Origin of the sequence: Nonomuraea pusilla (assembly GCF_900109355.1) — a bacterium.
Taxonomy (GTDB): domain Bacteria; phylum Actinomycetota; class Actinomycetes; order Streptosporangiales; family Streptosporangiaceae; genus Nonomuraea; species Nonomuraea pusilla.
The window spans coordinates 113955-168454 of sequence record NZ_FOBF01000014.1 but is presented as its reverse complement, the minus strand read 5'-3'; the positions used below and the strand labels follow the sequence as shown (position 1 = coordinate 168454).

55 protein-coding genes, 1 tRNA gene and 1 pseudogene (2 of these 57 cut by a window edge) are annotated in these 54500 nt (G+C 72.5%); 28 read left to right on the top strand and 29 right to left on the bottom strand.

The features are described from left to right. Positions 1 to 648 carry the 5' portion of a patatin-like phospholipase family protein gene (locus BMX74_RS46350; protein WP_091103529.1) on the bottom strand. 207 nt of this gene lie to the left of the window's left edge, so 648 of the gene's 855 nt are visible here — the first part of the coding sequence; its start codon is at positions 646 to 648; the stop codon falls past the left edge of the window. Positions 649 to 718: 70 nt separating this feature from the next. Between BMX74_RS46350 and BMX74_RS26995 the strand changes: the two genes are divergently transcribed. Together BMX74_RS26995 and BMX74_RS26990 are read left to right on the top strand one after the other, a co-directional pair. Continuing rightward, positions 719 to 1279 (top strand): TetR family transcriptional regulator, encoded by a 561-nt coding sequence (locus BMX74_RS26995; protein WP_091103528.1) that lies wholly within the window; start codon positions 719 to 721, stop codon positions 1277 to 1279. A gap of 83 nt (positions 1280 to 1362) precedes the next feature. Further along, a tRNA-Ala gene (locus BMX74_RS26990) sits at positions 1363 to 1435 on the top strand. 97 nt (positions 1436 to 1532) lie between these two features. On the opposite strand, the gene BMX74_RS26985 is transcribed toward BMX74_RS26990, so the two are convergent. Further along, the gene (locus BMX74_RS26985; RefSeq protein WP_256257280.1) at positions 1533 to 1769 is read right to left on the bottom strand and encodes a hypothetical protein; all 237 of its coding nucleotides are present in this window, start codon (positions 1767 to 1769) and stop codon (positions 1533 to 1535) included. A gap of 423 nt (positions 1770 to 2192) precedes the next feature. Between BMX74_RS26985 and BMX74_RS26980 the strand changes: the two genes are divergently transcribed. Next, positions 2193 to 3095, top strand: a complete 903-nt coding sequence (locus tag BMX74_RS26980) for a hypothetical protein (protein WP_143078775.1) — start codon at positions 2193 to 2195, stop codon at positions 3093 to 3095. A gap of 83 nt (positions 3096 to 3178) precedes the next feature. Here BMX74_RS26980 and BMX74_RS26975 read toward each other — a convergent pair whose 3' ends face one another. The 5 genes from BMX74_RS26975 to BMX74_RS26955 all read right to left on the bottom strand — a co-directional run bounded on the left by BMX74_RS26975 (position 3179) and on the right by BMX74_RS26955 (position 7073). Beyond that, the gene (locus BMX74_RS26975) at positions 3179 to 4048 is read right to left on the bottom strand and encodes a pyridoxamine 5'-phosphate oxidase family protein (protein ID WP_055506214.1); all 870 of its coding nucleotides are present in this window, start codon (positions 4046 to 4048) and stop codon (positions 3179 to 3181) included. After that, entirely contained in the window at positions 4048 to 4491 is a 444-nt protein-coding gene (locus BMX74_RS26970; RefSeq protein WP_055506213.1) for a VOC family protein, read from the bottom strand. Before BMX74_RS26970 ends, BMX74_RS26975 begins: the two co-directional genes overlap by 1 nt. A gap of 74 nt (positions 4492 to 4565) precedes the next feature. Next, positions 4566 to 5174 (bottom strand): CGNR zinc finger domain-containing protein, encoded by a 609-nt coding sequence (locus BMX74_RS26965; RefSeq protein ID WP_055506212.1) that lies wholly within the window; start codon positions 5172 to 5174, stop codon positions 4566 to 4568. 51 nt (positions 5175 to 5225) lie between these two features. Further along, positions 5226 to 6053, bottom strand: coding sequence for an SAM-dependent methyltransferase (locus BMX74_RS26960; RefSeq protein WP_055506211.1), 828 nt, complete (start codon positions 6051 to 6053; stop codon positions 5226 to 5228). Between the two features lie 69 nt (positions 6054 to 6122). After that, positions 6123 to 7073, bottom strand: a complete 951-nt coding sequence (locus BMX74_RS26955; RefSeq protein WP_236714975.1) for a GlxA family transcriptional regulator — start codon at positions 7071 to 7073, stop codon at positions 6123 to 6125. A gap of 71 nt (positions 7074 to 7144) precedes the next feature. Between BMX74_RS26955 and BMX74_RS26950 the strand changes: the two genes are divergently transcribed. Both BMX74_RS26950 and BMX74_RS26945 read left to right on the top strand, forming a co-directional pair. Next, positions 7145 to 8410: an MFS transporter gene (locus BMX74_RS26950; RefSeq protein ID WP_055506209.1), complete on the top strand. Its 1266-nt coding sequence runs from the start codon at positions 7145 to 7147 to the stop codon at positions 8408 to 8410. Continuing rightward, positions 8407 to 9066, top strand: a complete 660-nt coding sequence (locus tag BMX74_RS26945; RefSeq protein ID WP_091103526.1) for a peptidyl-tRNA hydrolase — start codon at positions 8407 to 8409, stop codon at positions 9064 to 9066. The genes BMX74_RS26950 and BMX74_RS26945 overlap by 4 nt, the downstream gene beginning before the upstream one ends. A gap of 17 nt (positions 9067 to 9083) precedes the next feature. Here BMX74_RS26945 and BMX74_RS26940 read toward each other — a convergent pair whose 3' ends face one another. Then, the gene (locus BMX74_RS26940) at positions 9084 to 10061 is read right to left on the bottom strand and encodes a DUF3616 domain-containing protein (RefSeq protein ID WP_091103524.1); all 978 of its coding nucleotides are present in this window, start codon (positions 10059 to 10061) and stop codon (positions 9084 to 9086) included. Positions 10062 to 10223: 162 nt separating this feature from the next. Here BMX74_RS26940 and BMX74_RS26935 point away from each other — a divergent pair, with 162 nt between their 5' ends. The 9 genes from BMX74_RS26935 (at position 10224) to BMX74_RS44360 (ending at position 19049) form a co-directional block, all read left to right on the top strand. Further along, positions 10224 to 11003, top strand: a complete 780-nt coding sequence (locus BMX74_RS26935; RefSeq protein WP_055506206.1) for a hypothetical protein — start codon at positions 10224 to 10226, stop codon at positions 11001 to 11003. Positions 11004 to 11038: 35 nt separating this feature from the next. After that, positions 11039 to 12958, top strand: coding sequence for an ATP-dependent zinc metalloprotease FtsH (gene ftsH, locus BMX74_RS26930; protein WP_091103523.1), 1920 nt, complete (start codon positions 11039 to 11041; stop codon positions 12956 to 12958). Positions 12959 to 13026: 68 nt separating this feature from the next. Then, positions 13027 to 13572, top strand: a complete 546-nt coding sequence (locus BMX74_RS26925) for a DUF937 domain-containing protein (protein ID WP_055506204.1) — start codon at positions 13027 to 13029, stop codon at positions 13570 to 13572. Positions 13573 to 13588: 16 nt separating this feature from the next. Then, positions 13589 to 14170: a Maf family protein gene (locus tag BMX74_RS26920; protein ID WP_055506203.1), complete on the top strand. Its 582-nt coding sequence runs from the start codon at positions 13589 to 13591 to the stop codon at positions 14168 to 14170. Positions 14171 to 14180: 10 nt separating this feature from the next. Beyond that, on the top strand, positions 14181 to 14936 hold the full coding sequence (locus tag BMX74_RS26915; RefSeq protein WP_055506202.1) for an EI24 domain-containing protein: 756 nt from the start codon (positions 14181 to 14183) through the stop codon (positions 14934 to 14936). A gap of 225 nt (positions 14937 to 15161) precedes the next feature. Next, positions 15162 to 15686: an RNA polymerase sigma factor gene (locus BMX74_RS26910; RefSeq protein WP_055506201.1), complete on the top strand. Its 525-nt coding sequence runs from the start codon at positions 15162 to 15164 to the stop codon at positions 15684 to 15686. Beyond that, positions 15683 to 16165: a hypothetical protein gene (locus tag BMX74_RS26905; protein ID WP_055506200.1), complete on the top strand. Its 483-nt coding sequence runs from the start codon at positions 15683 to 15685 to the stop codon at positions 16163 to 16165. Before BMX74_RS26910 ends, BMX74_RS26905 begins: the two co-directional genes overlap by 4 nt. A 960-nt stretch (positions 16166 to 17125) precedes the next feature. After that, positions 17126 to 18193 carry a DUF4192 domain-containing protein gene (locus BMX74_RS26900; RefSeq protein ID WP_055506198.1) on the top strand — a complete coding sequence of 356 codons (1068 nt, stop codon included), beginning with the start codon at positions 17126 to 17128 and terminating at the stop codon, positions 18191 to 18193. Between the two features lie 472 nt (positions 18194 to 18665). Next, positions 18666 to 19049: a VOC family protein gene (locus BMX74_RS44360; protein WP_177227529.1), complete on the top strand. Its 384-nt coding sequence runs from the start codon at positions 18666 to 18668 to the stop codon at positions 19047 to 19049. 274 nt (positions 19050 to 19323) lie between these two features. Here BMX74_RS44360 and BMX74_RS46730 read toward each other — a convergent pair whose 3' ends face one another. The 4 genes and pseudogenes from BMX74_RS46730 to BMX74_RS26875 all read right to left on the bottom strand — a co-directional run bounded on the left by BMX74_RS46730 (position 19324) and on the right by BMX74_RS26875 (position 21874). Then, on the bottom strand, positions 19324 to 19650 hold the full coding sequence (locus BMX74_RS46730; protein WP_091103520.1) for an AAA family ATPase: 327 nt from the start codon (positions 19648 to 19650) through the stop codon (positions 19324 to 19326). 82 nt (positions 19651 to 19732) lie between these two features. Further along, on the bottom strand, positions 19733 to 20437 hold the full coding sequence (locus BMX74_RS26885; protein WP_091103519.1) for a cytidylate kinase family protein: 705 nt from the start codon (positions 20435 to 20437) through the stop codon (positions 19733 to 19735). 38 nt (positions 20438 to 20475) lie between these two features. Continuing rightward, a pseudogene (locus BMX74_RS26880) lies at positions 20476 to 20687 on the bottom strand (IS256 family transposase); the annotation flags it as partial. Positions 20688 to 21010: 323 nt separating this feature from the next. Next, on the bottom strand, positions 21011 to 21874 hold the full coding sequence (locus BMX74_RS26875; RefSeq protein ID WP_177227527.1) for an MFS transporter: 864 nt from the start codon (positions 21872 to 21874) through the stop codon (positions 21011 to 21013). Positions 21875 to 22009: 135 nt separating this feature from the next. Here BMX74_RS26875 and BMX74_RS44355 point away from each other — a divergent pair, with 135 nt between their 5' ends. Then, positions 22010 to 22369, top strand: a complete 360-nt coding sequence (locus BMX74_RS44355) for a type 1 glutamine amidotransferase family protein (protein ID WP_177227526.1) — start codon at positions 22010 to 22012, stop codon at positions 22367 to 22369. A 60-nt stretch (positions 22370 to 22429) separates the two neighbouring features. Here the strand turns inward: BMX74_RS44355 and BMX74_RS26870 are convergent, their stop codons facing one another. The 4 genes from BMX74_RS26870 to BMX74_RS26855 form a co-directional block, all read right to left on the bottom strand. Beyond that, the gene (locus tag BMX74_RS26870; RefSeq protein WP_091103516.1) at positions 22430 to 22780 is read right to left on the bottom strand and encodes a DUF3703 domain-containing protein; all 351 of its coding nucleotides are present in this window, start codon (positions 22778 to 22780) and stop codon (positions 22430 to 22432) included. After that, entirely contained in the window at positions 22777 to 23487 is a 711-nt protein-coding gene (locus tag BMX74_RS26865) for a cation efflux transmembrane domain-containing protein (RefSeq protein WP_055506194.1), read from the bottom strand. The genes BMX74_RS26870 and BMX74_RS26865 overlap by 4 nt, the downstream gene beginning before the upstream one ends. Further along, positions 23484 to 23948, bottom strand: a complete 465-nt coding sequence (locus BMX74_RS26860) for an ArsR/SmtB family transcription factor (protein ID WP_256257278.1) — start codon at positions 23946 to 23948, stop codon at positions 23484 to 23486. The genes BMX74_RS26865 and BMX74_RS26860 overlap by 4 nt, the downstream gene beginning before the upstream one ends. A gap of 79 nt (positions 23949 to 24027) precedes the next feature. After that, positions 24028 to 24600 carry a TetR/AcrR family transcriptional regulator gene (locus BMX74_RS26855; protein ID WP_091103514.1) on the bottom strand — a complete coding sequence of 191 codons (573 nt, stop codon included), beginning with the start codon at positions 24598 to 24600 and terminating at the stop codon, positions 24028 to 24030. 91 nt (positions 24601 to 24691) lie between these two features. Between BMX74_RS26855 and BMX74_RS26850 the strand changes: the two genes are divergently transcribed. Genes BMX74_RS26850 through BMX74_RS26840 form a run of 3 tightly spaced genes read left to right on the top strand, consistent with a single transcriptional unit; the run spans position 24692 to position 27707 of the window. Continuing rightward, entirely contained in the window at positions 24692 to 26623 is a 1932-nt protein-coding gene (locus BMX74_RS26850; RefSeq protein ID WP_091103513.1) for a fumarylacetoacetate hydrolase family protein, read from the top strand. Continuing rightward, positions 26620 to 27237, top strand: a complete 618-nt coding sequence (locus tag BMX74_RS26845) for a DUF2867 domain-containing protein (RefSeq protein ID WP_055506190.1) — start codon at positions 26620 to 26622, stop codon at positions 27235 to 27237. Before BMX74_RS26850 ends, BMX74_RS26845 begins: the two co-directional genes overlap by 4 nt. Beyond that, positions 27234 to 27707, top strand: coding sequence for a DUF6463 family protein (locus BMX74_RS26840; protein ID WP_091103511.1), 474 nt, complete (start codon positions 27234 to 27236; stop codon positions 27705 to 27707). The genes BMX74_RS26845 and BMX74_RS26840 overlap by 4 nt, the downstream gene beginning before the upstream one ends. Positions 27708 to 27714: 7 nt before the next feature. Here the strand turns inward: BMX74_RS26840 and BMX74_RS26835 are convergent, their stop codons facing one another. Continuing rightward, positions 27715 to 28746 (bottom strand): hypothetical protein, encoded by a 1032-nt coding sequence (locus BMX74_RS26835; protein ID WP_091103510.1) that lies wholly within the window; start codon positions 28744 to 28746, stop codon positions 27715 to 27717. 252 nt (positions 28747 to 28998) lie between these two features. On the opposite strand from BMX74_RS26835, the gene BMX74_RS26830 reads away from it, so the two are divergent. Further along, positions 28999 to 31401, top strand: a complete 2403-nt coding sequence (locus tag BMX74_RS26830; protein WP_143078774.1) for a polyprenyl synthetase family protein — start codon at positions 28999 to 29001, stop codon at positions 31399 to 31401. A 14-nt stretch (positions 31402 to 31415) separates the two neighbouring features. On the opposite strand, the gene BMX74_RS26825 is transcribed toward BMX74_RS26830, so the two are convergent. After that, positions 31416 to 33695 carry an MMPL family transporter gene (locus BMX74_RS26825; protein ID WP_091103507.1) on the bottom strand — a complete coding sequence of 760 codons (2280 nt, stop codon included), beginning with the start codon at positions 33693 to 33695 and terminating at the stop codon, positions 31416 to 31418. Positions 33696 to 33779: 84 nt separating this feature from the next. On the opposite strand from BMX74_RS26825, the gene BMX74_RS26820 reads away from it, so the two are divergent. After that, positions 33780 to 34415: a hypothetical protein gene (locus tag BMX74_RS26820; protein WP_091103505.1), complete on the top strand. Its 636-nt coding sequence runs from the start codon at positions 33780 to 33782 to the stop codon at positions 34413 to 34415. Positions 34416 to 34986: 571 nt separating this feature from the next. Here BMX74_RS26820 and BMX74_RS26815 read toward each other — a convergent pair. Next, positions 34987 to 35331: a hypothetical protein gene (locus BMX74_RS26815; RefSeq protein ID WP_055506184.1), complete on the bottom strand. Its 345-nt coding sequence runs from the start codon at positions 35329 to 35331 to the stop codon at positions 34987 to 34989. 139 nt (positions 35332 to 35470) lie between these two features. Between BMX74_RS26815 and BMX74_RS26810 the strand changes: the two genes are divergently transcribed. After that, positions 35471 to 36061, top strand: a complete 591-nt coding sequence (locus tag BMX74_RS26810) for a DUF1707 and DUF4870 domain-containing protein (protein ID WP_055506183.1) — start codon at positions 35471 to 35473, stop codon at positions 36059 to 36061. Positions 36062 to 36251: 190 nt separating this feature from the next. Here BMX74_RS26810 and BMX74_RS46345 read toward each other — a convergent pair whose 3' ends face one another. Next, positions 36252 to 37007 (bottom strand): septal ring lytic transglycosylase RlpA family protein, encoded by a 756-nt coding sequence (locus BMX74_RS46345; RefSeq protein ID WP_305728674.1) that lies wholly within the window; start codon positions 37005 to 37007, stop codon positions 36252 to 36254. A 573-nt stretch (positions 37008 to 37580) separates the two neighbouring features. Further along, positions 37581 to 37736 (bottom strand): hypothetical protein, encoded by a 156-nt coding sequence (locus tag BMX74_RS44350; protein ID WP_177227525.1) that lies wholly within the window; start codon positions 37734 to 37736, stop codon positions 37581 to 37583. Positions 37737 to 37921: 185 nt separating this feature from the next. On the opposite strand from BMX74_RS44350, the gene BMX74_RS26800 reads away from it, so the two are divergent. Continuing rightward, on the top strand, positions 37922 to 38419 hold the full coding sequence (locus BMX74_RS26800; RefSeq protein WP_091103504.1) for an LGFP repeat-containing protein: 498 nt from the start codon (positions 37922 to 37924) through the stop codon (positions 38417 to 38419). 90 nt (positions 38420 to 38509) lie between these two features. On the opposite strand, the gene BMX74_RS26795 is transcribed toward BMX74_RS26800, so the two are convergent. The 3 genes from BMX74_RS26795 to BMX74_RS26785 form a co-directional block, all read right to left on the bottom strand. Then, positions 38510 to 40063 carry an ATP-dependent DNA ligase gene (locus BMX74_RS26795; protein ID WP_091103501.1) on the bottom strand — a complete coding sequence of 518 codons (1554 nt, stop codon included), beginning with the start codon at positions 40061 to 40063 and terminating at the stop codon, positions 38510 to 38512. Between the two features lie 87 nt (positions 40064 to 40150). Continuing rightward, the gene (locus BMX74_RS26790; RefSeq protein ID WP_055506180.1) at positions 40151 to 40525 is read right to left on the bottom strand and encodes an FKBP-type peptidyl-prolyl cis-trans isomerase; all 375 of its coding nucleotides are present in this window, start codon (positions 40523 to 40525) and stop codon (positions 40151 to 40153) included. Positions 40526 to 40614: 89 nt separating this feature from the next. Next, a complete protein-coding gene (locus BMX74_RS26785) occupies positions 40615 to 42054 on the bottom strand; it encodes a GuaB1 family IMP dehydrogenase-related protein (protein WP_055506370.1) in 1440 nt (479 codons plus the stop codon). Between the two features lie 95 nt (positions 42055 to 42149). Here BMX74_RS26785 and BMX74_RS26780 point away from each other — a divergent pair, with 95 nt between their 5' ends. Beyond that, the gene (locus BMX74_RS26780; RefSeq protein WP_055506179.1) at positions 42150 to 42602 is read left to right on the top strand and encodes a GyrI-like domain-containing protein; all 453 of its coding nucleotides are present in this window, start codon (positions 42150 to 42152) and stop codon (positions 42600 to 42602) included. A 33-nt stretch (positions 42603 to 42635) separates the two neighbouring features. Here BMX74_RS26780 and BMX74_RS26775 read toward each other — a convergent pair whose 3' ends face one another. Beyond that, complete coding sequence (locus tag BMX74_RS26775) at positions 42636 to 43187, bottom strand: TetR/AcrR family transcriptional regulator (protein WP_055506178.1); 552 nt, start codon at positions 43185 to 43187, stop codon at positions 42636 to 42638. Between the two features lie 83 nt (positions 43188 to 43270). Here BMX74_RS26775 and BMX74_RS26770 point away from each other — a divergent pair, with 83 nt between their 5' ends. Further along, positions 43271 to 44503 carry an FAD-dependent monooxygenase gene (locus BMX74_RS26770; protein WP_091103499.1) on the top strand — a complete coding sequence of 411 codons (1233 nt, stop codon included), beginning with the start codon at positions 43271 to 43273 and terminating at the stop codon, positions 44501 to 44503. A gap of 45 nt (positions 44504 to 44548) precedes the next feature. Here the strand turns inward: BMX74_RS26770 and BMX74_RS26765 are convergent, their stop codons facing one another. Next, positions 44549 to 45670: a CaiB/BaiF CoA transferase family protein gene (locus tag BMX74_RS26765; RefSeq protein ID WP_055506176.1), complete on the bottom strand. Its 1122-nt coding sequence runs from the start codon at positions 45668 to 45670 to the stop codon at positions 44549 to 44551. A 162-nt stretch (positions 45671 to 45832) separates the two neighbouring features. On the opposite strand from BMX74_RS26765, the gene BMX74_RS26760 reads away from it, so the two are divergent. The 3 genes from BMX74_RS26760 (at position 45833) to BMX74_RS26750 (ending at position 50274) form a co-directional block, all read left to right on the top strand. Then, on the top strand, positions 45833 to 47365 hold the full coding sequence (locus BMX74_RS26760; protein ID WP_082535331.1) for a serine/threonine-protein kinase: 1533 nt from the start codon (positions 45833 to 45835) through the stop codon (positions 47363 to 47365). A 295-nt stretch (positions 47366 to 47660) separates the two neighbouring features. Next, positions 47661 to 49010 carry an FAD-binding oxidoreductase gene (locus BMX74_RS26755; protein WP_055506369.1) on the top strand — a complete coding sequence of 450 codons (1350 nt, stop codon included), beginning with the start codon at positions 47661 to 47663 and terminating at the stop codon, positions 49008 to 49010. Positions 49011 to 49014: 4 nt separating this feature from the next. After that, positions 49015 to 50274: an SAM-dependent methyltransferase gene (locus tag BMX74_RS26750; protein ID WP_055506174.1), complete on the top strand. Its 1260-nt coding sequence runs from the start codon at positions 49015 to 49017 to the stop codon at positions 50272 to 50274. Between the two features lie 82 nt (positions 50275 to 50356). Here BMX74_RS26750 and BMX74_RS26745 read toward each other — a convergent pair whose 3' ends face one another. Together BMX74_RS26745 and BMX74_RS26740 are read right to left on the bottom strand one after the other, a co-directional pair. Further along, positions 50357 to 51292 carry a phosphotransferase gene (locus BMX74_RS26745; protein WP_176573479.1) on the bottom strand — a complete coding sequence of 312 codons (936 nt, stop codon included), beginning with the start codon at positions 51290 to 51292 and terminating at the stop codon, positions 50357 to 50359. A gap of 56 nt (positions 51293 to 51348) precedes the next feature. Further along, positions 51349 to 52884, bottom strand: coding sequence for a long-chain-fatty-acid--CoA ligase (locus BMX74_RS26740; RefSeq protein ID WP_091103498.1), 1536 nt, complete (start codon positions 52882 to 52884; stop codon positions 51349 to 51351). A gap of 177 nt (positions 52885 to 53061) precedes the next feature. Here BMX74_RS26740 and BMX74_RS26735 point away from each other — a divergent pair, with 177 nt between their 5' ends. Continuing rightward, a complete protein-coding gene (locus BMX74_RS26735) occupies positions 53062 to 53901 on the top strand; it encodes an alpha/beta fold hydrolase (protein WP_091103496.1) in 840 nt (279 codons plus the stop codon). A 14-nt stretch (positions 53902 to 53915) separates the two neighbouring features. Here BMX74_RS26735 and BMX74_RS26730 read toward each other — a convergent pair whose 3' ends face one another. Then, on the bottom strand, positions 53916 to 54500 hold the 3' portion of the coding sequence (locus BMX74_RS26730; RefSeq protein ID WP_256257276.1) for a methyltransferase domain-containing protein. Its footprint extends 528 nt past the window's final position; 585 of the gene's 1113 nt are visible here — the last part of the coding sequence; the start codon falls outside the window, past its right edge; the stop codon is at positions 53916 to 53918.

Here is a 54500-nt window from a genome sequence, read left to right as displayed (position 1 = left end):
GGGGAACAGGTGCGCCTGCGGGTCGATCACGACGAGCGTGCGGGCCCCGGCCGCGAGCCCGGCGTTGGTGGCCGACCGCAGGGCGCCGTCCATGTACCGGCGGCCGTTGACGGTGATCGGTGGGTAGATGCCGGGGAAGGCCGTGCTCGCCGCCACGGCGGAGGGCAGCGACGCGCCGCTCGCCCGGTCGAAGATCTCCTGCTCGCCGGTCTCGGCGTCCGTCGCGGTGATGAGCAACGGCCGGTCCGGCCATCGGTCGGCTCCGACCATGGCGCGCATCCGGGCGACATGCGCCTGCTCGGGGCCGGTCTCGGCGGCGAGGGCGATCCGGCCCACCCGGCGCCGTGCCCCGGCCGGGTCGGAGGCGGCATCGCCGAGCACGGCGAACGCCTCGCCCAGCCGGCGCCCGTCCACCTGGGGAGGAGCGCTGCCGGAGCCGGCGGGACGCGCGGGGGCGGCGAGCCGGTCGGGGTCCTGGCCGGTGGCCAGCAGCGCGGCGATGATCGCACCGGCCGAGGTGCCGACGACCAGATCGGCCTCGCCGAGATCCACCCCGCCGCGACGCAGTCCGCTCACGAGCCCAGCCGTCCAGGCCGTGCCGACGAGACCTCCGGCGCCCAGGACGAGCGCCCGGCCGAGTGCGTGCACGACTGTCTCCCTCCGTTAGTGAAACAGTCGTATCATATTGAGATCCGCGGCACCGAGAGGATGATCGACCGTGGGGCGACCCCCGGATCCCGCCCGGCGGGAGGCCACGCTGGCGCGGGCGACCGATTACGTCCTGGCGCACGGCCTGGCCGGGCTGAGCCTGCGGCCGCTGGCCGCGGCTCTCGACACCAGCCCGCGAATGCTGCTCTACGACTTCGGCAGCAAGCAGGAGCTGGTGTCAGCCGTCCTCGCCGAGGCCCGCCGCCGCGGTGCCACACGGTTGGCCGAGAACCTCCCGGCGGACGCGGCCTCCCCGGAGGAGCACCTGCGCGACATCTGGGCCTGGATCAGCGCGCCCGAGCGCGCCCCGTTCGTCCGGCTGTTCTTCGAGGTGCACGCCGACGGCCTCGCTCACCCCGAGAACTACCCGGACCGGGCCGAGGCGATCACGGGCTGGTTCCAGACCCTCGGCGCCACGTTCCGTGACATCGCCGCCGGCCCTGACGACACCATCACTCCGACCCTGGTCATGGCCGTCATCCGGGGCCTCCTGTTCGATCTCACGACCACCGGCGACCGCCACCGCGCCGATCGCGCCCTGGACCGCTTCTGCGAACTCCTCCGGCGTTGAACGAAGCCACCGCTGGAGTGCCGGGGCGGCCGGAAAAGTGTGCTGAGGCAGGCGCGAAGTCCGATATGCTGAGCAAGCAGCACGGGGCTATGGCGCAGTTGGTAGCGCGCCTCCATGGCATGGAGGAGGTCTGGGGTTCGAATCCCCATAGCTCCACAGAGGTCCGTTCTGGAAACGGCTCGAAGAGCGTTGACGAGATCCCGTCCGATCACTCCGATCGGGCGGGATCTCGCCGTTTCGGGCGAGCCGGTTCTCATGAAGGCGTCCGCGGGCCACGCGCGGGGCGACGGCGCCGGTGGTAGGCATGGGCCAGGGCGAGCACTGTCGGGCCCCACAGGGCGATCGGGGTGATGCACACCATCGCCGGCGCCTGCCACCAGCCGTTCTCATACGCCATGCGGTCAACGACACCGGCCCAGGCGAGCACCATCCAGACCGAGACCGCGGTCAGAAGGAGCCCGCCGATCACGGCCGGGACGATCGCCGCCATGGTCGGCACACGCCTGCGACCGATGCTGAGGAAGCGCGTAGGCGAGACGGAGTGCCCATCGGGGGACGGGCTGTTCGGTGTCGCTGGTGGCCGGGGCGGCGTGCAGCAGTTTGATCGCCATGGCTGCAGTCCCTCCGGGCGCCGAGGAACGACAGATCACCTGCCAGAGCGAAACGCCTCCCTCACACGAGCCAATGAGGTGAACGCGGCACGAGGAGGGCGGCGCAGTATCGAGCCGCGCCCACGCGCGTCCGAGCGTTGTTCACCTCGACACCCTCGCCCCGGCCCTCAGCTTCAGCATGGACATCCACCGCAGGCAGCACTTCGAGTACGCCCGTGACGGGACCCAGGCCTTGATCGCACGGCTGCCCAGGTCCGCTGCCGCCGGGTGAACCTGGCCGCCCGCCGGCACGTCTACCGGTCATGAGGTTACTTCCGGCCGTGGTGCTCCTCATGCTCGCGACGGCGTGTGGTTCCGCCCGCGCACCCGTCGCCGCCGACGAGTTCGCCGACGGGTTCGCCGATCGTGCCGGTGAGGTCGCCGGACACTGGCAGCGTTCGGCGGAGCGGGAGCCCTGGATCGCGGGATTCGTCCCGCTGCGGAACCTGACCCTGCAGCCCTCCTGGGAGCGCGTGCCCCGCTGGGTCGGGCGGAGCATGATCAACAGCGCCTGGAAGCTGGAGACGGAGTTCCCGGCCGAGGCGCCCGCCCCGGCCACGTTGCGCTGGGCCGACGGGGGCACGCTGAGCGTGCCCGTCCTGACGGCCGCGGCCGCCTACGCGGGCCTCAGCAAGCCCAGGTCCTTCGTCGACGAGGAGTGCCCGGCCGGGGGCTGCCGGCCGCTGCGCGTGATCGCGGTGACGCGGGGCGAGGCCACGATGCCCAGCAGCCGGGGAGAGGTGCGGGTGCCGACGTGGGAGTTCACCGTGAAGGGCGTGCCGGAGCCGTTCCGCCGGGTGGCCGTGGACCCGGCCGCGATGGGCGGGCCGCCCCGCCCGCTGGCCGGCGGGTTCCAGGAGGTGAGCACCTACGAGGTGCGCGCCCCGGCTGAGCTCCAGCTGACCTACCTGCACGGCGCGTGCGACACGACGCACGGCTCGCGCGTCCACGAGACGCCCGAAGCGGTGGTGGTGGACGTCGACGTCCGGGAGGATGGCGACGTGCGGGCCTGTCCCGCCGTGGGGAAGACCGACCGGATCGGGGTCACGCTGCGCGAGCCGCTGGGCCGGCGGGTGGTGCTGGACTCCAGCAGCGGCGTGCCCCTGCTGCCCCGGAGCGACATCCGCCTGTTCGAGTACCAGAACTACGACCCACGCCGCTCCTAGCCCCGTGACGTCACCTGCCGGAGTCGAGCTCGGCCGGCTGGTCCACGGCGCGCGTGCTCCTCCTCCTCTCGTCTCGGGCCGCGTCAGGGGTTGAAGCGGTGGTAGCCGGGCGGGGTCCAGGCGCGGGGGAGCGTGCCGGTCGTGTGGACGTACTCGTCCAGCTCGACGTGGACGAGGCGTTGGGCGCCCGGGACGCCCCCGGGGTCCCAGTCCACGCGGGCGCGGCCGGTCAGGTGGAGGGTCTCCCCGGTCTCCCAGTCGGGGAAGAGGAGCCCGGCGGCGGGGTCCAGCTCCAGGTTGCCGAGCGTCATGAACATCCCGTTGCCCTGGTAGTCGGGGAACGTCAGCGACCGTGCGCCGGTCACGCGGACGAAGCCGGGGTTGCCGCCCCGGTGGGAGACGTCGGCGCCGAGCCCGGCGGCGCGGGTGGCGATGAAGAAGGTGTCGGCCCGCTCGATCCACGCCAGGTGGCGGGGTGTGAGGGCCGCGCCGCGGCCGAGGACGCCCGGCGTGCCGGGGTCGGCGGTGGGTTCCCGGGTCTGGATGTACTTGGGGCAGTTGGCGTACACCTGCTCGGTGCGGACGACGAGGGCGGCGCCCGCGCGTACCGCGGTGCCGTTGGCCCGCATCCTGCGGCGGGTGCGCGGCTCGACGGCGAGCAGGCCGATGTCGCGCTCGCGCTCGAACAGGCCGTGCAGCGGGTCGGGCGCGGCGGGCAGCGCGCGCAGGACGAGGGTGCGGTCGCCCTCGGCGTCCGCGAAGCCGCGCGGGCCGGCCAGCAGCCCGGCCCAGACGCGGCCCCCGTCGTCGGCGGCGCCGGCGACGAGCAGGCGCTGCTCGCGCAGGAAGGCGGCCGCCACGTCGGGGATCTCGGCGCGGGCGCGGGCGCTGCCCCAGTCCTCGCGCGTGACCCCGGCCCGCCGCTGCACGGCGCTCTCGCCGGGGTGGCGCATTAGAAGAACCCGCAGGTCGGGGCGGAGCCGCTGGGGGCGGGCCGGTCGCCGGCCGCGTCGGGGGCGAAGATCTCCAGCCGGATGCCGTCGGGGTCCTCGAAGAACAGCCCGCCGGAGGCGGCGCCCTCGCGGTGCGGGACGACGCCGTCGTGGTGCACCCGCGCCCCCAGCTCCTTGACGACGGTCTCGGCGGCGCGCACCGCGGCCAGGTCGGCGACCTGGAACGACAGGTGGTGCAGGCCGGGCAGGCCGGTGGCGAAGGCGCCCCTGCTCTGCTCCCACAGGGTGAGCACGAGCGTGCCGTCCTGGCCGAGGAAGGCGTACCTGCGGCCGTCCTCGCGGGACTCGCCCAGCACGGTGAAGCCGAAGACACGGCCGTAGAACGCCTTCGACCTGTCGAGGTCGGTGACGTTGAGCCCGATGTGCCCGGTCTTGAATGCCATCCCACTCTCCTCTAACGGAAGCACGGCTGATCTGCCGTTAGAAGAACTATAACGGCAAAAGTCGCTATGTGGCGTTAGAAGGGGGAGGTTTCTTGTGCTCCCTGATGTCTCTTGTGCTCCCTGTAGTGCCTGGCGGCCCTCGCGCGGTTGCCGCAGGCGGTCGAGCACCACTCCTGCCGGGGGTGGTCCTTCACGAAGTACAGGACGCAGCGGGGGGCCTGGCAGGTGCGCAGCTGGGGGAGGTCGGGCCCGGTCAGGAACCGCACGGCCGCCGTCGCGAGCGCGGCGCGCAGCCGCGCCGCGTCGTCCGCCCCGGGGAAGGAGGCGGTGCGCAGCTCGGGGCCGTCCGGCCAGGCGAGCTGCGGCGACCTGGGCGCGGCCAGGACGGCGGCGTTCACGAGGTCGAGCGACTCGGCGAAGCCTGGCAGGCGGGCGGCGTCGGCCCGGCTCGGAGGCTCGGGGCTGACCGCGCGGGCGAACAGTGCCCGCACCGCCTGCCGCAGCCGCACGGTCTCCTGCCGTGCCTCTTCGGTGGCGATGAAGCCGGGATCGACGTCCAGCGCCTGGGCGCGCTCGCGCACCCACGCGGTCATGGCGTCGACGTCGGCGAGCTGGTCGATCAGCCCGGACCTGTCGGCCCGGACGGTGCCGACGAAGTCCAGGGCGAGCTGACGGGATGGCATGCCCTCAATCTAACGCCGTCCGCCGACTGCAGGCGTGAGAACGGGCCGCGCTCAGGCCGGCACGCGCCCCACGCCGGCGAGGATGCCCGCCTTGACGAGGTCGTAGCCGTCACCCGGCGAGGCGTCCTCGCTCCAGTCGGCCACGGGCACGACGCCGGGGCCGACGAGGTCGAGACCGTCGAAGAAGCCGGTGATCTGCTCCAGGCCGCGCCTGGCGAGGCCGCCGGAGCTGGTGTTCGAGTAGACGCGCTGGCCCGCCTCCGCCGCGTCGGCGGACGCGTCGCCGGTGTAGATGTGCGACAGGACGAGATGGCCGCCCGGGTTCAGCCGCTCCCGGATGCTCGCGGTGACCCGGTTCGCCTCGGCGTCGTCGGGGACGAAGTGCAGCACCGCCACCATGAGCACGGCGAACGGCTGCGTGAGGTCCAGGTGCTCGCGCACCCGCGGGTCGTCGAAGATCGCGTCGGGGTCCCTGAGGTCGCCCTCCACGGCCAGGACGTCGGGGTCGCGGGCGAGCAGGGCGCGGGCGTGGACGAGCACGATCGGGTCGTTGTCGACGTAGACCACCCGCGGATCGCTGGCGTGCCGCCTGGCCACCTGGTGGACGTTGTCCTGCGTGGGCAGGCCGGCGCCGATGTCGACGAACTGGCGCACCCCGGTCCGGGCGATCATCCGTACGGCGTTGCCGAGGAAACGGCGGTTCGCGCGGGCGATCTCGCGGGCGTCGTTGCCCATCTGCAGGCCGATCTCGATCATCTTCTCGGCCGCCTCGCGGTCGGCCGCGAAGTTGTCCCGGCCTCCGAGGTAGTAGTCGTACATGCGCGCGACGCTCGGAACGTTGGGATTGATCCCGGCCGGTACGCGGTCCGCCTCGCTCATGGTGACGTCCCTCTCGTTGTGGATCTTCCCGATTGTGGGTGATGCGCCCTTCTCGTCGCAAGGGCCCGTTCAGGCTCTGCGGAAGGTGTGCCGGTAGGCGAGCGGGGCCACGCCGACGGCGGCGTGCAGGTGCTGGCGCAGCGACACCGCCGTGCCGAACCCCGCGAGCCTGGCCACCTCCTCGACACCGAGGTCGGTCGTCTCCAGCAGGTGCCTGGCGCGCTGCACCCGCTGCGCGGTCAGCCACCTGGCCGGGCTGACGCCGGTCTCCTCGCGGAAGCGCCTCGTGAAGGTGCGCACGCTCATCCTGGCGTGCCCGGCCAGGGCGCTCAGGTCGAGCGGGACGTCGAGGTTGGCCAGCATCCACGCCCGGGTCGCGGCGGTGCCGCCGGTGTCGCCCTGGGGGAGCGGGCGCTCGACGTACTGCGCCTGGCCGCCGTCGCGCCACGGCGGCATGACGCAGCGGCGGGCCGCCCGGTTGGCCACCTCGCTGCCGTGGTCGCGCCTGATGACGTGCAGGCACAGGTCGAGGCCGGACGCGACGCCCGCCGAGGTGAGGACGTCGCCGTCGTCCACGAACAGCACGTCGGGGTCGAGCCGTACGCGCGGGAAGAGCGCCGCGAAGCGGGCCGCCTCGCGCCAGTGCGTGGTGGCCCTGCGCCCGTCCAGCAGCCCGGCGGCGGCCAGCACGAACGCGCCGGTGCAGATCGACATCACGCGCGGACGGCCCTGCAGCGCGGCGCGCAGCGGCTCGGGGATCGTGCCGTCGAGCAGCGCGCGGCCGGCGTGGATGCCGGGCACGAGCACGGTGTCGGCCGTGTCGAGGACGTCGAGGTCGTGGTCGGGCAGGACGCTGTAGCCGGCGGAGCAGCGGACGGGCCTGCGCCCGGGAGAGCAGGTGACGACCTCGTAGAGTTTCTCCCCGTCGGGCGACTCGGCGGTCCAGAACACCTGGCCGGGGATGCCGAGGTCGAGCGTGGCGAAGTGGTCGAGGGCGACGACCGCGACACGATGTGGCATGGCCGGATTCTTGCACATATTGGCTTTCGGGCCACTCGTCCCGCTGACCTGGGGTAAGCCAGGATTGCGCCATGACCCTCAGCACCACCGCCCCCCGTCAGCGGCGGCTGCACCGCGCCTGGTTCGTCGCCGCCGTCGCCTTCGTCGCCATCCTGGGCGCCGCGGGATTCCGCGCCACCCCCGGCGTCCTCATCACCCCGCTCCAGGAGGAGTTCGGCTGGTCGAGGGGCACGATCTCGCTCGCGGTGTCGATCAACCTGATCCTCTACGGGCTGACCGCGCCGTTCGCCGCCGCCCTCATGGACCGCTTCGGCATGCGCCGCGTCGTCTCCCTCGCGCTGCTCCTGGTGGCGGCCGGCAGCGGGTTCACCGTGGTGATGACGGCGAGCTGGCACCTCCTGCTGCTCTGGGGCGTGCTCGTGGGGCTCGGCACCGGCTCGATGGCGCTCGTGTTCGCCGCGACGGTCACCGACCGCTGGTTCGTCCGCCACCGCGGCCTCGTCACCGGCGTGCTCACGGCGGCGGGCGCCACCGGGCAGCTCATCTTCCTGCCCGTGCTGGCCCACCTCGCGGAAGGCCCCGGCTGGCGGGTCGCGTCGCTGGCCGTCGCCGGGTCCGCGCTGGCCGTGGCGCCGTTCGTGTGGTGGCTGCTGCGCGACAGGCCCGAGGACGTCGGCACCACCGCGCTCGGGGCCGAACCAGGCGAGGCGCCCACCGCGCCCGGCACTCAGAACGCGGCGGTCCGCGCCGTCACCGTGCTCGCCGCCGCCGCCCGCACCCGCCCGTTCTGGTTCCTCGCGGGCGGCTTCGCCATCTGCGGCGCCAGCACGAACGGCCTGGTCAGCACCCACTTCATCCCGGCCGCGCACGACCACGGCATGGCCGAGCCCGTCGCCGCGGGGCTCCTCGCCGTCATCGGGATCTTCGACATCGCCGGCACCGTGGCCTCCGGCTGGCTGAGCGACAGGATCGACCCCAAGGTGCTGCTCGGGGTCTACTACGCGCTGCGCGGGCTGTCGCTGATGGTGCTCCCCGGCCTCTTCGCCGCCACGACCGAGCCCAGCATGCTCATCTTCATCGTCTTCTACGGCCTCGACTGGGTGGCGACCGTCCCGCCCACCGTGGCGCTGTGCCGGCGCGTCTACGGCCCCGACGGGGCGGTCGTCTTCGGCTGGGTGTTCGGCTCCCACCAGGTGGGCGCCGCCCTGGCCGCCTTCGGCGCCGGGCTCGCCCGCGACCAGCTCGGCGCGTACGACGTCGCCTGGTTCGGGGCGGGCGCGCTCTGCCTCCTCGCCGCCGGCATGTCGCTCGCCATCGGGCATGCTGGGAAGCGATGAACGACTCAGAACTGATGGTCCTGCCCCTCGTGGTCAGGATCGAACGGGCCACCCCGCCCGAGCGCACCGACGCGATGGAGGCCGCCGCCACGGCCGTCCTCAGCCTGCTGGACGACCCCGGCGAGTGGGCGGCGGAGCTGCACGCCTGGCAGTCCACCGGCAAGATCCGCAAGGTGGTGCGCCGGGCCAGGGGAGCGGAGTGGCGCAGGGCGGTCGCGCTGCCCGGCCGCACCGTCGAGCACCGCACGGCCCAGGTACGCGTCCACCCGCCCGTGCCGCTCGACGCCTGGCCCCGCGACCTGGCCAGGCTCCAGGTCTCCGGCACCGAGCTGACCGACACCCGCGAGCCCGGCCCCGCCGACGCCCCGATCCTGTGGGAGAACCCCGCCCTGGAGATGTCGGCGGGCAAGGCCATGGCGCAGGCCGGGCACGCCGCCCAGCTCGCCTGGTGGGCGAGCGGCGAGGCCGAGCGGGCCGCCTGGCGGGAACGCGGGCTGGCCGTGTCCGTGCGCAGGGCGACGCCCGAGGCGTTCGAGGCGATGTCGGCCTCAGGGCTGCCGGTCGTGCGCGACGCCGGGTTCACCGAGATCGCGCCGGGCTCGTGCACGTTCGTCGCCGACGCCCCGTGGCTGCTCGGCCGCGTCGCCCGATCGTGACCTAGGCCGATCGTGACCTAGAGGGTGAAGACGTCGGCGAGCACGCCGCCCGCGGGGGTGATCCGCGCGGGCGACGGGCTGTCGTACACCACCATGAGCCGGCCGTCCTCGATCACGGCCATGCCCTCGGGGTGGTCGCAGCCCTCGCCGTAGGGGAGCTCGGCCACCCTCTCCAGCTCCGAGGCGGGCACGACGCCGCGCGCCCGGCGGGCCGGCCAGCGCAGCACCCGCGCCGGGCCGTCCAGGCTCATGGTGGGGCCGGCGAGCACGAGCAGGTCGCCGCCGTGCGGGCACAGGTCCCGCACGCCCAGCCCGCCGAGGTCCAGGAAGTGCTTGCGGTACGGCCCGTCCAGCCGCAGGCGCCCGCCGCCCGCGTCCACCGGCCTGATCTCCAGCACCACCGCCCAGCCGCGCAGCACGGGGCCGCGCAGCCCCAGGTACACCCGCTCGCCCACCACCGCGATGCCCTCGACGTCGAGGCCGTTGTCCTTGCCCGGCAGCGCCAGGAACGGCGCGAGGTGCTCGTCGCGGGCGAGCTGCGCCGCCAGGTTGTCGCGGCCCGACAGGATCGCGCCGCGCGCCGGTGCGTTGGCGGCCGGGTCGAGCGGGAGGCGTACGAGGATGAAGCGGTTCTCCTCGCGGACGACGGTGGCGAGCCTGCGCGCGGACCGGTCCTGGTCCTGGCCGGGCTTGACGCGCCGGCGCTTGAGGCTGTGCGAGCCGACCGCCCACAGGTGCCCGTCGGCCCGCGCCAGGCCCTCGATGTCGGCCTCGTCGTGCCGTCCCGCGGGCAGGTCCACGTAGTCGGCCAGCTCGAACGTGCGCTGGTCCGCGTAGTGCGAGCCGGTCCAGGCGAGGTGCTCGATCGTGGCGGTCTCGTCGCCGGCCAGCCACAGGCCGGTGTCGTCCCTGCGGAGCGCGGAGAGGTTCGTGTGCGTTCGCGAGGCCCGCGCGTGCTCCTCGAACCGGAGCTCCACCTGTTCCACGGAGCCCATGATGACACTTCGGTAGCTTCATAAGCGCAATGACGGGATATGTCGTACGCTCCCCCCGTGCTCGATGGGGAAGATGAGACCAAGGGTTCCGATGTGAGAACCGCGCCGCGCCCTGGAACCCCTGCCTCACCGCCCAGGCGGTCCGTCATCGGCGACCTCCGGATGCGCGACATCTACCGGGGGGTGGCCGTGCTGGCGGCGGTCGCGGCAGGCGCCGCGGCTCTCGTCCTGGTGCTCCCGTCAGGGCCGGACGAGGTCGCGGCGGGGCCGGTCGCCGCGCCATCGGCCGTGCCGTCCTCGTCCGGCCCGGCCGCACCCTCCCCGGTCCCCTCCTCCTCCGCGCCGGCCGCCTCACCTTCCGCGTCACCCACGGCGACGCCGTCGCCCGGCTCCTCGCTCGCCCCCGGCTACACCGCCATGCAGGCCCTGTACGCCGACCCCCGCGTCCCCCGGCTGACCGCCGAGGTCAAGCGCATGCGCCTGACCCGCCCCGCCAAGAGGTACGTCAAGGACAAGCGCACCGGGCTGGCCGTGCCCAGGCTCGCCGCCCCCTGGAAGGCGCACGGCGCCGCCCCCTTCACCTCCAAGCAGGTGCTCCCGAGGACGCGCGGCGCCGCCCTGCGCGGCCTGTTCGTCACCTGCCCGCTGCCGATCCAGGAGCAGGACAAGCCGCGCGACACCGCGCTGCTGGCCGCCCGCTGGACGCTCAACCACCACCCCAAGGGGTCCAGGATCACCTGGCTCGCCTCGCAGCCCGTCAAGCGCGGCTGGCTGCTCGTCTACCGCGTCACCTACCGCAAGCACCAGTCGCGGGCGGCGGTCGTGGTGGTCGACGGGGGAATGAGCAAGCCGGGACTGGCGTTCGTCACAGTGCCTGACACGCAGCGCAAACAGTGGCGCGACATCGGTCGCGTGGTCTCAGGGGTGCGTGCTCTAGGCTAGAAGATCATGGTTGCGGCGATATGGGGAGTGACGCCGTGGAACGCTCTGGATCGCCGCAGGCTCCAGGCAAGGACAAGCCGAAGCCGCCGTGGCGCTCGGAGGGCCTGCCCGGCTCGCCAGGTGGCCGCCCTAAGATCAACTGGTGGCGCTTCGTCGTCACGCTGCTCGTCGTGTACGCCGCCTTCTTCGTGGTGTCGTCGTTCGTCGACAGCGGCTCGGTCGAGACCATCTCGTACACCGAGTTCACCAAGCAGGTGAACGCGAAGAACGTCAAGGACATCTACGCCCAGGGCCTGTCCGTCGAGGGCAACCTGCGCGCCGCTGCCAAGAACCCCGACCAGGGCAACGAGACCTACACGAAGTTCCAGACCGAGATCCCGCAGTTCGCCAACACCGACCAGCTCGACCAGCAGCTGTCCAGCGGCCAGGTGGAGATCACCTCCAAGCCGCTCACCCGCGGCTTCTTCTCGAACCTGCTGCTGTCGCTGCTGCCGGTGCTGCTGCTCGCGGGCCTGTGGATCTGGATCATGCGGCGCGGCGCCAGCATGATGGGCGGCGGACTGGGCGGCCTCGGCAAGTCCAAGGCGGCCAAGCCGGTCGAGGCGGGCCGCGTGCGCGTCACCTTCGACGACGTCGCCGGCATCGACGAGGTCGAGAACGAGCTCGTCGAGATCGTCGACTACCTCAAGGACCCCGGCAAGTACCGCAGGCTCGGCGCCAAGCTGCCCAAGGGCGTGCTGCTCGCCGGCCCTCCCGGCACCGGCAAGACGCTGCTCGCGCGGGCCGTCGCCGGCGAGGCCAAGGTGCCGTTCTTCTCGGCCAGCGCCTCCGAGTTCATCGAGATGATCGTCGGTGTCGGCGCCTCGCGCGTGCGCGACCTGTTCGAGGAGGCGCGCAAGGTCGCCCCCTCGATCGTGTTCATCGACGAGATCGACGCCATCGGCAGGGCCCGCGGCGGCGCCGGCGGCATCGGCGGCCACGACGAGCGCGAGCAGACGCTGAACCAGATCCTCACCGAGATGGACGGCTTCTCCGGCGCCGAAGGCGTCATCGTCATCGGCGCCACGAACCGGCCCGAGGTCCTCGACCCCGCGCTGCTGCGGCCCGGCCGCTTCGACAGGACCGTCCAGGTGGGCCTGCCCGACGCGGCGGGCCGCACCGCGATCCTGGCCGTGCACACACGCGGCGTCCCCCTCGACGGCGAGGTCGGCCTCGACCAGATCGCCAGGACGACCCCCGGCATGACCGGCGCCGACCTCGCGAACCTCGTCAACGAGGCCGCTCTCCTCGCCGCCAAGCGCGGCAAGGAGAAGGTGGGCTCGTCCGACTTCGCCGACGCGCTGGAGAAGCTGCAGCTCGGCGCGGCCCGCAGCATCGTCATGCCCGAGGAGGAGCGCACCAGGACGGCCTTCCACGAGGCCGGCCACGCCCTGCTCGGCATGCTCCAGCCCGGCGCCGACCCGGTCAGGAAGATCTCGATCATCCCGCGCGGGCGGGCGCTCGGCGTCACCCTGTCCACCCCCGACACCGACCGCTACGCCTACGACGAGCAGTACCTGCGTGGCCGCATCACCGGCGCGCTCGGCGGCATGGCGGCCGAGCAGGTCGTGTACGGCGTCATCACCACCGGCGCCGAGAACGACCTGGAGCAGGTCACCATGATCGCCCGCGGGATGGTGGGCCGGTGGGGCATGTCCGAACGGGTCGGCCCGCTGACCATCCTGCCCGGCGACGGCGCCCAGCCGCAGGCCTCGCCCGCCACGCTCGCCACCGTGGACGAGGAGGCCAGGCGCATCGTGGACGAATGCTACGAGCGCGCCGTCCAGGTGCTCAGCGACAACCGCGACAAGCTCGACGCCATCGTCAAGGCCCTGCTCGAACACGAGACCCTCGACGAGGCCGGCGCCTACGCGGCGGCGGGCCTGCCCGCTCCGGGCAAGTTTTCCGAGAATTAGTGCAAATCGGGCGTTGCTCGGGCTCCGGCGAGGGAAGGTTCCCCGCACGGATGATTCGGGGGACGTTCGTGGCACTCATCGATGAGGTTCTCGACGGGCTGGGCGACCCCGGCCTCGAACAGATCGCCGCGATGCTCGGCACCGGCCGTGACAAGGCCCGCGAGGTGATCGAGGCGGCGTCCGGCGTGGTCGTGGGCGGCCTCGCCGACAACGCCGAGCACCCCGAGGGCGCCGAGGCGCTGCGCGGCGCGCTCGACGAGCACGCCGACGCTGACCCGTTCAACTCCGACGTCGCCTCGCTCACCCGCGACGGCCTCGGCATCCTCACCCACGTCCTCGGCGGCCAGGGCGTCGAGGAGGCCGCGTGGGGCGTCGCCCGGCTCGCCGGCGTCGACGCCGGACCCGTCATGAAGCTGCTGCCGCTCATCGCCCCCATGGTCATGTCGCTGCTCGCCGAGCACGCCGCGCGCGACCGGCTCGACGCCGCCGAAGTCGCCGCCCGGCTCGAACGGGAACGGGCCGCCCTGCCCCGCGACCTGGACGAGGTGCTGATCGCGGTGTTCGACGGGCCCGTCTGGCAGCAGGCCCACGGCGCGCAGAACCCCGACTGGTGACCGGTAAGCTGAAACGGTGATCGTCCTGGCCTCAGCCTCACCCGCCCGGCTCGCTCTGCTGCGCAACGCCGGCCTCGACCCCAAAGTGATCGTCAGCGGAGTCGACGAGGACGCCTTCACCGCGCACAGCCCCGCCGCGCTGAGCCTCGTGCTCGCCAAGGCGAAGGCCGAGAAGGTGGCGAGCGAACTGGACGAGGGGCTGGTCATCGGCTGCGACTCCATCCTGGAGCTCGACGGCCGCCCGTACGGCAAGCCCGCCGACGCCGACGAGGCGCGCGAGCGGTGGCGGCTGCTGCGCGGCCGCACCGCCCGCCTGGTCACCGGCCACTGCGTCATCGACGTCGCCGCCGGGCGCCAGGCCGCCGAAGTCGCCACCACCGTCGTGCGCTTCGGCCAGCCCACCCAGGAGGAGATCGACGCGTACGTCGCCACCGGCGAGCCGCTCGGCCTCGCCGGCGCCTTCAGCATCGAGGGGCGCGGCGGCTGGTTCGTCGAAGGCATCGAAGGCGACCACGGCAACGTCCTCGGCATCTCCCTGCCGCTGCTGCGCGACCTGTTCGACGAGCTGGGCTACACGGTCACGTCGTTCTGGCGCTAGCCTGCCGGGCATGCGATCAGTACGCGACTTCGCGGCCGGCATCGGCTTCTTCTTCCAGGGCCTGGGATGGGTGGCCAGGCACGGCAAATGGTGGCTGTTCGGGCTGATCCCCGCCCTCATCGCGTTCGTCGTGTACGTGGTGGCCCTGATCTTCCTCGGGTCGAACGCCACGTCCCTGGCCGAGTTCCTCACCCCGTTCGCCGACACCTGGGGCTGGCGCGAACTGTTCCGCTGGCTCGTGGCCGCCGCCCTCTTCCTCGGCGGGCTGGCGCTGGCCGTCCTGACGTTCACCGCCGTCACCCTCGTGATCGGCGAGCCGTTCTACGAGCGGCTGTCGGCCGAGGTCGACCCGCTGCCCGGCGCCGAGGAGCAGCCGTGGTGGCGCACCCTGCCCCGCTCCATCAGGGACAGCCTCGTCACCCTGCTGTACGTGCTGCTCTTCACGGTGCCGCTGTTCTTCCTCGGGTTCGTGCCGGTGGTCGGGCAGACGGTCGTGCCGGTGGTGGGCGCGTTCGTGTCCGGCTTCTTCCTGACGGTCGAACTGACCACGCTGGCGCTCGAACGGCGCGGCCACGCCCGCAAGGAGCGGTTCCGGCTGCTGCGCGGCAACCTGGCCTGCACGCTGGGCTTCGGGGTGGGGGTGTTCCTGCTGTTCCTGGTGCCGTTCGTCGCGGTGATCGCCATGCCGGCGGCGGTGGCCGGCGCCGCCCTCCTCGTCCGCACCCGCCTCACCACCCCCACCAACCCGACCCCGGCGGACGCCTGACCCGAGCAGGCCGCCTGACGCGACCGGCCCGTCCATGAACGGTCAGCCGGGCGTGACGTGACACGAAGACCCCCGTGAGCGGTGAGGACCCGCATCCGGGGGTCTTCTCAGTGCTGGAGCGTACGAGCAGGCCGATGCCGCACTCCACACGGGAGCGCCGTACCTGCCGAGAACGTGAACCCGTCCGGCTTCCCTCCCGACTGTCCTGGATGACGGGAGGACGAGATGACCGATGAGTTGCTGGTGGTGCGTGCCCAGTTGGGCGAGCGCGCGGCGCTGGCCGAACTGCTGGCCCGGTGGCGCGTGCCGGTGTGGACGTACGTGCGACGCATGCTGGACGCCGACCGGGCCGACGACGTCACCCAGGAGGTCTGGCTGGCCGTGGTCCGCGGTCTGCCCAGGCTCAGGGAGCCGGGCCGGTTCGCGCCGTGGCTGTTCACGATCGCCAGGCGGTCGGTCACCGACCGGCTGCGCGGCGAGTACGCCCGGCCCGAGGAGGCATGGGAGGTGGACGAAGAGGTCACCGAGGACCCGGTCGAGGCCATGGTCGACCGTGCCGCGCTGGTGAGCGTGCTGGCGGCGCTGCCGGCGCCGGAGCGGGAGATCCTCGTCCTGTTCTACCTGGAGGACCTGCCGGTGGAGGAATGCGCGCACATCTGCCGGATCCCGGCCGGGACGGTCAAGTCCCGGCTCAACCGCGCCCGTCGTCTGCTGCGCGAGCAACTGGAGGAGAAGGGACACAGGCCATGACCGAAGAGCCGCGCCTGTCGGCGCAGGACCTGATCGAGCGGCTGGCGCCCGCGCTGTCGCGGAGGACGCGGATCGGGGCGGTGGCGACGCTGCTGGCCGGCGTGGCCGGAGCGGTGTTCATGGTCACGCTGTGGTGGTCGGAGCCGGGCCCGCTGCCCGACCGTACCCAGGTGGCGTTCGCGGTGCTCACCGTGTTCTGCGTGGCCTGGGCCGGGTACGGCGGGTGGCTGCTGACGCGCCGTGTCGTGCTGTTCGCCACCGATCAGGTGATCGCCGCCTGGATCGGACTGGCCGCCTCGCTGGCCACCACGGCAGTGGTGACGATGACGGCCGTGCAGCGCGGCACCGGCGTGGGGCTCCCCCTGGCGGTCGGGGGCCTGTTCGTCGCGGTGGCCCTGGCGCTGGCGGTACGCGCCCATGCCCGCCAGGCGGCGCTGCTACGCCGCCTGCGCGAGCTGACCGACCGGGAGGAGCAGTGAACACGCCGGAGACCGGTGGGCCGGGCAAGCGCCACAGCCGGCGGCGGACGCTCTCGCGCTGACCGGACGGCATTGCCTCAGAAGATCGCGACATGGCCGGGCATGCTGCCAGAAGGGTCCCCGGAGGTTCGTTCTGCCTGGTCGTCGAACGAACCTCCGAAGACCTCGCAGCCGACACAGCACTGACGAGACGACACGCCCTCACGGACCCGCAGTTGGCGGCCCTGGAGCCGAACCCGCCTGCCCGCCAGGCAAGGACGTCCGCCGAATGTGAGCAGCCGGCAGCTGATCGACGGCATGCTATGGCGCCCCCGGCCCCGGCCCCGGCCCCGGCCCCGGACCGGGGCGCCGTGGTGGTCTCCGCCCCCTGCTACGACCCTGTCCCGCCACCGGCAGCGCGCCGGCATCTGGCAGCAGATCCTCACCGATCTGCAGGAGCCCAGCAAAGGGCCCCAGCGTTCAAGAAGGTCACATAGGGGCCACATTCACAGCTCACCTGCTGGCCCTACCCTTCACCGTCCCGCCCGCCGGCGGACCGCCCCGTCTGCCGGCGGCCCCACCCTTCCCCGGCGGATCGTCTGCCGGTGGGCCTACCCTTCCCCAGGAGACCGTCGCCGGCTGCCCCTATCTTTCACCGGGCGGACCCCACCGCGTCTGCGGTGGGCCCCACCGTCCACCGGCGGGCCCCTTACCGGTCGTTCGCTGGCGACGGCAGGAGGCCCACAGAGCACGGGTGGTGTGGTGATCATCCACACGGTGGGCAGGGATGGGGCGCGCATGCAAGGCCGGAACGGGGTGGTGTCGCTCGCCTGCAGGGCCGGAACGGGGTGGCGTCGCTCGCCCGCAGGGCCGGATCGGGTAGGGCTGCTCGTCCACAGGGTGGGCGGGCGGTTGGCCGTTCATCCCCAGAACCAGGTTCGGCCGCAGCCGCCGGCGCCCCCTCAGGCCACTCTGAGGCCCATGACGACCAACGCAGCCCCCCAGCCCTGCCTCACCCTGACCAGCCCGGTCGACATCCTGGCCGCCGTCCCCTACCTCGTCGGCTTCCACCCCCACGACAGCCTCATCGTGATCGGCATCGCCGAGCGCCAGGCCAAGGTCGTGGCCAGGTGGAACCTGCCGTTCCCGCCCGGCACCCTGGCCCCGCTGGCCGCCCTGTTCCGGAGAGAGGACGTCACCGAGGCCGTCGTCGTCGGCTACGGCCCCGGCGAGAAGGTCACCCCGGCCGCCGACGAGGCCCGCCGCGCCGCCGCCTCCTCCGGCGTCACCGTGGGGGAGGTGCTGCGCGTCCACGAGGGCCGCTACTGGTCGTACATCTGCGACCAGCCCACGTGCTGCCCGCCCGAGGGCACCCCGTACGACCCGAGCACCACGCGGGTGGCCGCCGAGGCCACGGTGCAGGGCATGGTCGCGCTCCCCGACCGGGGCGCCCTGGAACGTACCATCGCGCCCGCCGAAGGGCCGGTCCGGGTCGCCATGCGCCGCGCCACCGCCGAGGCCGTCGCGGAGGTCCGGGCGGCGATGGCGGCCGGCGCCGCCGATCCCGACGCCTACGCCCGCCGCTTCGTGGCCGAAGGCCTGGTCAGGCTCCGCGCGGCGCTGGGCGCCCACGCGAGGGGCGAGCCTCTCGACGACGCCGAAGCGGCCAGGCTAGGCCTCGACCTCACCGTCATCAGGATCCGCGACGAGGCGTGGACACTCCTGCACGAGTCCCACGCGCCCCTCTGGAAAGACCTCACGCGGCGGCTGGAGCCGCGCTTCTGCCCTCCGGCGGCGTCGCTGCTGGCGATGGCGTCCTGGCGGGCGGGCGACAACGTCCTGGCCACCATCGCCCTCGAACGCGCCCTCACCGTCGACCCCCGCTACTCGATGGCCGACCTCCTCATGCACGCCGTCCAGAACCTCGTCGCGCCCGCGATCGTCCGCGCCCGCCTGCCGACGCCGTCCGAACTCGACGCCGCCATGGGGCCGGCCCGGGCTCCCTGGCTCACGCCACTGACCGCGCTCCTCGACGAAGGGCACGGTTGACGCGACTGCCACCAGCAGAACCTTCACGGGCTGACCCCCACTGCCGGCCCGGGATCCGAGGCGGCGTCGCGCGGGGTCCGGAGTCCGCGACGGCACCGCGAGAGATCCGGGGCCCGGGCGGTGTTGCGCGGGGGCCGGGGTCTCGGGTGGCGTTGCGTGGGGGCCGGGGTCCCGGGTGGCGTCGCGAGAGGGCCGGGGTCTCGGGTGGCGTCGCGAGGGGCACCGGGTAGGACGTCGACGTCCTGATGCGTTGGAAGTCTCGGAGGACGGCATCGAACGCGGTCCCGGTAAGGCCCGCGGGTCTTCGTGGTCGCGCCGCACCCCTCCTCCCCAGTTCCCCGAACGGTCCGCCCGCGGCTCGCGGCCGTCGGCATCCGAGCCACCCGCAAGCCTCATGCCCGGATCAGGACGGGCCAGGGAGAAGGATTGATGAGTTTGCTTCTTGTTTCCGATCATGCTGCAGAATGTCTGCATGGTCTCCGTAGTGCAGAACGTGGCGATCGACTGCGCGAATGCTTACGAGCTGGCCCGGTTCTGGAGCGAAGTAACCGGCTGCCCCATGCACCCCGACGTCAAGCCGGGGGATGAGGAAACGCAGGTTCCGCTGCCGCAGGGGCCGATGCTGTACTTCAACCAGGTGCCGGAGCCCAAAACGGTCAAGAACCGATTCCACCTCTGCCTGCGTCCGGAGACCTCGCGCGAAGCGGAGGTGGAGCGGCTACTCGGGCTGGGCGCGATCTTCGTCGCCGACCGCCGCAACCCCGACGGCACCGGCTGGGCCGTTCTCGCCGACCCGGAGGGCAACGAGTTCTGCGTCCTCCGCAGCGACTCGGAGCAGGCCGCGACGACCCCCTGAGGCTGCGCTCCTGATCCTTCTTCACCGGGTCGCCAGAGCCATCCGGGTGAGCCCGTCAACGCCAAGGGACCAAGGCATCCCACCGTCGAGTTGGCTCGCGGTCAGGATGATGAGACGTGGCTGTGGCCCGAGACGCGGTCGTGGGAGCGAGACGCCGCAGTCGTTCCTGGCCTTCCAACCGACGCCCTCGGTGTAGAGCCATTTGGCCCAGGCCGCGGAGGATTGAGCTGGTGTGCGCGTTCATGCCCGTCTCCTTGGACATCGTCTCATCTGGTCAGCCGGCGGCAGCGCATGAGGGCGGTGACGATGGCGACGAATGGCCTGACGCGGTCGTCCGGGCTAAAAGTGCTGGCGATGGCGAGGGAGGGCTCAAAGCGGTCGGCCCGGCGCTCGTAGCGGCGGTGCCATCGGCGACGGCCGGCCGGCCAGGAGACCTTTCGCTTGACCACTCACGAGCCGCTGACTGGACCTGGATCAGAACGCGATCGTCTTGCTCCGCGAGCACACCTCCAAGGTCGATCGTGGTGGCGACCTTGCCCACGCCGCCCTTTTGGTTCGCTATCGCATAGGTCTTCCCGAAATCGGCCGTAGAGGTGTCCATGCGTCACGCCAAGACTGGCCTTCGGCCAGGGCGACAGCCCGATGGCAGGCTGACGCGGCCTGCCCCGAGAACCGAGCAATCGTCAGATCTTGTGTATCGATGAGTGTGGTCGGACTTCCCAGGTCGGCCGTTGGAGCTGATCGTTGTACACGATGATGTCGGCGTGGTCTGTTGGGCGGGCTGTGGCGAAGTAGAGCTGTTGGGAGGGGATATATCGGTTGTGCCAGGACCGTTCGATTTCGGCGGTGTCGGCGGTGGATCCGGCCAGTGCTGTGCTTCGGTCCCGAGCGCGATCTACTGTCTGCTCGAAGGGGACGGACACGAAGATGCGCAGGTCCCACCGGTCGATGAGTTCTGGGCGCAGGAGGAAGACGCCGTCGAAGAGCAGGACGGCATCTGCTGGGGCGGTCGTGGCCGGCGGGGAGCATGGGGTGTCCGTGTCTCTGTCGTAGACCGCGTGCTGGAACCTTCGGTCTCCCCCTGCGCCCAGCGGATCGAGCAGGACCCGGCACAGCGCGGCGTGGTCGTGGGCGTCGAAGTAGCAGCCTTCGGCCGAGTATCGGCCGCGTCGGTACCGTTGTGCGCGGGGGAAGAGGAAGTCATCGATGGTCGCGCGGATGATGTCGCGACCCTGCGCGTGCAGGACGACGGCGAGTTCGTCGGCCAGCGTGGTCTTTCCGGCGGCGGGCGGCCCGTCGATGGCGACCCGTAGCGGGTGCGCGGTCGTGACGGACCTGATCGCCTCGGCCAGCCGACTGATGAGCTCGCCGCGGGTGCCTTGGACCATTGCTGCCTCCCTCACGTGTCCCTGTTTAGCACCGCGCGTCAGGCTGCGGTCGCCGGCTCGCGTTCGACGAGGGCGCCTCGTTCGAAGCGGGCTCCGGCGCGGACGAGCGCGACAAGGTGGGGTGCGTTGACCGCGCGCCAGCGGGGCTGGGAGGACTCGATGAGGTTGAAGGTCATGGCCAGGCCGGCGGCTCGGGACCCGGCCCTTTGGTGACCTTGGTGCGGTGCCGGAGCGTGGCGAAGGTGCACTCCACCGCTCGGTCAGTCAGCTTGGTGATGACCGAGCTCGACAGCCTGGCCGAGCTGCCGAGGAACTGGCCGACAGCACGACGTCGGTCCAGCCACGCCCTGGCAGTGGGCGGCGGCCGCCCGTCGACTCGGATCTGTACCGGGGGGCGGGTGTGTGACGGTCGTCGGTGACGAGCTCGCGCGCGGGCTCGGCGCTGGTGGTCGCGGTGGCGATGTCGCGCGTCTGCCCGTGGACCTTCCGCCGGGGATGGCCGAGGGGCAGTCCCCAGCAGGCGCGCCGACACATGCTCAGCACTTCCTCAACGGATCTTCGGCATGCGGCCGCCTATGTTCCCGCTATCAACTCCTCCCACCGAGAGGAGCTCTCATGCCATCCGCCAAGAGGTTGTCCGCGGTCGTGCTGATGGCCGCCGTCCTGGGCATCGGCGCGCCGGCGGCTGCTCAGGGCGGCGGCCGTGCCCATGACGAAGACGGCCAGCCCGCCGGGAAGGTTCCCCGCCGAGCCCATGAGGGCGGGCGCCAGCGCGGGCACCAGGGCCAGGTACAGCCCGACGATCGACCAGGACGACGTCACCCCGAGCCCGGACAGCGCGAACGATCCCAGGATCTCCCTCGGCACCCCCGGCGCCGCCATCCTGAACCCGGCCCGGGCGCCCACGGTCTCGGGCCGCCGCCAGACCCCGGCGAGCAGGAGGAGGTTCACCGCCGCGAGCACCACGAAGGGAGTCAGGAGCGGGGCGGGCGCGTACTCGACCAGAACCGCGCCGAGCAGCCCGCCGACCCCCATCCCGAGCCCGCTGGCCGGCGTGTTGAGCAGCCCGGCGGCGGCGGGACGCAGGTCGAGCAGGGCCGCGCCCGCGGCGCTGATCGCGACGCCGGTGGCGACGCCCTGCAGGCCGCGCGCGACGAACAGCCGGCCCACCCCGGACGCCGCCAGGAACATCCCCAGCGAGACGAGCAGCCCGGCCAGCCCCGCCAGGATGGCCGGACGCCGTCCCCGCGAGTCGGAGATCCGCCCGAACAGCAGCAGCGCCGCGAGCACTCCGAGGCAGTACGCGGCGTAGACCAGCGTCAGCGTGGACGTGGGGATCGCCCAGGCGGAGGCGTAGAGCTTGTAGAGCGGGGACGGCGTGGCCGACGCGGCCAGGCAGAGGCCGATGACCCCGGCCTTGATGCTGATGTCGTTCACGCACCTCACCTTGGCGAAGACGCTTTCGCGGCACGGGTGGCAGGACTGCCCGCCTTCGTCAAGATCCTGCCGCTGGGCTGGAGGGCGTGAAGAGCCCTGGAGTGGTCGCGCCGGCCGTGCTCGACGGCGTGCCCGATGTTCGAGGTGTCCATCGTCTGCGAGACGTTCGGCCTGGAGCGGCCCGACCTCGCCGACCCCTGGTACGAGCTGCGCCCGGCCGCCTCCGGCCCGGTCCGCACCCGCCACGGGTTCGCTCTGACGCCGCCGTACGGGCTCGACGCGCTGGTGAGCGCCGACACGGTCGTCGTCCCCGCGCTCCCGGGCGACTACGTGGAGGGTGACGCCCGCCTGGACCCGGACCTGCCGGACGCGCTCAGGGCCGCGCACGGGCGCGGCGCCCGCATGGTCTCGCTCCGCACGGGCGCGTTCGCGCTGGCCGCGGGCTGGGCTCGGCGGGCGACCTCCGGGACCACTTCACCCGCGCGGTCGGCGTGACGCCGACCGAGTGCCGCGGGGCCTTCCAGGACACGCGCGCGTGAGCCCGGCCTTCCCGTTTCAGGTGGCCCGCAGCAGCGCGGCCAGATCGTCCGGCACGGGCATCGGCTGGGTGAGGCCGACGGTGGCGCGGCCGGTGTTGCCTTCGGGGTAGCGGCCCAAGGCGCTGCCGGGCGCGGCCACGATGATCCGGATGACCTGGCCGAACGCCTCACGCCGGTCGCGCTGGGCCACTGCCAGGGCGAACATCGCGAGGTGGTTGCGGGTGTGTGGCCAGGGCCAGGGCTGGGAGATGATGTGCGCGCGCTCCAGATGCCGCCAGCGAGCCTCAGGGGTGACGGCGGTGTGCGCGGCGCGCATCTCGGCGCGGTAGGAGGCCCGCACTCGCGCGGGCATGGGACGGCCGATCATCGCTTGTCCTTCTGCGTGTCGTGGACGCAGCAGCCGTCCGCGCGGCCCTCAGGCTCGGACGTGATGCTGCCGGAGGTGGAGGTGGGGACGGCGCGGCAGGCGTCCCCGCGCCAGGCTTCGCGGCCTTCCTTGACCGCGACGGCGGCGATCACCAGGGCGGCGATCGGGTCGGCCCAGGACCAGCCGAACAGGCTGTTGAGCGCCAGCCCGACCAGCAGCACGCCGGACAGGTAGGTGCACAGCAGGGTCTGCTTGGAGTCGGCGACCGCGGAGGCGGAGCCGAGTTCGCGGCCGGCACGGCGTTGGGCGTACGACAGGAACGGCATGATCACCAGCGAGAGGGTGGCCAGGACCAGGCCGGGGGTTGAAGGCCCGGCCTCGCCGACGCCCAGCAGGGCGCGGACGGCGTCGAAGGTGACGTAGGCGGCCAGCGCGAAGAACGAGACCGCGATGACCCGCAGCGCGGTCTTCTCCCGCCTCTCGTGATCGGTCGCGGAGAACTGCCAGGCCACGGCCGCCGCGGAGGCGACCTCCACGACGGAGTCCAGGCCGAAGCCGATCAGGGCGGCGGAGGAGGCGGCGGCGCCGGCGGTGAGGGCCACGACCGCCTCGATGACGTTGTAGGTGATGGTGGCCGCGACCAGCAGCCGGATGCGGCGCCGCAGTACGGTGCGCCGGTCCGGGGCGGGCAGGTCGAGCGCGGTCATGACACCGCCTTCCCTTCGATCTCGTCCGCCTGCTGGTGGAGGTGTTCGAGGTCGTGGTCGAGTTCGGCCTGGAGCGCGTCGTGCGCGCCGGCTCCGCCGTGCCGGGTGCCGTGGACGGGGCAGAGCGCCACGGTGTGCCCGGTGGCGGCCAGGAGATGCTCGGCCGAGGCGAGCAGATCCATCAATTCGGGGCGGGTCAGGGAGTAGAAGGATTGGCGGCCTTCGGCGCGGTAGTCGACCAGGTCGCAGTCGCGCAGGCAGGCCAGGTGCTTGGAGACCGTGGACTGCGCCAGCCCGAGCTCGCCGACCAGGTCGACCACCCGGGCCTCGCCGCGCGCGAGCCTGGCCACGATGCGCAGCCGGTTCTCGTCGGCCAGGGAGTGGAACAAGGCCGCCGCGGGGGAGATGCCGGCGGCGATGTCGGCGCTGACGCAGCGGCCGGCCTCATTATCAATCGCCATGTGGCGATGATAGCCCGATATTGACATGTCATGGCAAGACTGAGGTGATATCCGGCCTTCGGGTAGGTGCCACCGGCTGTCACATCTCGATGAGGCCCGCCGGCAGCAGGGCGCGCAGCGCGGCCTGCACGGCTCGCAGGTCCACCGCGTCGGGAGCGACGCGCCACTGGGCGTGGACGCCGATCAGGGTCCCGACCAGCACCACCGCGAACGCCTCCTGCGTGGTTCCTGGGGGCAGCGCCTCCGCTGAGATCCGGGCTCGGGCCGCGTCCCGCAGCGCCGTGTGGAGCCGCGCGTAGTGCTCGCGGATGGGGGAGCCGACCTCCACGGCCTCGGCGAGCAGCGTGATGAACAGGCGGGTGACGGGCAGCCGGATGAAGGCCATGACCTGGTCGAACGGGTCGCCGGAGCGGTCGTTCGCGGATGGGGCGGCGGCGGCGAGCACGGCGTCGAGCTGGTCGTCGATCACCGCTTTCAGCAGGCCCAGTTTGTTGCCGAAGTGCCAGGGGATGGAGCCGCGGCTGATGCCGGCCCTGTCGGCGATCTCGATGAAGCTCGTCTGCCGGTATCCCCTGTCGGCGAAGAGCTCGGCGGCCGCCGTCACCAGCAGCCGCCGGCTCTCCTCGCTGCTCTGGATACGTCGCGTGGCCATGCCCACCATCAAACCAGGTATGCCGGATGGCAGAGCAAATGCTGAGCGATATAGCCTGTGTTGGTCAGCACAGAAGCCAAGGGAGGCTCTCATGCGTTGGGTGACCTACGCGACGGACACCGGCGACCGCGTCGGCGTGATCGGTGAGGACCGCATCCATCCCGTCGCCCCGGACGTCAGCCTGATCGAGCTCATCGGCCGCGGCGCGGAAGAGCTGCGTGCCGTCGGGGAGGCGGCGCTGGCGTCGGCGGCGCCGACGGTTCCGCTGGCCGAGGCCACGCTGCGCGCGCCGATCCCGCGTCCGCCCTCCATCCGCGACTCCCTGTGCTTCCTGGACCACATGCGCGCCTGCCAGCAGGCCGCCGGGCAGCCGCGCACCCTCAAGGACGCCTGGTACGAGATCCCGGCCTTCTACTTCGCCTGTCCCTCGACGGTCGTCGGCCCGTACGACGACGTGACGATCTCGCCCGGGAGCGCCTGGTTCGACTTCGAACTGGAGATCGCCGCGGTCATCGGCCGGGGCGGCCGGGACCTCACCCCCGAACAGGCCGAGGAACGCATCGTCGGCTACACCGTCTACAACGACTGGTCCGCCCGCGACCTGCAGCTACGCGAGGCGCCGCTGGCGATCGGCCAGGCCAAGGGCAAGGACGCCGCCACCACGCTCGGCCCGTACCTCGTCACCCCGGACGAGCTGGAGCCCTACCGCCGCGGCGACAGGCTCGCCCTGCGCGTCGAGGCCGCCGTCAACGGCCGGGTCATCGGCTCGGGGTGTACCGACGCCATGGACTGGAGCTTCGGCGAGGTCATCTCCTACGCCTCCCGCGGCGTGGACCTGGTGCCGGGTGACGTGTTCGGCTCGGGCACGGTGCCCGGCTGCTGCCTCGTCGAGCACCTGTCCCTCGCCGATCCGGCCGCGTTCCCCGGCTGGTTGCGGGACGGCGACGTCGTCGAGCTGACCGTCGAAGGGCTGGGGCGTACCCGCCAGACCGTCCGCGCGTCGGCCGCGCCGCACCCGCTGACGCCCCGGGAGAACCCGGACCGCCGTCCGCCGCGCCCCCGCGTGAACCGCGCCCCGTCGAGCCTGCCCTACACGCGCGGCCTGCACGAGGTCGGCGCGGGCGTGTGGGCCTGGCTCCTGCCCGACGGCGGGTACGGCTTGAGCAACGCGGGACTCGTCGCGGGCGAGGACGCCTCCCTGCTCGTGGACACCCTGTTCGACCTGCCGCTGACGGCCGAGATGCTCGACGCCATGCGCGAGATCACCGATCGGCGCCCGCTCACGCACGCCGCTGTCACCCACTCCAACGGCGACCACACCCACGGCAACCAGCTGCTGGGCGAGCACGTCACGATCGTCGCCGCCGAGGCCACCCGCACCGAGATGCGGCACGAGATGCCGCCCGAGATGCTGACCGCCACCCAGGTGTTGGACCTCGGCCCTGCCACCTCCTACTTCCGCGAACGCTTCGGCGCCTTCGACTTCAGCGGCATCCGCCTGCGGCTGCCCGACCTGACCTACGACAAGGAACTCACCCTCGACATCGGCGGCCGCGAGGTGCGCCTGATGAACCTCGGCCCCGCCCACACCGCGGCCGACACGGTCGTCCACGTGCCGGACGCGGGCGTGCTCTTCGCGGGCGACCTGCTGTTCGTCGGCTGCACGCCGATCGTGTGGAGCGGCCCGATCGCCAACTGGATCGCCGCCTGCGACCGGATGATCGCCACCGGCGCCCACACGATCGTCCCCGGCCACGGCCCCGTCACCGACCCCGACGGGATCCGCGCGGTGCGCGGCTACCTCGCCCACGTGGTCGAGCAGGCGGACGCCGCCTACGCCCGCGGCCTGTCGTACGCCGAGGCGGCCCAGGCGGTGGACCTGGCCGAGTACGCCACCTGGCTGGACTCCGAGCGGATCCTGGTCAACCTGCACCGCCGCTACCGGGAGCTCGACCCCGAGAGCACGCCCCACCTGGACCAGCTGACGCTGATGGCGATGATGGCCGAGAAGGGGCTCTCGTGAGGCTGCCGAAGACGGCGTTCACCTCCCGCCCGTGGCGCGTTCACGAGTTCACGAGGGACTTCTCGGTCGAGGACGTGTGGGCGTTCCGCACACCCGGAGCCGGGCCCGGCGACTTCCCCACGATGCTGGCGGCGATGCGAGCCTTCGGCGGATTGGCGAAGCAACCCTGGCCGGCGAGGTTCCTGTTCGCCGTCCGCTGGCGACTCGGCGCGTTGCTCGGCTGGGACGAACCCTCGGCGGGCGTCGGCTCGCGGGTCGCCTCGCTCCGCGACCGCCTGCCCGGTGACATCCGGGACGCTCCCCGCGGCCCTGACGACGAGGGCATGCCCCTCAAAGCGGTCTACGAACTCGACATGGAGGCCGCTCGCGAGCTGGCGAACAGGACCGTGCACACCGTCATGCATCTCGGCTGGGTCCAAGGAACGAACGGCGACCACGAGCTGCGGATGGCCGTCCTCGTCAAGCACAACGGACTGTTCGGCCGGCTCTACATGACCGCCATCGCGCCTTTCCGGTACCTCGTCGTCTACCCGGCGCTGACCGGGCGGTGGGAACGGGCCTGGCTCGAACGCGGCCGCCTGGAGGCCGAGCACCGCGGAGGGACGCCACGATGAAGTCCGGCAAGCTGATGCTCCGCTGGGCGAGCGGCATCATGATCGTGCTGGGGGCGGGGCACCTGTCCCTGCTGGCGGTCATGGCCCGGGAGGACGTCGCCCGCTGGGTGGACCGGGGGATGTGGGCGGCCGTCCCGCTCGAACTCTCGGACCGGGGGGCCGTTCAGACGCCGGCTTCCCTTCAGAACGAGGTCACCTTCTGGGCGGGCCCGGGAAGCTTCGCCGTAGCCCTGATCCTGTTGGGCTGCCTGACCTGGCACCTCGCCGGACGCGGCGTGGCCGTGCCCGCCGCGATCGGCTGGGGCCTCGCGGCATGGTGCGCCCTGGGCGGCGTCCTTCTCGTGCCGTCCCCGTTCTTCGCCGGGACGATCGCCGGGGCGCTCATCGTCCTGGCGGCGCGGAAGGGACGCCGCTCCGAGGCAGACCGGAGGGCGGGCCGTCCCGCCGCGGGCGCCCGGGAGACCACGTAGGAGCCGGTCAGCGGAAGTCGGAGATGCGGAGCACCGCCAGCATGTCCGTCGCCCGGGAGCCGGTCGAGAAGGACGCCTCCGCGCCGACCCAGCCCCGGAACGCCCCCGTGTCGTCGATGATCTGCATCAGCGGTTTGACGTGGGACTTGCCGGTGTAGCAGAACTCGCCGCGTTCCATCGCCAGGCAGGTGCACCAGTGCCACAGCGTGTCACGGCGGTCGGACTTGGAGATCATCGTGAGGTAGTACTGGATGGAGGTGACGTTGGGACGCGTTCCGCCGCCGTACTTGGGGCAGCCGCCCTCCTTCTGGCACGCGGTGTTCGAGGACGGCTGCAGGTAGGTCAGGCACGAGGTGGTGGCGGAGCAGGCGCGGAAGGCGGACAGGCCGAACGGCTGGTCGCCGGCGGTGACGAGCTTGCCGCCCGCCCAGCTCGTCAGGTCCTGCCTGAGCGCGCGGGGGAACGCCTTCACCGAGCTCATCGCGCGGCGGGTGCTGATCGCGGCGTTGCTGCCGTAGCCGTAGCCGTGCGTGGCGAGGGTGCTCTGCTTGAGGTCGAGGCGGGCGAGCTTGCCGTCAGGCGAGGTCCGCACGTACCACTGCTCCGTCCACGCCTGGGCGATCTTCCACCTGATGGTGAGCACGTTTCCTGACATGGTGTACGTGCCGGTGCGGCTCTCGTCGGGGGCGCCGGTGAAGCCCCCGGCGGTCAGCACCTCACAGGTGCGAGGCCGCGACTGCTTGCCGCCCGCCTTGGTGGTGCAGCTCTGGTCGGGGACGGTGCCGGTGCGCTGCCTGGCCTGGGGCCGGCGCTGCCACCACAGGTACATGGCCGCGCTCACCGTGCCGTTCGCCGCGAAGCGGTAGTCGCCCAGGCGTACCCAGTTCTGCTGCGAGGCCGCCTTCAGGTGGCCCTGTGAGACGACGAAGGTGGTCTTGCCGCCCGGCAGCGACGCGGCGGACACCACTGCCGCGGCCGGCCCGGCGGGCAGGAAGGTGACGGCGAGGACGAAGGACAGAATTGCCGCTGCGGTACGCATGTGGAAGCTCCGGGGAAGGCTGACGGGCTTGGCCGATCGTCAAGGGACCACCGTATTCGGCCGGGCCGGATATGTCTGCGAAACCGAACAAAGAGTGACGGTACGTGGTCGCCTGCCCTGACGGCACGCCGGCATCGGGTACGGGATCGCATGAACCCTCCGATTCGGTGGCCGTCGTGGCACCCCATCCACCATCATGACAGTTCGCGATCAACCGATCGCAGAACGTCGCCGAGGAAGGGGAGTGGGCGAGTGGCGCTTGAGGCGACCCCCGAGACCAGGGAGATCATGCTGCCGGGCGCACGGCCCGCGTCCGGCGATCCCGCCCCGGCGCCGTCCACCGGCGGCCCCGCCTCCTCCGGCCTGCCGGCGTCCGGGCGGCGAGGCACGCAGGACGTGCCGCGTCCCGGCCTCGGTCACGAGTCGTGGCGGTCCACTGTCAACGGTCACGAGTCGTGGCGGTTCACGGTGAACCTGCGTGACGCGCGCGGGGAGGAGCACGCGCTCATGGTGGCCTTCCTCGCCCGCCGCACCCCCAGGTCCGACGGCGACGTGCTGCTCTCCCACGGCTGCGGCTGGACCCACAGCATGCCGAGGAGCAGGACGTACCAGGCGTGCGCCTGGCGGGACGCCGGCGGGGTGGAGCTGACCTCCCTCGACGTCTCCCGGGGATGGGACCGCTCCATCGCCGAGTCGGTGCGGGAGGCGTGCGCGGGCGGCCGGCCGATCGCCCCGGACCGGCTGCTGCCCGGCCCCGTCACCCTGGCGTCCGACCGGCTGCGCCTCGACTTCGGCGGCGTCGCCGACCTGTCGGTGGCGGACGACGGCGGCTACCACCTGGTCCTGCGCGACGACCACGAGACGTGGGACCTGCGCCTGCGCCCGCTCAAGCCCGCCATCACCGAGTCCGGCGGAGAACCGGCCCGGGAGCTCGCGGTGCCGCCCGTCGGGGACGCGGTGGACGGTGACGACGAGGCGCGCGAAGCCTTCCTCGTGTCCCGACTGGCGGCCGACGCCGTATGGACCAGGCCGGGGCAGCCGCCGGTCCGCATGACGGGCGTGGGCTCGTACCGGCGGGTCCACGGCCCCGGCGAACTCACGCAGGACGCCGCGTCCCCGCCGGCCGACCGGGCGCACACCCGGATCGTCCTGCATCTGGAGGACGGCTGGGACGTCGTGGCCTGCCAGTCCGCCGTCCACGACCCCGCCGGCGGAGCAGCAGCGGGCCGCCCGCCGTCCGTGACGCTGGTGGCCCCCGACGGCGCACACCACGACGTGCCGGCCCGTCTCGACGCCGGCGCGCCATGGACGTCGATCAGGACGCTGAACTCCTACCCCACGACCTGGCGTGTCGACGCCCCGCGGGCGGGCCTGGCGCTGCGGGTGTCCGCCTGCTTCCAGGAGCAGGAACGGCCGGTCCTCCTCGGCCTGGGCGCCTCGCTGGAGGCCGCCGTCACCGCCGAGGGAGAGCTGCACGGCCGGCCGGTGCGCGGCGAAGGCTGGCTGGAGGTCGAGCCGGCCCCCCGCATCCGCGACCTCGAACACCGCATCGAGCGCCTGCGCGAGGTCACTCACGCCGAGGTCGTACGCCTGTACCCCGACAGCCCCGAACCTGGTGCCGTCGCGGTCCTGGCCGGACTCGCCCCTCGCCCGGCCTGGCCGGTGGACGTCGTCGCGGAGCCGCTGCACCGCGCGCTCGTCGCGCCGGTGCGGCACCTGGCCGACGCGATGGGCAGAGGCTGGCGCAGCTACGCCGCGATCGCCGGCATGGAGATGCAGGGCGTCGACAGCCAGCAGTACCGCGCGCTGGCCGCGCTCGCCGAGCTGATGCACACCGCCAGCCTCATCGTCGACGACGTCGAGGACAACGCCCCGATGCGCCGCGGCCGGCCCGCCGTCCACCGGGTGTTCGGGCAGGCCACCGCCATCAACACCGGCACGCACGCCTACCTCGTCTTCGACCTGGTCGCACGGCACCTGCTGCCCGACGACCCCGAGCGGCGGCTGCGGCTGTACCAGGTGTACCTCGACGGCATGCGCCGCAGTCACGCCGGTCAGGCGCTCGACATCCTCGGCCACCACGACGCCATGGAGGAGGCGGTGGCCTCGGGAGACGCCGCCACCGTGCTGGAACGGGTGCGCACCACGCACCGGCTCAAGACCGGCGGCGTGGTACGCGGCGTCGGCGAGTTCGGCGCCGTCCTCGCGGGGGCCGACGGCGAGGTGCTGACCGCGATCAGCACGTACTTCGAGACCATCGGGCTGGCCTACCAGATCAGTGACGACGTCGCGGACCTTCTCGCCGTGCTGGCCCGAGCAGGCGACCCGGGCGCCCGGGTCGCGAGGGTCCCGGGCGAGGACATCCGCGAAGGCAAGGTCACCTACCCCCTGGCCTGCGCCGTCACGCTGCTGCCCCAGGCGCGGCTGCGCGAGATCTGGGAGATCGTCCGCTGCGGAGGAGCCGGCCAGGCGGCCGCGGCGGAGGTGGCCGAGACGCTGGTGGGCTGCGGCGCCACGGCCGCCGCCCTGGCCGACGCCCGCCACGCCGTCGACGAGGCATGGCTACCCCTGCAGCGCCTCCTCCCCGTCAATCACCACACGGTCATGATCCGCGCCCTCGGCCTCTACGCCGCCGAACGCCACCAGGACGAATGACCCTCCTCCCCGGCTCAGTGCGGGGGCGGCGGCGGGGTGGTCCGGGGAGTGGGGAGGAGGCGGGCCAGAGGGGCCGGGAGCCACCAGTTGCGGGCGCCCAGGATGCGCATCAGGGCCGGGACCAGGGCCAGCCTGATGACCGTCGCGTCCAGGGTGATCGCCGTGGCGACGGCGAGGCCCAGCTGGACGAGGTGGTGGCGGTGGGCGGTGAGCAGGGCGGCGAAGGTGGCGACCATCACGGCGGCGGCCACCGTGATGGGACGGGCGGTGTGGCGCAGGCCATGAACGACGGCGGCGGTGTTGTCGCCTCCGGCGTGGTAGTGCTCGGCGATGCGGTGGATGAGGAAGATCTCGTAGTCGATCGACAGGCCGAACACCAGCGTGAAGGCCAGCAGCGGCACCAGCGTGTTGACGTGGGTGCCGACCAGGTGCGGCAGGTGGCGGGTGGCCAGGGTCAGCAGCCCGAACGCGGCGGTGACGGCCAGCAGGTTCATCAGGACGGCCTTGAGCGGCAGGAGGACGCTGCGGAAGGTCACCAGGAGGAAGACCAGCGAGCAGCCCAGCACCAGCGGGATCACCGTCCCGAGCTGGGAGGTGGTCTCGTCCATGAGGTCGGAGAAGATCACGTTGGGTCCGGTCACGAAGGCGCGCTGATCCGGTGGCATCGACGCCGGGACCAGCCGGCCGGTGATCTCCCGCGCCATGGCGGTGCTGGCGGGGTCGTCGATGTGCGTGCGGATGATGACGATGACGACGGTCAGGTCCCGGCCGTTGTCGAGCGAGGTGCAGAAGGACACCCGGGGATCCTGCTTGAGGGCGGTGACCAGTGCCGCTGTGTCGACGGGCGGCGCGCCCGCGGGATGCGGCAGCGCCACGGCCACCGACGAGGAGATCCCGTCGCCTTCCATCGCCGTCAGGCCGCGCCCGAAGTCGGTGCCGGCGATGGAGGCGCGGTCCAGGTCGAACGCCAGGCGCACCCCCGCGAGCGGCGCGGCCGCCGCGAGGAGGAGGCCCGCGCAGGCCAGGGTGTACGCGACGGGGTGACGCATGAGGTGCCGCGCCCACCGGCCCCACCCGTGCTCGTCCTCACGACGTCGCCCGTCAGGAGGACGGCCGGTCGAGGCCGAGGGGCGTGCGGGGCGGTCGAGGAGAGCGCGTACGCGACGGCTGAGGAAGGCCGGGAGGCGGAGCCGGCGCCGGCGGAGGAGCCGGCGGTCGGCGGTCACGAGGACGGCGGGAAGCAGCGTCACGGCGGCCAGCGCGGCGACCAGGGCCGACACGCTCACCGCCGCGCCCATGGTCCGGATCATGGAGGTGCGCACGACCAGCAGCGCGGCCGCCGTCAGCGCGACCCCCACGGCGCACCAGGCGGCGGTGCGTCCGGCGGTGCTGACGGCGACGGCCGCGGCCTGGTGCCGGTCGTGCCCGGCGGCCCGGGACTGCCGGTACCGGACGAGGATGAGCAGCGCGTAGTCCAGCCCGAGCGCGAGCCCTACCGTGGCCGCCACGGCCAGCATGAACGTGTTGACCGGCACGCCGAGCAGGCTCGCGGCCGCCAGCAGGCCGAGCGCGGTCACCGTGACCGTCCCGGCGACGGCGAGGACCGCCAGCGCGGCTCCGCCGGACGCGAGCCCCGCCAGCAGCACCAGCAGGGACAGGGGGACGGCCAGCAGCTCGGCGCGGCGCAGGTCGGCGAGGTCGGTGTGCTTGGCCTCGGCCAGCAGGGCGCTCTCGCCCACGAGGTGGACGTCCACGCGCCCGCCCGACGCCCGGCTCGCGGCCTCCTTGGCGGCGCCGAGCAGCGGCGGCAGCGCGGCCTGCCGGGCGCGCTGGTCGCCGTTGACCCCGACGATCGCGTACGCGTGCCGGTGGTCCTGCCCCGGCACGACGGGCAGCAGCTGCGTGCCGCCCACCTGCGGCTGGGCCGACACCGCGCGGAGGGCGTCGTGGAGAGCACGCTGGTACGGCTCGTCGGCGTCGGACAGGGTGGCGGACGCGAAGATCATCATCATCTGTTCGCCGCCCAGCCGCGGAAAGCCCTGCTCCAGCAGCCGGGCGCCGGTGAGCGAGGCGCTCCCCTCGACCCGCACGGCGGGGGCGATGGCGCGTTCCAGCAGGCCCGGGATCAGGACGGCCGACCCTGCCAGCAGCATCGCCCACACCGTGAGGACGGCGCGGTGGCGGCGCGCCGCCAGGTGGCCGAGCCGCCACCAGAGGGGACGGCGGCCCGGGCCGGCCGGCGGGCCCGGCGCGACCGGGCGCCCCTCGGCGGACGGGCGCGATGACACGGACATGGCCGCCTCCCGTTGAAGATCAGCGAAAGTGTGTTACAAAGAGTCGCCAAGAGATGACCCATCGTAGTCATGATCGGAGGACGGATGATCCGTCAGTCACGTCTCAGCCGCACCCGGGCTCTCGCCCTCGCCGCCGCGACCGCCGGTCTCGCGGCGCCGCTGCTGGCGTTCGCGGGCTCCGCCCAGGCGGCGCAGGCCGCGGGGGCGTCGAGCCAGGCGGCTTCGGGCAAGGCGGCGTCGGCCGCTGCCGTCCGCGAGGAGGCCGCGCTGACCTGCACCATGCGCACCGCCCCCAAGAACCCCATCGCCTTCACCCCGGCGCTGCGCGACGCGGCGGCGCAGCAGGTCAAGGGGCAGGGGGTCGTCCTCCTCGAAGGCTGCACCTCGCCCAACGGCAAGGTCACCGACATCGCCTCCGGGAGGCTGGAGGTCAGCGGCACGGCCACCGCCAACTGCCGCGGCGTCGCCGACCTGAGCGCCACCGGCACCGTCACCTGGCGTGACGCGCAGGGCCAGGTCGTGGGCACCTCGCAGCTCACCGCCGAGCACAAGGGCGCCGCCTCCCTGCACGACAGCCTGCTGCAGGGCGACGTCGTCTCGGGACGGCTGAAGGGCCGACACTTCAGCGGGAGCGCCACCATGACGTCCGACCTGCGTGACTGCACGGCTCCGTCGGGCTTCACCCAGCTGACGGGGTCGGGGAAGATGTCCTTCGCCTGACAGGACATCCGTCGCGGCTCGGCCGGTGGTGACGCCGGCTCCGGCAAGGCGCGCACGGTCACTCCCCGAGGGTGACCGGACGAGGGGCGGGGCCGGGTGTGGCTCCGCCCCTCGTACGCGTGTGACGGACTCCGGCGGCGATTCGCCATGAAGGAAGCGGACGCGAAGAAGCGGGCGCGAAGAAGCGGGCGCGAAGTAGCGGATGCGAAGAAGCGGGCGCGAAGAAGCGGGCGCGCGCGGTGCGGTGCGGCGGAGAGGCGCGGAGGCCGGCTGGGCGGAACGGGCTCGATCAACGAGCCGGCGGTGGTCAACAGGGCGATCGGCCGCCCGGTTCCGCGGGGGCGGGCGTCGCCCCTGCTCGGCGACCCGGCGTCAGAGTCCGGCCGGATGGCCGGGGCGCCGGCTCAGGCTTCGGGCCATTCCGGCCGCCGGACGGGCGGACAGCCTGAACGCCTGCGGAGGGGACGCGCCGTCTAGCGGGGGAGGGCAGGACCCGGAGAAACAGGAAGCCGCAGAGGTGCCGCGCACGCGGCACGGGCTGGATCCCCGGCTTTCCAGGCGGGGGAGCGCGTCAGGGGAGGTCCTGTTCGCGGCGGCGGCGTTCGTTGTAGGCGCGCATGCGGGGCGGGTAGCCGGTGAGCTGGACGTCGTACACGGGTAAAGCGAGGTCGCGGGCGACCTTGTGGATCACGCCCGGCGAGCCGACCCTGCGTCTGGTCCACTCGCCGTCGTCGGCGACGGCCACGGCGGTGGTGTCCGTGGCGAAGGTCTCCGGCTCGACGTAGAACTCCACTCCCCGGCGGGAACGGGCGAAGGCGATGAGCGCTTCGATATCCGCATCCGTCGCCTCACGGTCGAACTTCGCGACCTTCGCACCGCGTAGCCGGCGAATGCCGTAGCGGTCTCGCCATCTCATGATTCCTTTTTATACCGTCTGGAAGCTTCGCGTCGGGGGCGATCTAGGGGACGCCTCCGGGATTCTCCGGATGGCAGGAGCGGCCTGGAAGACGCAGTATGTGACTGAACGCCGGAACCGAAGGAGAGGCATGGCTGCGATGGCTGGGGTACCCGTACCCGAACCCTGGGGGCAGGGACATGTGCCGCCGGCTCACCTGCGCGTCACTCACCAGGACCGCGAGCACGTCGTCGAGCACGTCAAGGCGGCGTACGCCGAGGGCCGGTTCGACAAGCTGGAGTTCGACGACCGCCTGGAGCGGGCCATGACGGCGCGCACCCACGGCGACCTGATGCCCATCATGACCGAGCTGTACGGCTCCAACGCCGTGCCGCACTTCGCGTCGCCTTCGCCCGCGTTCCGTGCGGAGCCCGCCCCGGAGAGCAACGAGCGCCTGGGCGGCGCGCTCGCGCACGGCCTCGCGGTGGTCGGGTTCCCCTTGCTGGGTCCGCTGCTGCTCATGCTCACGGGCGGCAAGACGTCGCCGTACATCCGGCGCCACGCGGTCGAGGCGCTGAACTTCCAGCTGACCCTGCTCGGGGCGTCGATCCTGCTGCCGTTCACCGTCGTGGGCATCGTGCTGCTGCCGGTGATCTGGGTCGCGGGGATCGTGCTGTCCATCGTGGGCGGCGTGTCGGCCCTGAGCGAGGGCGCCTTCCGCTACCCGTTGACGGTTCGCCTGGTGAAGTAGTCCCTCGGGACGACCCTGAATATGGGGGGTGTATTCAGGGTCATCCGATTCGGGGCTTTCGCCGGGAATTCATTTATCGGGATAAATCGGGGGGTGTCCGCTCGAATCGGGTATGTCTGGCGTTCCGGCGGCGGCTGCTCTTCCGAAGCCCGACAGAGCCCGCCCGGTCCGGCGGCGGGCCTGCCGTGCCTCAGCGGGCCAGCACCTGGTACTTGACCGTCATGACTCCCGCGCCGACGCTCCCGATCGCGGAGAAGGCGGCCCTGGACAGGTCCAGGCAGCGTCCGCCGACGTACGGGCCGCGGTCGTTGATGCGGACGATCACCGAAGCGCCGCTGTTCGGGTTGATGACGCGGACCCTGCTGCCCAGGGGGAGGGTCTTGTGCGCCGCGGTCATCGCGGACGGGTCGAAACGCTCGCCGCTCGCCGTCATCTGCGGCTCGTCGTAGTAGGAGGCGCCGCAGCTCCCGGAGGAGACCACGCGGGCCTGGGTCTTCGCCGCGACCGTCTTCTTCTTGGGACGGGCGACGGTCTCGATCCTGCGGTGCGACGGCCTGGGGGAGGCCGAGGACTTCGGCTCCGCTCCGGCGGGAGGCTTGGGGGCCGCCGAGGGGGACGGGTCGGGGTTGCCCTGCTGAGCGGCCTCGGCGACGGAGGACGGCGCGGCGGGGGACGGCGCGGGGGAGGAGACGCCGGGCTTCGGCGAGGAGGACGCCGGGGCGGCGGGGTTCGGGGGGAGGTTCACGGCCGCCGCGGAGGTGGGGGCGTCGTCGGCCGTGACCGCCCAGGCGGTCGTGGAGACGGCGGCGACGACGGCGGCGCCGGCCGCCACGGCGGCGGTCCACCGACGCCTGCTGGGGGCGGGCTTGGCGTCGTGGGGGTTCTGACCGCCTTCGCGGTCGTCGGGGAACGGCTGGGGGGACGGGTGGCGCGAATGCTGGCCCAAGGTAAACCACGGTCCTAGCTAGGGGATGAGGAAGGGAAAGGCCGGACCGGGGAGGGGGGAGGCACACGGCGGCCGATCCCGCCCGCGACCAGGGGGAACGTCGCGGGGTGTGGAAGAACTTACGCCACCAACACCAGGCAAAGGCAATCTAATCGGACATTAAGTGACATATGTCACTATCAGGACAAGATCCAACAAATCACCAGTTCGGGCGGGTGGACGCCGCAGGACGGAGCCCCGCGCGCGCCCGGCGCGGGCCATAGGATCGCGAACCCCCGCGCGTGCGCCGGGCGCGGGCGATGGGGGGCGGCACCACGCATGTGCTGGGCGCGGGCGATGGGGGCGGCACCACGCATGTGCTGGGCACGGGCGATGGGGGCGTGGCACCGCGCATGTGCCGGGCACGGGGCGATGGGGGGCGGCACCGCGACACTTGCGCCGTACGCGGGCCGTGGGAGCGCGGCACTGCGACACCTGCGACGGGCGCGAGCCAGGGAGAGCTCGCCGATGCGCCTGCCGTCCTGGGTGCTGCCGTGATGAGCGCCGGCCCGTGGTGGGCGAAGCGGCGATGGGTCAGGCCGTGACGACGTGGTCGACGCCCGTCTCGTCCTTCATCGCGTTCTGGATGCGCTCGATCTTCGCGCCCTCTTCGGCCAGGAGCTCCTTGAGCTCCGGAATGCGTGTTGTCGCCGGTGCGCGGCCGGGCAGCACCGGGACCCGCGTGATCAAGATGGCAAGGTAGGGCGAACCCACGCTTACGTCGCATTCGGCCGACAGGCTTATGCGGACGTTCCGGACCCCCGCTTGTGACGATCGTCCGGGGCCGCCAAAGTACGCATCACCAGGAACCGCAGAGGGCACCACGCACCCGCTGCCCGCCGCCCCCGCAGGGGGCAGGAAAGGACGGTGCACGCATGACCACCGCCACGAGCGCCAGGCCGCGCCGCGACAGGATCGCCGCGAGCTTGAGCGCGCTCACCCTCACCGTCGGCGCGCTGATCGCGGCGGCGGCCACGCCCGCACACGCCGACGACCCGCATACCTACTGCGGTCTCAAAGTGGTGGGCGCCATCGAGGAGCGCTACGTGCAGATGGGCGGCCCCACCGGGCAGCTCGGCTGCCCCCTCACCGAAGAGCTCGCCAACCCGGACGGGGTGGGTCGCCGCACTCAGTTCAAGAACGGCACGATCTACTGGCACCCGCGGACGGGCGCGTGGCCGGTGTGGGGCGACATCGGCGCGAGATGGTGCCAGGAAGGGTGCGAGCGGGGATGGCTGGGATACCCGACGTCGGCTGAGCTCCGGGTGGGCAACGAAGCTCATCAGAACTTCAGGTGCGGGACGATCTACTGGCAGGCGTGGCCGGAGCGGGGAGCAATGATGACCCGGTTGTCCGAGAACCGCTGCAGCTGACGACCGGCACACCCCACCGGGTGCGCCGAGCAGTCCACGGGGTTCCCCGCTTGCCGCTGAGCCGGATGCCGGGGAACGGCCGGTGCGAGGTCAGAGCATCAGGGAGCGCACGGTGTCGACCGTGTCGGCCTGGTCGGGGCGCTTGTCCGGGCGGTAGCGAAGGACGCGGGCGAAGCGCAGGGCCATGCCGCCCGGGTAGCGGGGCGAGCGCTGCACCCCGTCGAAGGCGATCTCGACGACCAGTTCGGGCCGCAGCCGTACGGTCCAGCCGTCGGTGGGGCCCTCGGCCAGTTCGAGGAACCGGGTGGTCTGCCAGGCCAGCAGCTCGTCCGTGAGGCCCTTGAAGGTCTTGCCCAGCATGACGTAGCCGCCGCCGGGGTCGCGGGCGCCGAGGTGCAGGTTCGACAGCTTGCCCTCGCGCCGCCCGTGGCCCCATTCGGCGGCGAGCACCACGAGGTCGAGCGTGTGCCGGGGCTTGACCTTGATCCACCCGGCGCCGCGCCGCCCCGCCGCGTACGGCGCGGCCATCGACTTGACGACCAGCCCTTCGTGGCCTGCCCTGACGGCCTCGGCGAAGAAGTGCTCGGCCGCGCGGACGTCGTCGGTGACGAGCCGGGGGGTGAGCAGCTCGGCGGGCACCGTGCGGGCGAGGACCTCCTGCCGGTCGGTGTAGGGCAGGTCGAGCAGGTCGGTGCCGTCGACGCGGAGCGCGTCGAAGAAGAACACGGTGAGCGGGGTGTCCTCGCGCAGGGCGGCGACGTTGGTCCTGCTGCTCGCCCGGCCTGCGGTGACCTGGAACGGGTGGGGGCGGCCGTCGGGGCGCAGGGCGATGACCTCGCCGTCGAGGACGAGGTCGTCGGACGGCAGGCGCAGCAGCGCCTCGGCCAGCTCGGGCACCTGAGGGGTGATGTCGTCGAGGGTGCGGGTGAAGACGCGTACGTCGGAGCCGGAGCGGTGGCCCTGCACCCGGATGCCGTCGATCTTCCATTCGAGCGCGGCGGGCGTGCCGGCCTTCTGCAGCGCGGCGGCGACGTTGGGGGCGCTGGAGGCGAGCATGGGCGCGACGGCCCGCCCCACTTCCAGCTTGAACTCCCGCAGCGCGGACGCGCCGCCGGCGAGGGCGGCGGCGCCGACGGCCGGCAGCCAGCCGCGCAGCGTCAGCGCCCGGCGGACGTCGGGGGACGGCGCTCCCGACGCCTTCGCCACCGCTTCGATCATGACGCCGTCGAGGGCGCCCTGGCGCAGCTCGCCGTGCAGCAGCCGGCGCATGAACTGCTGCTCCTGGCTGGTCAGCCCGGCGAACAGTTCGGACACCAGCGCCTTGCGCGCGGCCTGCGACCCCTGCCCGGACACCGCCTTGATCTTGCTGAGCAGCGCGTCGACGGTGGTGAGGGTGGCGGTGGCGGCGAGTTTCGGCTGGGGGAGGTCCTCGAGGGTGCGCCAGCCGACGCCGACCTGCCGCTGGGGGAGCTCGCCTGAGAGGTAGGAGATGGCGATCTCGGCCTCGTCGGGGCCGACCCGGCCGAGCAGCTCGGCCAGGTGGCCGATCTTGCCCAGCCTGGCGGGGGTTCGCGTCACCGCCTCAGAAACCCGGACAACCTCGATGAGCAGCACACTCCCTATGTTGCCGCACGTCGCCGACATTTCCCCACCCATGCGCGCCAGAACAGGGGCCGGGACGCGAAGCGGCCGCCGTGCCCGGGCACGGCGGCCGCTTCGACCCGATCGCGCTCAGCGCACGCCGAGGAGATCCACGACGAAGATGAGCGTCTCGCCCGGCTTGATGCGGGCGCCCGCGCCGCGGTTGCCGTAGCCGAGGTGCGGCGGGATGACCAGCTTGCGCCGGCCGCCGACCTTCATCCCGGCGACGCCCCGGTCCCAGCCCGCGATGACGCGGCCGGCGCCGAGCGGGAACTCGAACGCCTGACCGCGGTTCCAGGAGGCGTCGAACTCCTCCCCGGTGGAGAACGCCACGCCCACGTAGTGGACGCTGACGTTCTGGCCGGGCTTGGCCTCGGGGCCGTCACCCTCGACTATGTCGACGACCTCCAGGTCGGCGGGCGGGTTGCCCTCCGGGAAGTCGATCTCCGGCTTCTCCAGTGCCACAAGTGCTCCAGTTGACGATGAGAACGGACCCGAAGACTCTATGCGTTCGGGACCCGCCCGTGGGCAGCGGACGCCCGCACCGCCCCCTTCTACCAGCTCTGGTGCAGCGGCATGCCCTCGGCGTAGCCGGACGAGCTCTGCACGCCGACGACGGCGCGCTCGTGGAACTCCTCCAGGGTGGCGGCGCCCGCGTACGTGCAGGCCGAGCGCAGCCCCGCCACGATGGCGTCGATCTGGTCCTCGACGCTCGGCCGCACCGGGTCGAGGTACATGCGCGAGGTGGAGATCCCCTCCTCGAACAGCGCCTTCCTGGCCCGCTCGAACGGCGTGTCGTCGGAGGTCCTGAGCCGCACGGCACGGGCGGAGGCCATGCCGTAGTTCTCCTTGTACGTGCGCCCGTTGGCGTCGGTGTGGGCGTCGCCGGGCGACTCGTACGTGCCGGCGAACCAGGAGCCGATCATGACGTTGGACGCGCCGGCGGCCAGGGCGAGCGCCACGTCGCGCGGGTGGCGGACGCCGCCGTCGGCCCAGACGTGGCGGCCGAGCCTGCGGGCCTCGGTGGCGCATTCGAGCACGGCGGAGAACTGGGGACGGCCCACGCCGGTCATCATCCGGGTGGTGCACATGGCGCCGGGGCCGACGCCGACCTTGAGGATGTCGGCGCCCGCGTCGACGAGGTCGCGCACGCCGGCGGCGGTCACGACGTTGCCGGCGGCGACGGGCACGGCCGGGTCGAGCGCCTTGACGGCGCGCAGCGCCGCGATCATCTTCTCCTGGTGGCCGTGGGCGGTGTCGACGACGAGGCAGTCGGCGCCGGCGTCGAGCAGGCCCTTGGCCTTGGCGGCGACGTCGCCGTTCACGCCGACGGCCGCGCCGACGCGCAGCCTGCCGGCGGCGTCGAGCGCGGGCTGGTAGAGGGTGGCGCGCAGCGCCCCGGTGCGGGTGAGGATGCCGACGAGGCGGCCCCCCGCGTCGACGATGGGCGCCAGCCGGTGGCGGCCCTCGTGCAGCCGGTCGAACGCGGTGCGCGGGTCGAGCCCGGCGGGCAGCGTGAGCAGTTCGCTCGACATGACCTGGGAGAGCTGGGTGAACAGGTCGACGCCGGCGCAGTCGGCCTCGGTGACGACGCCGACGGGCCTGTTCTCCCAGTCGACGACGACGACCGCGCCGTGGGCGCGCTTGGGCAGCAGACGCAGGGCCTCGCCGACGGTGTCGTGCGGGGTGAGGGTGAGCGGGGTGTCGTGGACGAGGTCGCGCTTCTTGACCCACTCGACGACGTCGGCGACGACGTCGATCGGGATGTCCTGCGGGATGATCGCGACGCCGCCGCGCCGCGCGACCGTCTCGGCCATGCGGCGGCCGGCGACGGCCGTCATGTTGGCGACGACGAGCGGGATGGTGGTGCCGGTGCCGTCGGAGGTGGAGAGGTCGACTTCGAGCCTCGAACCCACCGAGGAGCGCGACGGGACCATGAACACGTCGCTGTAGGTCAGGTCGTAGCGCGGCTCGAGGCCGTTCAGGAACTTCACGTTCATCCATCTTATGTGGCAACCCGTCAACGAGGGGTTTCCCCCTTTCTCGGGGGCTTATGATCTGCCGGGATGGATTGGGGGAGGGAGGGATCATGGAGGTTACCGAGAGAGCGGAGCTGATCGTCGTCGGCTTCGCCGTGCGTACCACCAACGCCGACGAGCTGGATCCGCTGCGGGCGAGGCTGCCGGCGCTGTGGCAGCGGGCGGGCGCGCCAGGGGCTTTCGCCCACGTTCCGGGGCGGGTGGACGAGAACCTGTACGCGGTGCTCACCGACTACGAGAGCGATCACCACGGGGCGTACACCGAGATCGTCGGCATCGGGGTGCGTACGGTGCCGAGGCTGCCGGAGGGCATGGTGGCGGTTCGGGTGCCCGCCGCCAGGTCGCTCAGGGTCGAGGCGCGCGGGCCGGTTCCGCAGGTGCTGCTGGAGGCGTGGCAGCAGGTGTGGAAGCACACGGAGTCGGGCGGCACGCCGCCGCGGGCGTTCACCACCGACCTGGAGGTTCACCACCCGGACGGCGTCGACCTGTACGTCGCGGTCTAGGCCCCGGTCGGGGCCGCTGTCCGGGCCGGGAGGCTAGGGCAGCCCGAGCGCGTCGGCGGCGGCCTCGACCGCGACCGGTTTGACCTCGTCCAGGGGCAGGTGGGCGTACTCCACCGCGCAGTCGGACATTCCGCCGAGCGCCACGGTCGCCCTGATGTGCTGGGCCTGCGTGACGTCGGGGCCCAGCAGCAGGACGATCAGCCGCCGCCGCCAGGCGAACATGCGCTCGCCCAGGTCGAGGTGGGCGAGCGCCGACAGTTCACGCACGATCATGACAAGCACGTCGCGGTGCCGCCAGATGAGGTCGAAGTAGTCGGTGAGCAGCCGCCGGGGGTCGCCGGCCTCGCGCTCGGCGACGAACCGCTCCATGTCGTCGACCAACGGCTGGATGATGCTCTTCACCAGGTCCTCGCGTGAGGCGAAGTGGTAGTAGAGCGCGGGCTTGGTGATGCCCAGCCGTTCGGAGATCTGCCGCAGGCTGGTGTCGCGCACCCCCTGCTGGACGAAGAGCTCGCGGGCCACCGCCTGGATGCGGCGCTTGGTGTCGCCCGGGCCGGTCCGGCGGCTCGGAGTGTGACTGGGCATGGGCCAAGACTATCCCTTACCTATCGTTAAGTAAGGTGCTAGCGTCGACGTTACTTACCGTCCGTTAAGTAAGGAGAGGTGCGGTGCGCGTCCTCATCTCCGGCGCCAGCGTCGCCGGTCCCGTTCTCGCCCACTGGCTCACCCGGTACGGCTTCGAGGTCACCGTCGTCGAACGGGCCCCCGCGCTGCGCAAGACCGGCGGCCACGCGATCGACCTGTTCAGGCCCGCCATGGAGATCGTCGAGCGCATGGGCGTGCTCGACCGCGTGCTGGCCGCGAGGACCGGCACCGAGTGGCTCACGATGCACCGCGAGGGCGGGCGCGGGCCGATCGAGCTGGAGCTGCGCCGCGTCATGGCCGCCGTCTCCGACCGCCACGTCGAGATCATGCGCGACGACCTCAGCGAGATCTTCCACGACGCCACCAAGGACGACGTGGCCTACGTCTTCGGCGACTCCATCACCTCGATCTCCGACGACGGCGAGGTGACGTTCGAGCGCGGCGCCCCCGCCAGGTTCGATCTGGTCGTGGGCGCCGACGGCCTGCACTCGAACGTGCGCGGCCTGGTCTTCGGCCCAGAGTCGCGTTACTCGGCCTGGATCGGCGCGTACCTGGCCGTCGCGTCCGTGCCCAACCACCTCGGGCTGGACGGCCGCATGGCGGGCATCCTGGGCGTGGGCCGCATGGCCGGCATGTACGGCGCCGCCCACCTCGACGACGCCCGCGCCGTCTTCCTGTTCCGCACGCCGGCCCCGCTCGACTACCACCACCGCGACGTCGCGCGCCAGAAGGAACTGCTGCGCGCGCGGTTCGCGGGCGCCGGCTGGGAGGTGCCGAGGCTCCTGGAGGAGGTGGAGCGCGCGTCGGCCTTCTACTTCGACTCCATCACCCAGCTCAGGCTCGACACCTGGGCACGCGGCAGGGTCGCGCTCGTCGGCGACGCCGGCTACTGCCCGGGGCCCGCGGTCGGCGGAAGCACCAGCCTCGCGGTCGTCGGCGCGTACGTGCTCGCGGGAGAGCTGGCGGCCCACGGCGGCGACCACGCCCGCGCCTTCCCCGCCTACCACGCGGAGATCGGCGACTACGTGCGACGCAGCAGGACGTTCGCGGTGAGCGCCGCCAGGCGGATCGTCCCCGGCAGCGGTCTCGACCTGTGGACGCTGGCGCAGACCGTGCGGCTGGTCAACCACCTGCCGGTCGCGGTCACGCGGGGCGCGGCCAAGCTGGGCGCCAAGGGGGTGCGCCTGCACGACTCCGTCAGGCTGAAGGACTACTCGGCGTACGAGCGGCCCCGGGCCTCGGCGCCTCCCGCCTGATCGGGCCGGTACGAGCGGCCCCGGGCGTCGGCGCCTCCCGGCTGATCAGGCGAGCACGCCGCGTTCGCGCAGCTTGTCCGCCTCCTCCTTCGACAGGCCCCAGGGCGACAGGTCGTCGAGCCGGGTGGCGGGCGCGAGGTCCTGCGGGGGGACGCCGAGCAGGCGCGGCGCGGGCACCGGCTGGGTGACGCCGCCGACCTCGACGAAGGTGCCGCGGGCGACGTTGTGCGGGTGACGGGCGGCCTCCGGCATCGACAGCACCGGCGAGACGCAGGCGTCCGAGCCGTCGAACAGCTCCTCCCACTCGGCCCTGGTCCGCGATCCGAACGCCTCGGCCAGGCGGGCCTTGAGCGCGGGCCACTGGCTCCTGTCGTTCCTGTCGGGCAGGTCGCGCAGCCCCATCAGGCCCACCATGGTGTCCCAGAACTGCGGCTCCAGCGGGCCCACGGCGAGGTACTCGCCGTCGGCCGTCTCGTACGTGTCGTACATGGGGGCGCCGGTGTCGAGCAGGTTCGTGCCGCGCGGGCCCCAGAAGCCGCTCTGCACCCCCTGGTAGAACATGGCGAACAGCACGGCGGCCCCGTCGACCATGGCGGCGTCGATCACCCGGCCCCTGCCGGTGCGCTCGCGCTCGAACAGGGCGAGCAGCACGCCGTAGGCGAGCATGAGGCCGCCGCCGGCGAAGTCGCCGAGGATGTTGATCGGCGGGGTCGGCCTGTCGCCCTCGCGGCCGAGCATCGACAGCGCGCCGGACACGGCGACGTAGTCGATGTCGTGCCCGGCGGTGGCGGCGAGCGGGCCGTCCTGCCCCCAGCCGGTCATGCGGCCGTACACCAGGCGGGGGTTGACCTCGTGCAGGTCGGCGGGGCCGATGCCGAGGCGTTCCGCGACGCCGGGCCTGAACACCTCGATGACGACGTCGGCGCGCGCGGCCAGTTCCTTGAACGCGGCCACCCCCTCGGGGGCCTTGAGGTCGAGCCCGATCGTGCGCTTGCCGCGGTCCATGACGTCGGCGCGCGGCGCGTCGGTGACGGCCTTGACGCGGTCGACGCGCAGCACCTCGGCGCCGTGGTCGGCGAGCATCATCCCGGCGAAGGGCCCGGGGGCGAGCCCGGCGAGTTCGAGCACGCGCACCCCGGCGAGCGGCCCCTGGCGTACGTCCGGCATCGGCATCTCCTCGCTGGTCCCTTCGCGGGCATCCCGGTGACGAGCACCCACAGTAGAACAACATTCCGTGATCTTCCGCAAGGCGCCTTTGCGACCACCCCTCAGAGAAGCAAGAGGTATGGGAAACTTGCCCACTGTTCGGGTGGTCTACAGGGGTAGGACATGGTTTCGGATAGCAACCGGCTGGTCGCCAATCGCTACCAGTTACTGCGCGAACTGGGCCGCGGGGGGATGGGTGTCGTCTGGGAGGGCCGCGACACGCTGCTCAACCGGCAGATCGCCATCAAGGAGGTGCTCCTGCCCGCCGGGCTGTCGCCCGGGGACCAGGAGCGGCAACTGCTGCGCACCGCGCGTGAGGCGCGTACGGCGGCCAAGCTCAGCCATCCGTCCGTCGTCGGCATCTACGACGTCGTGGAGGAGGGCGGGCGGCCCTGGATCGTGATGGAGCTGCTGAGCCACCCCACGGTGGAGCACGTCGTCCTGACGGCCGGCGCGCTGCCCGTGCGGCAGGCGGCCGACGTGGGCAGGCAGGTCCTGTCGGCGCTGCGCGCCGCGCACGAGGCCGGCATCCTCCACCGGGACGTCAAACCCAGCAACGTCCTGCTGGCCGAGGACGGGCGGGCCGTCCTCACCGACTTCGGCATCGCCACCGTGGACGGCGACCCCTCGCTGACCAGCACGGGCATGGTGACGGGAAGCCCGGCCTTCCTCGCGCCCGAGCGGATCCGCGGCGAGGATGCGGGCCCGGCCTCCGACCTCTGGTCGCTCGGCGCGACGCTGTTCGCCACCCTGGTGGGCCGCTCGCCGTTCGACCGGGGCGACACGATGTCCACGATCAACGCGGTGCTCGGGGAGGAGCCCGACTACCGCAGGATCCCGCCGATCATGCACCCGATCCTGCGCGGCCTGCTGAAGAAGGAGCCGCGGGACCGGGTCGGCCACGACGAGGCCGACCGGCTGCTCGCCGAGATCATGGCGGCGAAGCCCGCGCACAACGACCTCGTCGAGCAGCGGCCGGGAGGCGCCCGGCGCGGCCTGGTGGCGCTGGCCGCGGCCGCCGCCCTCGCCATCGCGGCCGGCACCGTCGTCTACCTCAGGCCGACGACCCCGGCCGAGGGCGCGCCCCGCCCCCCGCAGCCGGCGGCCGCCACCAGCCCGCTGCCCAGCGCGTCCGCCTCCACCCCCGCCGGCTCCTCGCCGAGCCCGACGCCCACGCCGACGAGGACCAGGCCCGTCATCAGGGTGCTGGCGTGGAACTCGCCCGACGGCTGGTCGATCGCCAGGCCGGTCGGCTGGAAGGGCGCGCGCAAGGAGTCGTACACCGAGTGGACGCGCCGCGACCGGGGCGCCCACCTCGGCGTCGAGGCCCTGTTCTCCAACCTCGACCCGCACCAGATCCTGCGCGACGCCGAGGAGACGCTCAAGCAGCAGGCCGCCGAGGTGACGAGCGTGCGCCGCAGGGTCGTGACGCACCAGGGCAACAAGGCCGTCGAGTGGGAGTTCACCTGGACGGCCGGTCAGGGCGGCGACGCGCCCTGGGCCACGCCAGGCGCGAGGTACCACGAGGTGCGCCGCGCGGTCGTGGTCGGCGAGACCGCCTACGTCCTGTCCTGGACGGTCGCGGAGGCGCAGTGGCGCCGCAACGCGGGCCTGATGCGACAGGTGATCAACAGCTTCACCGTCGCGGGGGCGTGAGGCCCGCGGCCCTGTCCGCTCCGCCCCCCGCGGAGATCGTCCTCGGCGCCCGAGCCCGGCGCCGAGGGCCTTGTGGACGTGCCGTGGCCGGTGGAGTCTCACATTGCGGTCAAGCCTGATCTGCTGAGAATCTCCAGAGAGTTTCCGTAATCGCCTGGTATATGGGCGTTTCGCCTGGCACGATGAACAGTTTTCGTGTCTTTAACGACCCCGGTCTGTTCGAGCAAGCCCGCGAGAGATACCGTCTTACGGACGATCTCTACCAGCTCAAGGGGGTGCTTACGTGACGACGACGATGTCGGCTCACCGACGGGCAGTAGAGCAGATCCGGCAGTCGTACGCGGAGATTCCGGGCGACGCCGCGCCCCGGTTGGCCAAGTCGACGTCAAACCTCTTCAGGTTCCGCGACTCCGGCAGGACCGCCAGGCTCTCGGCCAGGGACCTCGACGAAGTGATCAGCGTCGATCCTCAGTCCATGACGGCCGAGGTGCAGGGCATGACCACGTACGAGCACCTGGTGGACGCCACGCTGCCGCACGGGCTGATGCCCTACGTCGTGCCGCAGCTGAAGACCATCACGCTGGGCGGCGCCGTGACCGGCCTCGGCATCGAGTCCACCAGCTTCAGGGACGGCCTCCCCCACGAGTCGGTCGAGGAGCTGGAGATCCTCACCGGCGACGGGCGGGTGGTGGTGGCGCGCGACGACAACGAGCACCGTGACCTGTTCCGCGCCTTCCCCAACTCGTACGGCACCCTGGGCTACGCGCTGCGCATCCGGATCAGGCTCCGCAAGGTCCAGCCGTACGTCAGGCTCACGCACGTCAAGTTCACCGACGCGGGCAAGTGCATGCTGGCCATGCAGGAGATCTGCGACAGCATGGTGCACGACGGCGAGCCCGTGGACTTCGTCGACGGCGTGTACTTCAGCCCGACCGAGATGTACGTCACGCTGGGCCGCTTCGCCGACCGGGCGCCGTACACGTCCGACTACACCGGGATGCGCATCTACTACCAGTCCATCAGGCAGCGCAACCGCGACTGGCTGACGATCCGCGACTACCTGTGGCGGTGGGACACCGACTGGTTCTGGTGCTCGCGGGCCTTCGGGGTGCAGCAGCCGGTCGTGCGCTCGCTCATGCCGCGCCGCTGGATGCGCTCCGACGTCTACCGCAGGCTCGTCGCGCTCGACAGGAAGCACGGCATCACCGCCCGGGTCGACCGCTGGCGCGGTCAGCCGGTGCAGGAGTCGGTCATCCAGGACGTCGAGACGCCCGTCGAACGCGGCGCCGAGTTCCTGGAGTTCTTCCACGACAAGGTCGGCATGACGCCGGTGTGGATGTGCCCGCTGCGCGCGTCGTCGCGCTGGCCGATCTACCCGCTGGAGCCGGGCAAGCTGTACGTCAACTTCGGCTTCTGGGGGATGGTGCCGCTGCCGCGCGGCCAGTTCGACGGCTACTACAACCGCCTGATCGAGAACGCGGTGCACGACCTCGACGGGCACAAGTCGCTCTACTCGACCTCTTTCTACGCCCGCGAACAGTTCTGGAAGCTGTACAACGGCGATGCCTACTGGCCGGTCAAGCGGGAATACGACCCGGACGGTCGCCTGCTGGACCTGTACGACAAGTGTGTACGGGGAAGGTGAGTGGATGGCTCTCGCAACCATCTTCGAGAAGATCGTCGGCGCCGACGCCAACATCGCGTTCACGGCGTACGACGGCAGCAAGGCGGGGCCCGACGGCGCCGACCTCGCGATCGAGGTCAAGTCCCCCATCGCGGTGGCGTACCTGGCGCAGGCGCCCGGCGAACTGGGTCTGGCCAGGGCGTACGTCTCCGGGCACATCGACGTCCACGGCGACATGTACACCCTGCTCGACCGCATGTGGAACATCACGACCAACGACCTGACGACCGCCGAGAAGATCGCGGCCGTCCGGTCGCTCGGCGTCAAGCCCCTGCTCATGCGCGTGCCGCCGCCCCCGCAGGAGGTGCGCCAGAGCGCCCTGGCCAGGCTCGGCTCCCGGCACGCCAAGCAGCGCGACGCCGAGGCCATCCACCACCACTACGACGTCTCCAACCGCTTCTACCGCTGGGTGCTCGGGCCGTCCATGGCCTACACCTGCGCGACCTTCCCCAAGGACGACTCCACGCTGGAGGAGGCGCAGTTCACCAAGTTCGACCTGGTGGCCAGGAAGCTGGGGCTGGCGCCCGGCATGCGGCTGCTGGACGTCGGCTGCGGCTGGGGCGGCATGGTCATCCACGCGGCCAAGCACTACGGCGTGAAGGCGCTGGGCGTGACGCTGAGCAGGCAGCAGGCCGAGTGGGCGCAGAAGGCCATCGCCGAGGCCGGCCTGCAGGACCTCGCCGAGGTCCGCCACATGGACTACCGCGACGTCGCCGAGACGGGCTTCGACGCGGTCAGCTCCATCGGCCTGACCGAGCACATCGGCAAGGACAACCTGCCGTCCTACTTCGGCTTCCTGTACGGCAAGCTCAAGCCGGGCGGCCGTCTGCTCAACCACTGCATCACCCGCCCGACCGGCAAGGAGAAGACGTTCAACAAGAGCGGCTTCATCAACCGCTACGTCTTCCCCGACGGCGAGCTGGAGTCGGTCGGCTACCTGATCAGGCAGATGGAGGACCTCGGCTTCGAGATCCGCCACGAGGAGAACCTGCGCGAGCACTACGCCAAGACCCTCAGGCACTGGTGCGACAACCTCGACGCGAACTGGTCCGACGCGGTGCAGGAGGTCGGCATGGGCACCGCCCGCGTGTGGGCGCTGTACATGGCGGGCTGCATCGTCGGCTTCGAGCGCAACAAGGTGCAGCTGCACCAGGTGCTGGGCGTGAAGCTCGACGAGGCCGGACGGTCGGGCGTGCCGCTGCGCCCGTCGGTCGACTGGCCCTGATCGGCCGCGGCGATCCGGCGAACGGAGGCCGGGCGGGGGATCCCCGCCCGGCCTCGCCGTCTCCTCCCCGCGCTCCGGCCGGTCAGCTCGTGAGGTGCCCGACGGTGCCTTCGAGGCTCGCCCACGCCACCTCGGTGTCCGGCGTGCGCCCGTGAGGTCCGCGGAACCAGGCCGCGTACTCGGCCACGTCGTCGAGCTGCCAGCGCAGCCGGTACAGCTCCAGCAGGGCGGGGTCGGGCGCGCGGCCCGCCGCCTCGGCGTACCTGGCCAGGTCGCCGGGCCCCTCGGCGACCAGCCACAGGTCGCGCTCGGGCGGCGCCAGGCCCACGGTGTCCCAGTCGACCAGCAGGAACCGCCCGCGAGCCCGCAGCAGGTTGCCCGGGTGCGGCTCGCCGTGCGTCACCACCGGCCGGGCGGCCACCCGCCCGGCCCCGCGGTCGAACTCCGCCAGCCGGGCGAGCAGCGCGGCGGCGCGGCCGAGCAGCAGGTCGCGGGCGGGCTCCGCGTACGGCCCGCCCCGCCAGGGACCGGTGTCGCGCAGGGCCTCCTCCAGCGCGCCCCGGCCGGACAGCTCCAGAGGGCGCACGGCCACCGGCGCGGGCGGCTCGGCGGCGTGCAGCCCCGCCAGCAGGTCGATGACCGCCGCCCGGTCGGACGCGGTCAGCTCCTCGCCGAACCGGCCGGCCGTGCCGTCGACGAAGGGGAAGACGCTCACGGCGTACCGGTCGCCCGCGGGCACCACCGTCGCCCCGCCCGCCGCCCGGAGCGGCGCGACGACGAAGTCCAGGCGCTCGGCGAGCGCCGCGGCGGCGTCCATCGCGGCGCGCAGCCCCGCGACGCCCTTGCGGCCGGCGTCGCTGACGGTGACGAACCAGTGCCCGCCGTCCGGCCCGCGCGCCTCCCAGTGGTAGTCGCCGAACCCGACCGGCGCGTACGTCAGCGACGTCGCGCCGATCCCCCAGGACTCCAGCGCCCGGGCCAGCAGGCGCTCGTCGAAACCTTCGGGCCGATCTTCCATGCCCGTCACCGTACGGCAAAGGCGCGGGCCCGCGCCTTGTCTCCGCGAGGAGGCGGCTAGCGCAGCTCGCGCTTGAGGATCTTGCCGGTGGCGGTCATCGGCAGGCTCTCGCGGAACTCGACGATCCGCGGGTACTTGTACGCCGCCATGTTCTCGCGGCACCAGGCGATGAGCTCGTCCTCGGTGACGGTCGCCCCCGGCGTCCTGATCACGTACGCCTTGACCTCCTCGCCGTGGGACTCGTGGGGCACCCCCACGACCGCGGCCAGCGAGACGGCCTCGTGGGTCATGAGCACCTCCTCCAGCTCCCGGGGGTAGACGTTGAAGCCGCCCCGGATGATCATGTCCTTGGCGCGGTCGATGATGGCGTAGTAGCCGTCGGCGTCGCGGGTGGCGATGTCGCCCGTCCTGAACCAGCCGTCGCGCATGACCTCCTCGGTGGCCTCGGGGCGGTTGTAGTAGCCCTTCATGACGTTGTGGCCGCGGACGGCGATCTCGCCGGGGCCCTCGCCCTCGATCGTCTTCCAGTCGCCGTCGATGAGCTTCATCTCCACGCCCCAGACGGGCGTGCCGATGGTGCCCGGCTTGGTGGGCCGTCCGGGCTGGTTGAAGCTGGCCACAGGGGACGTCTCCGACAGGCCGTAGCCCTCGAGGATGCCGATGCCGAACGTCTGCTCGAAGTCGCGCAGCACCTCCACGGGCGACGAGGCGCCGCCCGCCACGGCGGTGCACAGCGTGGAGGGCACCTCGGCGCCGTCCGCGTGGATCTTCGTGAGCATGCTCCAGAACATCGTGGGGACGCCCGCGAAGAAGGTCACCCCTTCCCTGACCATCGCCGCGAGCGCCTCGCCCGGGTCGAAGCGCGGCATGAGGACGATGGTCGCGCCGCGCAGGAAGCCGGTGTTCATGATGACCGTCTGGCCGAACGAGTGGAACAGCGGCAGCACCCCGAAGTAGGTGTCGCCCGCGTCGCCGCGCGGGAACATCTTGTCGCTGACCATGGCGTTGATCAGCATGTTCTGGTGGCTCAGCTCGGCGCCCTTGGGCTGGCCGGTGGTGCCGGAGGTGTAGAGGATCACGGCGGTGTCGTCGGGCGCCGTCTGGACGGTCGCGAACTCCGACGACACGCCGTCCAGCGCGGCCCAGATCGACTCGCCGTACTCGGACTCGGTCGCGAGCGGGGTGGCCGGGAGGACGAAGAAGTGGTCGCAGCCCTCGGCCGCCTCGAACCCCGCCCTGCCGCGCTCGCCGAGCGGCAGCTCGGGGGTGCCCTCGAAGCAGAACAATGCCTTGGCGTCGCTGTCGTCGAGGTGGTAGGCGATCTCGCGCGACTGCAGGAGCACGTTCAGCGGCACCACGACGGCGCCCGCCTTGAGGATGCCGAAGTAGACGAACGGGAAGTACGGCAGGTTCGGGCAGGCCAGCGCGACCTTGTCGCCCTTCTGGATGCCGCGTGCCACGAGGAGGTTCGCCACCTGGGCGGCCACCGCGTCGATCATGGAGTAAGGCAGCCGCATGTCGCCGAAGACGATCGCGGTGCGGTCGGGGGCGTTCCTGGCGCTGTCCTCCAGGACCACCGACAAGTTGAGCATCCATCCTCCCTCTGTCCGGCTTGGCCGCCATCTTCGCAGGACGCCATACCAACCGGTAGGTAACAGAGGTTACAAGTGGATATGGACGCCACCTGCCCGCCGTCCATCACGCGTACGCCTCGGCCAGGCCCCGCTCGCCGCGCGGCGTCGCGCGGGCCGGTGCTAGGTTTCGCGGACATGGAGATCAGGACCGTTCACGCCAACGGTGTCGAGTTCTCGTACCTGGCGGTGGGGGAGGGGCCGCTCGCGCTGTGCCTGCACGGCTTCCCCGACACCGCCCACACCTGGCGGCACCTGATGCCCGCGCTCGCCGAGCGCGGCTACCGCGCCGTCGCGCCCTTCATGCGCGGGTACGCCCCCACCGAGATCCCCTCCGACGGCGCGTACGAGGCGGCCGCGCTCGCCGCCGACGTGCGCGCGCTGCACGAGGAGCTGGGCGGCGGCGACGACGCCGTCATCGTCGGTCACGACTGGGGAGCCTTCCCCGTCTACGCCACCGCCGGCCGCTTCCGCAGGGCCGTGGCGCTCGCCGTGCCGCCGCCCGCGGTGCTCATGTCCGGGTTCCTGGCGTACGAGCAGCTCAAGCGGTCCTTCTACGTCTTCCTCTTCCAGACCGGCCTGGCCGAGGCGGCGGCCTCCGCCCCCGGCTTCCTCGAAGGGCTCTGGCGCGACTGGTCGCCCGGGTACGACCCCGCCGAGGACCTCGCGTTCGTCCGGCGCAGCCTCGGCGAGCCCGCCAACCTCAGCGCCGCGATCGGCTACTACCGGGCCATGCTCGGCACCACGCCGCCCTCGGGCCGCCACCCGGACGTCGAGCCCGGCGTGACGGGGCCCGTGCTCTACCTGCACGGCGCCAGGGACGGCTGCCTGGGCGCCGAGCTCGCCGAGGGTGCGGCGGCGGTCCTGCCCGACGGCTCCAGGGCCGAGCTGGTGGAGGACGCCGGCCACTTCCTCCACCTGGAGCGTCCCGGCGAGGTCAACCGCCGCGTCCTCGACTGGCTCGGCCCCGCCCGCTGAGCCTCCCCGACGGGTCAGCCGGGGGCCAGGACCAGGAGCTCCGGGTGCAGGCCGGACAGGCTGATCCGCATCGCGCGCACCACCAGGAACCCGGCCGGCGCCTCCGTCCCCGTGTCCGCCGCTCCGTGGACCAGGGCGACGGCCAGCCCGTCCGGGGCCAGCACCCTGCGTACCTCGCGCCAGAGCCGCCCCGCGTCCCGCGCGAGCAGGCCGCGCGGCGGCGCCTGGCGGCCCCACGGCGGGTTGACGAGCACCCGGTCCACGCTGCCCCGCGCCAGCGGCAGCCGTCCCGCGTCGGCCAGCGAGAAGCGCGGCCCGCCGCAGAGCGCCGGGCAGGGAAGCCGGGCGGCGCAGGCGGGATGGGCCGCGGGGGCGGCGTTGACGGCGTTGGCGGTGGCGGCCCGTACGGCGGCCGGGTCGCGGTCGAAGCCGAGCAGACGGGCCTCAGGGGCCCGCGCCGCCGCCTCGATGAGGACCGTCCCGGCACCGGCGCACGGGTCCAGGACGACGCGGCCCGGTGCGCCGGGCGCGTCGAGGCCGGCCAGCCGCGCCATGGCGGCGGCCACCGGCGGGTGCAGCGTGCCGGGGACGGACGCCGT

Excerpts from the sequence above, each read along its gene's own strand:
- BMX74_RS26915 (WP_055506202.1), top strand. The coding sequence starts at position 14,181 with ATGCGATCAGTACGCGACTTCGCGGCCGGCATCGGCTTCTTCTTCCAG.
- BMX74_RS26900 (WP_055506198.1), top strand. The coding sequence starts at position 17,126 with ATGACGACCAACGCAGCCCCCCAGCCCTGCCTCACCCTGACCAGCCCG.
- BMX74_RS26820 (WP_091103505.1), top strand. The coding sequence starts at position 33,780 with ATGATCCGTCAGTCACGTCTCAGCCGCACCCGGGCTCTCGCCCTCGCC.
- BMX74_RS26985 (WP_256257280.1), bottom strand. The coding sequence starts at position 1,769 with ATGGCGGCGATCGTCCCGGCCGTGATCGGCGGGCTCCTTCTGACCGCG.
- BMX74_RS26905 (WP_055506200.1), top strand. The coding sequence starts at position 15,683 with ATGACCGAAGAGCCGCGCCTGTCGGCGCAGGACCTGATCGAGCGGCTG.
- BMX74_RS26970 (WP_055506213.1), bottom strand. The coding sequence starts at position 4,491 with ATGGCATTCAAGACCGGGCACATCGGGCTCAACGTCACCGACCTCGAC.
- BMX74_RS26855 (WP_091103514.1), bottom strand. The coding sequence starts at position 24,600 with ATGGCCACGCGACGTATCCAGAGCAGCGAGGAGAGCCGGCGGCTGCTG.
- BMX74_RS26750 (WP_055506174.1), top strand. The coding sequence starts at position 49,015 with ATGGCTCTCGCAACCATCTTCGAGAAGATCGTCGGCGCCGACGCCAAC.
- BMX74_RS44355 (WP_177227526.1), top strand. The coding sequence starts at position 22,010 with ATGTTCGAGGTGTCCATCGTCTGCGAGACGTTCGGCCTGGAGCGGCCC.
- BMX74_RS26945 (WP_091103526.1), top strand. The coding sequence starts at position 8,407 with ATGAACGACTCAGAACTGATGGTCCTGCCCCTCGTGGTCAGGATCGAA.
- BMX74_RS26775 (WP_055506178.1), bottom strand. The coding sequence starts at position 43,187 with ATGCCCAGTCACACTCCGAGCCGCCGGACCGGCCCGGGCGACACCAAG.
- BMX74_RS26850 (WP_091103513.1), top strand. The coding sequence starts at position 24,692 with ATGCGTTGGGTGACCTACGCGACGGACACCGGCGACCGCGTCGGCGTG.
- BMX74_RS26980 (WP_143078775.1), top strand. The coding sequence starts at position 2,193 with ATGAGGTTACTTCCGGCCGTGGTGCTCCTCATGCTCGCGACGGCGTGT.
- BMX74_RS26950 (WP_055506209.1), top strand. The coding sequence starts at position 7,145 with ATGACCCTCAGCACCACCGCCCCCCGTCAGCGGCGGCTGCACCGCGCC.
- BMX74_RS26940 (WP_091103524.1), bottom strand. The coding sequence starts at position 10,061 with ATGGGCTCCGTGGAACAGGTGGAGCTCCGGTTCGAGGAGCACGCGCGG.
- BMX74_RS26835 (WP_091103510.1), bottom strand. The coding sequence starts at position 28,746 with ATGCGTACCGCAGCGGCAATTCTGTCCTTCGTCCTCGCCGTCACCTTC.
- BMX74_RS26825 (WP_091103507.1), bottom strand. The coding sequence starts at position 33,695 with ATGTCCGTGTCATCGCGCCCGTCCGCCGAGGGGCGCCCGGTCGCGCCG.
- BMX74_RS26910 (WP_055506201.1), top strand. The coding sequence starts at position 15,162 with ATGACCGATGAGTTGCTGGTGGTGCGTGCCCAGTTGGGCGAGCGCGCG.
- BMX74_RS26935 (WP_055506206.1), top strand. The coding sequence starts at position 10,224 with ATGCGCGACATCTACCGGGGGGTGGCCGTGCTGGCGGCGGTCGCGGCA.
- BMX74_RS26885 (WP_091103519.1), bottom strand. The coding sequence starts at position 20,437 with ATGGTCCAAGGCACCCGCGGCGAGCTCATCAGTCGGCTGGCCGAGGCG.
- BMX74_RS26870 (WP_091103516.1), bottom strand. The coding sequence starts at position 22,780 with ATGATCGGCCGTCCCATGCCCGCGCGAGTGCGGGCCTCCTACCGCGCC.
- BMX74_RS26795 (WP_091103501.1), bottom strand. The coding sequence starts at position 40,063 with ATGTCGGCGACGTGCGGCAACATAGGGAGTGTGCTGCTCATCGAGGTT.
- BMX74_RS26975 (WP_055506214.1), bottom strand. The coding sequence starts at position 4,048 with ATGCGCCACCCCGGCGAGAGCGCCGTGCAGCGGCGGGCCGGGGTCACG.
- BMX74_RS26960 (WP_055506211.1), bottom strand. The coding sequence starts at position 6,053 with ATGAGCGAGGCGGACCGCGTACCGGCCGGGATCAATCCCAACGTTCCG.
- BMX74_RS26860 (WP_256257278.1), bottom strand. The coding sequence starts at position 23,948 with ATGGCGATTGATAATGAGGCCGGCCGCTGCGTCAGCGCCGACATCGCC.
- BMX74_RS26965 (WP_055506212.1), bottom strand. The coding sequence starts at position 5,174 with ATGCCATCCCGTCAGCTCGCCCTGGACTTCGTCGGCACCGTCCGGGCC.
- BMX74_RS26740 (WP_091103498.1), bottom strand. The coding sequence starts at position 52,884 with ATGCTCAACTTGTCGGTGGTCCTGGAGGACAGCGCCAGGAACGCCCCC.
- BMX74_RS26810 (WP_055506183.1), top strand. The coding sequence starts at position 35,471 with ATGGCTGGGGTACCCGTACCCGAACCCTGGGGGCAGGGACATGTGCCG.
- BMX74_RS26745 (WP_176573479.1), bottom strand. The coding sequence starts at position 51,292 with ATGGAAGATCGGCCCGAAGGTTTCGACGAGCGCCTGCTGGCCCGGGCG.
- BMX74_RS26755 (WP_055506369.1), top strand. The coding sequence starts at position 47,661 with ATGTCGGCTCACCGACGGGCAGTAGAGCAGATCCGGCAGTCGTACGCG.
- BMX74_RS26765 (WP_055506176.1), bottom strand. The coding sequence starts at position 45,670 with ATGCCGGACGTACGCCAGGGGCCGCTCGCCGGGGTGCGCGTGCTCGAA.
- BMX74_RS26955 (WP_236714975.1), bottom strand. The coding sequence starts at position 7,073 with ATGCCACATCGTGTCGCGGTCGTCGCCCTCGACCACTTCGCCACGCTC.
- BMX74_RS26780 (WP_055506179.1), top strand. The coding sequence starts at position 42,150 with ATGGAGGTTACCGAGAGAGCGGAGCTGATCGTCGTCGGCTTCGCCGTG.
- BMX74_RS26815 (WP_055506184.1), bottom strand. The coding sequence starts at position 35,331 with ATGAGATGGCGAGACCGCTACGGCATTCGCCGGCTACGCGGTGCGAAG.
- BMX74_RS26735 (WP_091103496.1), top strand. The coding sequence starts at position 53,062 with ATGGAGATCAGGACCGTTCACGCCAACGGTGTCGAGTTCTCGTACCTG.
- BMX74_RS46730 (WP_091103520.1), bottom strand. The coding sequence starts at position 19,650 with ATGGACACCTCTACGGCCGATTTCGGGAAGACCTATGCGATAGCGAAC.
- BMX74_RS26865 (WP_055506194.1), bottom strand. The coding sequence starts at position 23,487 with ATGACCGCGCTCGACCTGCCCGCCCCGGACCGGCGCACCGTACTGCGG.
- BMX74_RS26760 (WP_082535331.1), top strand. The coding sequence starts at position 45,833 with ATGGTTTCGGATAGCAACCGGCTGGTCGCCAATCGCTACCAGTTACTG.
- BMX74_RS26840 (WP_091103511.1), top strand. The coding sequence starts at position 27,234 with ATGAAGTCCGGCAAGCTGATGCTCCGCTGGGCGAGCGGCATCATGATC.
- BMX74_RS26800 (WP_091103504.1), top strand. The coding sequence starts at position 37,922 with ATGACCACCGCCACGAGCGCCAGGCCGCGCCGCGACAGGATCGCCGCG.
- BMX74_RS44360 (WP_177227529.1), top strand. The coding sequence starts at position 18,666 with ATGGTCTCCGTAGTGCAGAACGTGGCGATCGACTGCGCGAATGCTTAC.